Genomic DNA, 56,841 nt, shown 5'->3' with positions numbered 1-56,841 from the left:
CGCCCGGGTACGCGCCGCCCGCCCCGGACGGTGCGACGAAGCCGCCCTGCTCGGGTGCCGGGGCGTCCGCCGGCGGGTTGTACGGGGTGAGCGGCGGCTGGTGCGGGCGCGGTGCGGCGTACGGGTCGACCGGCTCGTCGGGAGACCCGTACGGCGGGACGGGGGGCGTGGTCATGGACACACCGTAGCGACGCGCGCGAGGCGGTCGCTCAGTCCGCCAGGTCGAGGACGACCGGCACGTGGTCGGACGCGCCCTTGCCCTTGCGCTCGTCACGGTCGATCGCCACGCCGGTCACGCGGGCGCGCGCGGCGGGGGAGAGGTACGCGAAGTCGATCCGCATGCCCTCGTTCCGCGGGAACCGCAGCCGCTGGTAGTCCCAGTAGGTGTACGTGTGCTCGCCGGGGATCGCCTCGCGCGTGACCTCGGTGTACCCGGCCGCGCCGAACGCCGCGAACGCGTCGCGCTCCGCCGGCGTCACGTGCGTCTTCCCCGCGAAGTACGCGACGTCCCACACGTCGGTGTCCAGCGGCGCGACGTTCCAGTCGCCGACGAGCGCGACCCGCGCGGTCGGGTCGTCCGCGAGCCAGCCCGCCGCCTGCGCGCGGAGCTCGTCGAGCCAGCGCAGCTTGTACGCGTAGTGCGGGTCCCCGACCTCGCGGCCGTGCGGGACGTACAGGCTCCACACGCGCACGCCGCCGCACGTCGCGCCGAGCGCGCGCGCCTCGACCTGCTCGCCGAACGCGGGCTGGCCCGGGAAGGAGGTCGCGACGTCGTCCAGGCCGACGCGCGAGACGACCGCGACGCCGTTCCACTGGTTCACGCCCACGTGCGCGACCTCGTACCCCGCCGCCTCGAACGGCGCGACGGGGAACTGCGCGTCGGCGCACTTGGTCTCCTGGAGCGCGAGGACGTCGGTCCCCGTCCGCTCGAGGAACGCGATCGCCCGGTCGACCCGGGCGCGGACGGAGTTGATGTTCCAGGTCGCGAGGCGCACGGGCCCCACCGTACCGACAGCCGCGCGTGCCGCCGGCACGACCGCCGCGCCGCGTCCTGCGCCGACGGCGGGCGGCGCAGGACGCGGCCCGTAGGCTGTGGCCATGGCGACAGCACTCATCACCGGCGCGAGCGCCGGCCTGGGCCTGGAGTTCGCGTGGCAGCTCGCCACGGCGCGGCACGACCTCGTGCTCGTCGCGCGCGACGAGGCGCGCCTCGAGGAGGTCGCCGGACAGATCCGGGCCGCCGCGGGCGTGCGGGTCCAGGTCCTCCCGGCAGACCTCTCCGTGCCCGACGACGTCGCGCGCGTGGCCGAGCGCCTCGCCTCTCCCGGCGGCCCGGACGAGCGCCCGGTCGGGCTGCTCGTGAACAACGCGGGCTTCGCGACCCAGCAGCACTTCGTGGGCGGCGACCTGGACGTCGAGCTCCGCGCGCTCGACGTCATGGTGCGGGCCGTCCTGGTCCTGTCCCACGCGGCCGCCGGTCAGATGACCGCGCGGGGCCGGGGCGCGATCCTCAACGTCGCGTCCGTCGCGGCGCTCACCGCGGGCGGCACCTACGCCGCCGCGAAGGCGTGGGTGCGCTCGTTCACGGAGGGGCTCGCCGTCGAGCTGCACGGCACCGGCGTCACCGCGACCGTGCTGTGCCCGGGCTTCACCCACACGGAGTTCCACGACCGCGCCGGGATCGACAAGTCCGTCCTGCCCGACCTCGCGTGGCTCGACGCCGACCGCGTGGTCTCCGCGGCGCTCGCGGACGTGCGGCGCGGCGTCGTCATCTCGACCCCGTCGGTGCGCTACCGCGTCGCGTCGGCCGCCTTGCGGGCGATGCCGCGCTCGGCCGTCCGGGCGATCGGCAAGTACCGGTAGACCGGGAGCCGACTACGCTGGCGGCGTGACCAGTGATCTCTCCTCGACGCCCCGCGAGCAGCTGCTCGACCTCATCCGCGAGCTCGCCGTCGTGCACGGCCGGGTGACGCTCTCCTCGGGCAAGGAGGCGGACTACTACGTCGACCTGCGGCGCGTGACGCTGCACCACCGCGCGGCGCCGCTCATCGGGCACCAGCTCCTCGACCTCCTCGAGGAGCGCGGGCTCGGGACGGCCGAGGTCGACGCGGTGGGCGGGCTGACGCTGGGGGCGGACCCGATCGCGACCGCGCTCCTGCACGCCGCGGCCTCGCGCGGGCAGGACCTCGACGCGTTCGTCGTGCGCAAGGCCGCGAAGGCCCACGGCATGCAGCGGCAGATCGAGGGTCCCGACGTCGCCGGCCGCAAGGTCGTCGTGGTCGAGGACACCACGACGACGGGCGGGTCCCCGATCACCGCGATCGAGGCCGTGCGCGCCGCCGGGGGCGAGGTCGTCGGGGTGGCGACGATCGTCGACCGCGCGACGGGCGCGGGCGAGAAGATCGAGGCGCTCGGCGTGCCGTACCACTTCCTGTTCAGCCTGGAGGACCTCGGCCTCGCCTGAGCCCGGACGGTCCCCGGCGCAGCGCCGCCGCCTGCCCGACGACGCCCCGTGGCCGTGCCGCGGGGCGTCGTCGTGCGGCCTGGGGTGCGGTCTGGCGTGCGGCGCGACGTGCGACGAGGCGTGCGTCACATCGGGATAGGTCAGGCTTACCTTGCTTTGGTGAGGCGAGCCTTATATGGTCCGTCACGACGGAGCGTCAGCACGCTCCGCGTCGTCGGTCCCGCTCCCCGCCGGGACCTCGCCCGGACCAGCACGGGAGACCTTGTGCGCACTTCCTCGTCGAGACGCGTCCGTCGCGGCCTCGCCTCCTTCCTCGCCGCGGCCCTCGCCGCCGGCCTCACCGTCGCCGGCGCGTCCGCCCCGGCCCAGGCCGCGACGGCCGAGATCCGGGGCGGCTCGGCCACCTGGAACTTCAAGGACTCCTGGACGGGCTACGTCGGCGGCGCGGGCACCATCACGCCCGCGCTGGTGGGCGGGAAGTCCGTCTACCCCTCCGCGTCCGGGAGCGTCGACCCGGAGACCGCCGTCGGCACGGTCCGCCTCGGCGGCTCCGTCCGCTACTCCGCGCACGGCGGCGCGCTCGACCTGACGATCTCCGACCTCCGGCTCGCCGTCACGGGCCCGACGTCGGGCGTGCTCACCGCGGACTTCACGTCGGCGGGCACCGTGTCGGACGACGTGGTCGTCGCGGAGGTCTCCGTCGGCACCGCACGCGCGGGGGACACGCTCGTCCTCACCGCGAACGGCACCTTCGCCGCGGGCATCGCGGCGGTGGACCCCCAGTTCGGCGGCTACGTCGACGAGCCGATCTCGACGCTCACCGCGACCCTCGACGTCCCGGCGCCCGTCGCCCCGGCGACCGCGACGTCGACGGCGCTCGCCGTCGCACCTTCCGGCGCGTCCGTCGCGGGCGCCCCGGTGACGCTCACCGCGACCGTCGCGCCCGCCGCCGCGGGCACGGTCGAGTTCCGCGACGGCGGCGCCGTGCTCGGCGCCGCGCCGGTGACCGACGGCGTCGCGCGCCTCGAGACGTCGGCCCTCGCCACGGGTGCGCACGAGCTGAGCGCGGCGTTCACGCCCGCCGACCCGGCGGCGTTCGTGGCGTCCGCCTCCGGCGCCGTCGCGCACACGGTGACGGAGCCCGCGACCGAGCCCGAGCCGGAGCCGGTCGCCGACCCGGTGGTGACCGTCTCGCCGTCGGCCCCGGTGGACCCGGCCGTGGAGAACACGTTCACGGTCTCCGGCACCGGCTTCGTCGGTGCGGGCGCCGCGAACGGCGCCTACGTGCTCCTCGGGGACGCCTCGATCTGGGACGGCAGCGGACCGCTCGTCGCGAGCGGCTGGCTCGCCCAGGGCTGGGTCATGCCGCAGCAGGTGCGCGACGGCGCGTTCACCACGACCCTCACCGTCCCGGCGGGCACGCTGGACCCGGCCACGGAGTACGTGGTCGCGACGTCCGCCGCCCACGCGCTCTCCGCGACCGACCGCAGCCTCGACACGTTCACGCCGGTCGCGGTGCAGGGCGCCACGACCCCGGGACCCGGCTGGGAGCCGTCGATCGAGCTGTTCGCCGCCGACGGCACCACCCCGCTCGGCGACACCCTGGTCCGTCCGGACGACACGATCGTCGTCAAGGGCTCGGGCTTCGACCCGGAGGCGAACGTCGCCCCCGAGGGCAACCGCCCGCCGATCTCCGGGGGCATCCCGGCGGGCACCTACGTGGTGTTCGGCAAGTTCGCGCCGCAGTGGCGGCCGTCCCAGGGCGCGGCGTCGTCCGCGCGCAAGGCCGGGTCGCAGCAGTGGGCGCTCGCGTCCGCGGCCCTCGACCAGGTCGACCCGCGCTACCAGGGCGCGATCCGCACCCAGTGGGCAGAGCTCTCCGAGGACGGCACGTTCACGGCCGAGCTCGTCGCGAGCGAGCTCGAGCTCGACGGCGGCCGCTACGGCGTCTACACCTACGCCGCCGGCGGCACCGTCAACGCCGCCCAGGAGCTCTACGCGCCCGTCGCGTTCACGACCGAGCCCGCCGCTCCCGTGTGGGAGCCGGAGATCGCGGTCCTCGCCGAGGACGGCGTGACGCCGCTCGGTGACACGGCGGTCTCGGTGGGCGACACGATCGTGGTCCGCGGCTCGGGCTTCGACCCCGCGGCGAACGTGGGTGGCCGCGGCGTCCCGATCCCGGCGAACCTGCCGCAGGGCACGTACGTCGTGTTCGGGAGCTTCGCCGAGCAGTGGCGCCCGTCCGAGGGCGCGGCGTCGTCCGCGCGCAAGGTCGGGTCGCAGGTGTGGGCCCTCGCCGAGCCGGTGCTCGACCAGGTCCCCGCCCAGTACCAGTCGGTGGTCCGCGCGCAGTGGACGGACATCGCCGCGGACGGCACGTTCGAGGCGCGGCTCGTGGTGAAGAGCCCGGGGCTGCTCGACGGCGGCCGGTACGGCGTCTACACCTACGGCGCCGGCGGCGTGAGCAACGCGGACCAGGAGCTCTTCGCTCCCGTCGCGTTCGACGCCCCCGCGTCGCTCACGGTGACACCCGCCACGACGACGGTCGCGGCCGGAGGCAGCGTCCGGCTCACCGTGGGCGGCCTCGTCGAGGGCGACGACGTCAAGGGCGTGACGTTCGGCGGCAAGGCCGCGACCTTCTCGCGCGACGGCACCGCGATCCTGCTCACCGTCCCGGCCGACGCCGCCGCGGGGCCCGTCCCCGTCGTCGTGACCTCCGAGCTCGGGGTGACGGGCAGCACGACGCTCACCGTCACGGCCCCGGCTCCGGGGGCTCGACCGACCACGACGACCCTCGCCTCCTCGGCGACCTCGGTCGTCGAGGGGACGGCGGTGACGTTCACGGCGACCGTCACCCCGAAGGCGGCCGGCACGGTCCGGTTCACCGCCGGGGACACGGCCCTCGGCACGGCGACGGTCGTCGACGGCGCCGCGTCGTACCGGGCGACCGGTCTCGCGGCCGGGTCGCACGCCGTGACGGCGACGTTCGTCCCGGCGGACAGCACCGCGTTCGTCGGTTCGACCTCGTCGCCGGTGACGGTGACGGTGACGGCGAAGCCGTCGGTCCCGACGACGGCAGGCGCTCTGACCTGGGGCGTCAAGGAGTCGTTCCGCAGCTACATCCAGGGCCCGGTCGCGGGCGGTGGCGCGACGGCGACGAACGGCGCGAGCGTCGTCGACGGCGTCTTCCGCTTCGGCCAGGCGGACGGTGGCACGTGGACCGCCGCGAGCGGCCGCGGGACCGTCGCGTACGCCGGGACGGTCCGCTTCACCGGACACGCGGGGGCGCTCGACCTCACCCTGGCGAACCCGGTCGTCGAGGTCACCGGCCCGGGCGCTGGCCGCCTGCTCGTCGACGCCCGCTCCACGGGCCTCGACGGCTCGACGTTCGACCGCAAGGGTGTCGCGGTCGCGACCCTCGCGCTCGGCGCGCCGACGACGAGCGCGGACGGGTCGGTGACGTACACGGACGCCGCGGCGACGCTCACCGCGGACGGCTCGCTCGCGTTCGTCGGCTTCTACCCGGCCGGGACCGCGCTCGACCCGGTGACGTTCACGGTCGGCGCGACGGCGACCGGACCCGGGGGCGGCGGCACGATCGGCACCCCGGGCGACGGGTCGACGGGCGGCTCGGTGGACCGGACGAAGGCGACGCTCTCGGCGTACCAGGCCGCCCCGGGCGACGAGGTCACCATCAGCGGCATCGGGTTCGGCACGAACGAGGCGGGGATCCGCACGGAGATCCGCTCGACCCCGCGCACGCTCGCGACGGGCGTCACGGCGAACGCCGGCGGCGCCGCGACCTCCACGGTGACGATCCCCCAGGACGTCGCCCCGGGCGAGCACACGCTGCTGCTGGTCGGGGCGAACCACACGGCGTCCGCGCCCATCACGATCGTCGGCACCGGGACCACCGGCACCGGGACGGGCGGCGCGGCGGAGCAGTGCTTCGCGCAGGGCGTCAACGGCGCGACGCTCTCGTGGGGCGTGAGCGACCGGTTCCGCGCGTACGTGACGGGCCCGATCGCGAAGGGCTCGGTCTCGACGAGCGGCGTGCAGGACTCCGGCTCGGCGTTCACGTGGAGCGGCGGCAAGGGCTCGTTCAACACGGACCTGGGCAAGGGGCGCGCGAGCTTCGGCGGCTCGGTGTCGTTCTCCGGGCACGAGGGCATCCTCGACCTGCAGATCAGCAACCCGCGCGTCGTCGTGAACGGCTCGTCGGGCACGCTCGTGGTGGACGTCCGGAGCAGCGACATGGAGGGCACCAAGAGCTCGTCGAACGGCGTCGCGTTCGCGAGCCTGGACCTGTCGGGCAAGAAGTCGACGTCGGGCTCCACGATCACGTGGAGCGGCGCTCCCGCGACCCTCACGGCCGCCGGGGCGAAGGCCTTCGCCGGGTTCTACGAGGCCGGCACGGCGCTGTCGCCCGTGACGTTCGGCTTCCCGATCGGCGGCGACGTGGAGTGCGACGCGTACTCGGGCGCGCTCGCCTCGACCGGGACGGACGCGGGCAGCCTCGCGCTCCTCGCCGGGACCCTGCTGCTCACGGGCGGGGCGATCCTGGCCGTGCGGCGCCGTCGTGCGTGCGGGGGAGCGGGGGCGTCAGACCAGGTCGACGAGGTCCGCGACGGAGTCGACGACCTTGCTCGGGCGGAACGGGAACCGGTCGACGTCGGACATCTTCGTGGAGCCCGTCATGACGAGGTACGTGTACAGCCCGGCCTCGATGCCCGCGACGACGTCCGTGTCCATCCGGTCGCCGATCATCGCCGTCTTCTCCGAGTGCGCGTCGATGCGGTTGAGCGCCGAGCGGAACATCATCGGGTTCGGCTTGCCGACGAAGTACGGCTTGCGGCCCGTCGCGGCCGTGATCATCGCCGCGACCGCGCCCGTCGCGGGCAGCGGGCCCTCCTGGGACGGGCCGGTCGTGTCCGGGTTGGTGCAGATGAACCGCGAGCCGCCGAGGATGAGGCGGATCGCCTTGGTGATCGCCTCGAACGAGTACGTGCGCGTCTCGCCCAGCACCACGTAGTCCGGGTCGGACTCGGTGAGCGTGTAGCCCGCCTCGTAGAGCGCCGTCGTCAGCCCCGCCTCGCCGACCGCGTACGCGCTGCCGCTCGGGATCTGGTCGCTGAGGAACTGGGCGGTGGCCAGCGCCGACGTCCAGATCGACTCCTCGGGCACGTCGATGCCCGACGTCGCGAGGCGCGCGCGCAGGTCGCGCGCCGTGAAGATCGAGTTGTTCGTGAGGATGAGGAACGGGCGGCCCTTGTCGCGCAGCGCCCGCACGAACTCCGGCGCGCCGGGGATCGCGTGCCCCTCGTGGACGAGCACGCCGTCCATGTCCGTCAGCCAGCTCGTGATCTCTCGTGTCATCTCAGGCGTCCTTCCCGTCCTTCTCGCCCTGCCCGACGGCGGTCGTGCCCTCGGTGACGGCCGGATCGCCGTCGGTGCCCGCCGCGTCGGCCGCGACCTGCGCCTCGAGCGCCGCGGCGCGCTTCTCGGCGCGGCGCCCGCGCCAGACCTCCACGATCATCGGGACCACCGAGAGGAACACGATGAGCAGGACGAGCGCCTCGATGTTGTCCTTGACGAACGTGATGTTCCCCAGCAGGTAGCCGAGCCACGTGAGGCCCACGGCCCACAGCAGCGCACCGAGCGCGTTGAACCCCACGAAGTGGCGGTAGTGCATCTTGCCGACGCCCGCGGCGACCGGCGCGTACGTGCGCACGATGGGCACGAAGCGGGCGATGACGATCGTCCGGCCGCCGTACTTCTCGAAGTAGGCGTTGGTCTGGTCGATGTACTTGCGCTTGAAGAACCGCGAGTCCGGGCGGTCGAACACCTTGGGCCCGACGGTGCGTCCGATGAGGTACGCCGTCTGGTCGCCGAGGAACGCCGCGGCGAAGAGCAGCGCGAGCAGCACGGGCAGGCTGATCTGCAGCGAGTCCTGCGCGACGAGCGCGCCCGCGGTGAAGAGCAGCGAGTCGCCCGGCAGGATCGGGAACAGCAGGCCCGTCTCGATGAAGATCACGACCACGATGCCGACGAGCGCGGCGTCCCCGAAGCGCTCGATGAGCGTCATCGGGTCCATCCAGTCCGGGCCGAGGGCGGCGACGGGTCCGGCGGCGCCGAGGCCCGCGGCGTGCGCGGCCCCGGGCAGGGCGGAGGCGAGCTCGGCGAGGGTGTTCACGGGTCACCAGCGTAGTGGGGGCCGGGCACCCGCCCCCGACGCCGGGTGTGCTCCGGCTGTGAAGGTCCCGCGCGGCCCGTCTGCCGGTCGTGGGCCGGCGCCGGGCAGAATGTCCGGCATGGCGAGCATCGCGGTGGTGGGCGGGACCGGCGCGGCAGGCCGCGCCGTCGTGCAGGAGGCCGCCGCGCGCGGCCACGAGGTGCGCGTGCTCTCGCGGCACGCGCCCGACGACGACGCGCGCGTCGCGGGCACGACGCACCACCGCGTCGACCTCCTCGGGTCCGACGGCGCCGTCGTCGCGGCGCTCGACGCGGCGCTCGCCGGGACCGACGCCGTGGTCGACGCGAGCAACGGGATGTCGCCGGGGGCGATGAAGGTGTTCACGGTCGGGGCGGGCCGCCTGGCGGAGGCGGCGCGCCGCGCCGGGACGGGCCGCGTCGTCGTGCTCTCCATCGTGAACGTCGACCAGGGGGACTACGGGTACTACCGCGCGAAGGCCGAGCAGGAGCGGGTGCTGTCGTCGGGCGGCGTCCCGACGACGGTCGTGCGCGCGACCCAGTTCCACGAGTTCCTCGAGATCTTCCTCGGGCGCGACGGGCGGCTCGGCCGGTGGGCTCGCCTCGGTCTCCTGCCCGTGCCGCGCGGGGTGCGGTTCCAGCCCATCGCGCTCGCCGATGTCGCGCGGGCGCTCGTCGACGCCGCCGAGGGGACGCCGCCCGCGGGCGGCGTGCCGGGGCCGGGGCCGGACGCGACGACGGTGACGATCGGCGGCCCCGAGGTCCTCGACGCCCGCGACATGGCCCGCGCGTGGCGCGCTGCGCACGGCTCGCGCCGCCCCGTCGTCGGGGTGCCTCTGCCCGGGCCGCTGGGCGAGTTCTTCCGCGCGGGCCGCAACCTCGTGCCCGAGCGCCGCTACGGGACGCTCACCTACCGCGACTGGCTCGGGTCCCGCGCGTGACGCCGTCCGACGCCCCGCGCGAGGTGCTGCCCGGGGCGCGCCCCGCCGTCGGGCACGACGGCGAGCGCGCCGAGGAGCGGGAGGTGGGGGTCGGGCCGTGGCCCGGCGGGCCGGACGCGTGGCCGCGCGTCCCGGACCCCGAGGGCCCGCCCGGGGCGACCCGCGTCGACCCGCGCTACGACCCCGAGCTGCTCGCGCACGGCGACCGGCGCAACGTCGTCGACGCCTACCGCTACTGGACCGTCGAGGCGGTCGTCGCGGACCTCGACGCGCGCCGCGACCCGGCGCGCTCCCTGCACGTCGCGATCGAGAACTGGGCGCACGACCTCAACATCGGCTCCGTCGTGCGCACGGCGAACGCGTTCAACGTGGCGGGCGTGCACGTCGTCGGGCGGCGCCGGTGGAACCGTCGCGGCGCGATGGTCACCGACCGCTACCTCCACGTGCACCACCACGCGTCCGTCGACGACCTCGCGACCTGGGCCGCGGGGGAGGGGCTGCCGCTCCTGGGCGTCGACAACCTCCCGGGCTCCGTCCCGATCGAGGGGTGCGCGCTGCCCGCGTCGTGCGTGCTGCTGCTCGGCCAGGAGTCGACCGGGCTGACGCCCGAGGCGGTCGCCGCGTGCCGTGCCGTCCTGCACATCACCCAGCACGGCTCGACCCGATCCCTCAACGCCGGGGCGGCGGGCGCGATCGCCCTGCACGCGTGGGCCGCGCAGCACCTCGCCCCGGGCGACGGCGCGACGGAGGGCCGGGCCGTGGTCACGCGGCGACCACAGGTCGAACGGCCCTGACCCTGCGCTGTCATCCATGCCAGACTTTGACCTGACAGTCCACCCCGCACGACTCCACAGGAGCTCCGCATGCCCATCGCAACCCCCGAGGTCTACGCCGAGATGATCGACCGGGCGAAGGCAGGCTCGTTCGCCTACCCGGCCGTCAACATCACCTCGTCGCAGACCATCACCGCCGCGCTCCAGGGCTTTGCCGAGGCCGAGTCCGACGGCATCATCCAGGTCTCCGTGGGCGGCGCCGAGTACGGCTCGGGTTCGACGGTCAAGGACCGCATCGCCGGTTCGCTCGCGCTCGCGGCGTACGCGCGCGAGGTCGCGAAGAACTACCCGGTGCAGATCGCGATCCACACCGACCACTGCGTCAAGAAGAACCTCGACTCGTGGGTCCGCCCGCTCCTGGCCCTCGAGGCCGAGCAGGTGAAGAACGGCGGCCTGCCGACCTTCCAGTCGCACATGTACGACGGCTCGGACGTCCCGCTGGACGAGAACCTCACGATCGCGGCGGAGCTCCTCGAGCTCTCGCAGGCCGCGCGCACGATCCTCGAGATCGAGGTCGGCGTCGTCGGCGGCGAGGAGGACGGCCACGAGGCCGAGATCAACGAGAAGCTCTACACCACGGTCGAGGACGGCCTCGCGACGGTCGCGGCGCTCGGCACGGGCGAGAAGGGCCGCTACCTGACGGCCCTCACGTTCGGCAACGTGCACGGCGTGTACAAGCCGGGCGCGGTCAAGCTCCGCCCGGAGATCCTCAAGGAGATCCAGGACGCCGTCGGCGCGAAGGTCGGCAAGGCGAACCCGTTCGACCTGGTCTTCCACGGCGGCTCGGGCTCCACGGCCGAGGAGATCTCGGCCGCGGTCGACTTCGGCGTCATCAAGATGAACATCGACACCGACACGCAGTACGCGTTCACGCGTCCGGTCGTCGGCCACATGTTCTCGAACTACGACGGCGTCCTGAAGGTCGACGGCGAGGTCGGCAACAAGAAGGCCTACGACCCGCGCGCCTGGGGCAAGCTGGCCGAGGCCGGCATGGCCGCCCGCATCATCGAGGCGTCGCAGCAGCTGCGCTCGGCGGGCAACAAGATCCGCTGACGCGCCGAGAGCCGGCGCTGCGCCGGCTCCGGACGCGCGAAGGCCCCCGGTCCGTACGGACCGGGGGCCTTCGTCGTGGGTCGTGCCGGCGGGATTCCGGTGACACCGGGTCGTGACCCGTGCGGCAGGGTGGCGCCGGCCTCAGTCCGTGGCGCCCGCGCCGTTGCCCGGAGGCTCGTCGAGGTCGAAGCCGGGGTCCACGTCGACGATGTCGAGCAGCTCGCCGATGCGGGTCACCTCGAGGAGGAACCGGACCGTCGGCGGAGCGCGCAGGACGCGGACCCGGTGCGGGCCGCGCGACGCGAGACGCGCGAGGAACGCGACGCCGGACGAGTCCATGAAGGTGACGTGGTGCGCGTCGATCTCGACGGGGAGCCCGGAGTCCTCCGCCGCGGCGGTCGCCTCCTGGAGGTCGGCGCCGAGGTCGGCGTCGATCTCGCCCGAGAGGACGATGCGGGCCCGCGTCGTCCCCACGATGACGTGCACGCTCGCCGGGTCGCCCGCCCCGGCGGGGTCGCCGGCGACGCCGACCGGACGGTCGGCGGCCGAGGGTGTACCTTCGCGCACCGGCGCTCCTCTCTGCGTGGTCCCGACCCGTTCCGGTCTCGGGAAGCACCAATCTACGGTTGAATGTCCAGTCGGGACAGTAACGCGACCGTGGCGTCCGGATCCAGACGATCGACGCACGGACCGTCGGAGGTGACGATGGGCAGCTCGCCGGGGCTCGGCACCGACCTGCCCGCGCACGTCCAGGAGCTCTGCACGCGCGCCATGGAGGGCGCCGGCGTCGCGATGTTCGTCACCGGCCCCCGCTCGGACGAGATGCCGATCGTGTGGGTGAACGCCGCGTTCGAGCGCCAGACCGGGTTCGCCGCGGCCGAGGTCGTCGGCCGCAGCCCCCACGTCCTCGAGTCCCTCCTGTCGGAGCCGGTGGACGCGCAGGAGCTGCGCACGGCCATCGCGGAGGAGCGCGAGATCACGCACACTGTCCGCGCGCTGCGCCGCGACGGCTCCCCGGTGTGGACGCAGCTCTCGCTCGCCCCGCTCGCCGGCCCGGGCGGCACCGTCACCCACTGGGTCGGGGTGCAGGTCGACGTCTCCGAGCACCTCGAGCGGTACGCGGCCCAGGTCGCGTCCCTCGCGCTGGAGCGGCGCGAGCGGGCCGTGCTCGACGTCGTCTCCCGCAGCTCGGACCTCCTCGCCGACCTCGACCAGCCGTACGCGCTGCGTGACATCACCGAGCTCCTCGCGGGGTACGTCGTCGACTGGGCCGGCTTCTACCTCAACGACGACGGGCTCCGGTACGCGGAGGGCGTCGACACGGCAGCGCCCCCGAGCGGCCGGGGTCAGCGCCACGGCCGCTACACGCCCGGCGCGTTCCCCGTCGCGCCCGGCCTGCACACGACCGACGCGCTCGGCGACTCCGCGGCCGTCACCGGCTCGGTGCCGCGCGTGCGCCTGGTGGACGTGCCCGACCGCGTCCAGGACGTCCTGGACGGGCGCATCGAGGGCCCCGTCACCCTCGACCTCTCCTCGACGTACCCGCAGTGGTCGGCCTCCGGCTGGCTCCAGCGCGACCTGCACCACCGGCTCGCCGGCCTGCCGCACCGTCCGGGCTCCGTGACGGTCACGGCGGTCCCGGGGCGACGCCGCATCCTCGGCCTGCTCGTCACGGGCGACGCGTCCGACGTGGGGCCCCACGGGCTCGGCACCGAGACGGAGGCGCGCGAGGGCGTGCGCACGCTCCTGCAGGTCATCGCGCGCCGCGCCGGCACCGCGATCGACAACGTGCGGCTCTACGCGCGCGAGCACCGCCTCGCCGAGACGCTGCAGCGGGCGATGCTGCCCGAGCAGGCCGACGTCACCGGGCTCGACGTCTGGACCTACTACGCGCCCAACTCCGAGCACGCCCAGGTGGGCGGCGACTGGTACGACGTCCTGCAGATCGCGCCGGACGTGGTCGGGCTCGTCATCGGCGACGTCGTGGGCCACGACGTCGAGGCGGCGGCCGCGATGGGCCAGCTCCGCTCGGTCGTCCGGTCGTACGCGTACGAGCTCACGACGCCCGGGCCGGTGCTCGAGCGCGTCGACCAGCTCGTCCAGGGCATGCGCATCCCGCGCTCGGCGAGCCTCGTGTACGCGGCGCTCACGCAGCCGGACGCCGCGCAGCCCGAGGACGCGTGGCGCATCGAGTACTCGCGCGCCGGGCACCTGCCCCCGCTCCTGCTGCGCGACGGCACGGTGACCCAGCTCGACGACGCCGGGGGCGCGCTCGTCGGGTTCGGCGGCCGGAGCCGGTCGACGGGCGTCGCGGCGCTCGCGCCGGGCGACACGCTCGTCTTCTACACCGACGGGCTCATCGAGCGCCGGGACCGCGCCCTGCGGGTGGGGCTCGAGGCGCTCGTCGCCGCGTCGGAGGCCGTCACGGCCGTCGACGCCGCGGGCGTGGGCGAGGAGCTGCTGTCCCGCCTCGCGGACGCCCCCGAGGACGACGTCGCGCTCGTCGTGGTGCGCATCCCCGACCCGGTGCACGACGCGTCGGCCGTCGTGCTGAGCCCGCGCAGCCGCCGCTGGCTCCTGCCGAGCGAGCCCGCGTCGATCGGGCGCGCGCGGCACGCCGTCGTGCGCACGTGCCAGGCGTGGGGCGTGCGCGACAGCGCGAACGCGGAGCTCGTCGTCTCAGAGCTGGTGGCGAACGGCGTCCTGCACGGCTGGGGGCACCTCGCGCTGCGCCTCTTCGACACGGGCGACGGCATCCGCGTCGAGGTGGAGGACTCCAACCCGGCGCCGCCCGTCCCGACGGACGGGCACCCGAACCGCATGGGCGGGTTCGGCATGCAGATCGTCGAGCGGCTCGCGGACTGGGGCTGGCGCCCGACGGCGTCCGGCAAGCTCGTCTGGGCGACGCTGCGGCCCTCCGGGCGGTAGCCGGTCGTCGCCGACGAGACCCGACCGTCAGGCCGGGGGCTCGACCTTCGCGAAGCCGGACGGCGGCGTCGCGGGCTCGCAGCGGTGGTCGGAGTCGATGCGGAAGAGCTCGAGCGCCCCGCACACCTCCAGCACGAACAGGTCGCGGTCGTCGCAGCCGCGCAGCACCGTGGCGCCGCCGCGCTTGCGCCCCGAGTCCGCGAGGGAGATGAGGAACGCGGCGCCGGTGGAGTCCATGAACGTCACGCGGCACATGTCGATCACGAGGAGCTGACGGCGCAGCCCGACGACGCGGGCCGCGATCTCCGGGAACTGGTCGCGCTCGGCGAGATCGAGGTCTCCGGCGATGACGAGAGTCGTCGTCGCGGGGGAGGTGGCGATCTCGATCATGTCGTCGACTCTAATCGTCGCCCGGGTGGGTCGCGCGCCCACCGCCCCTGCACGGCGGTCGCGCGACCCGGGCCGTCAGCGCAGCGCGCGGACCTCGTCGGCCGACGTGCCGGAGTCGCGCAGGAACTGCTCGCAGCGCTCGGCCTCCTCGACCTCGCCGATGTACGCCGCGCACTCCGCGAGCGCGAGCAGCGCCCGCAGGAAGCCCTGGTTCGGGACGTGGTCGGCGGGGATCGGTCCCTGACCCCGCCAGCCGGCCCGGCGCAGGGAGTCGAGGCCCCGGTGGTACCCGGTGCGCGCGAACGCGTAGGCCGTCACGGCGCCGCGGGACCCGTTCTCGTGGAGGAAGTCCTCGGCGAGGTACGCCCACGCGAGCGAGCTCGCCGGGGTGCGGGCCGCGATCTCGTACGGGTCGCCGTCGGCGGCGATGGCGTCGCGGACGTGCGCGAAGTCGTCGGGGAGGCGGACCGGCGCGGGGCCGTCGAGGAGGTTCGCGTGCGTGTCGCTCATGGAGCCATTCTGCCCGCCCGGGATGCGCCCGGCACCGGAACGTGCCGAACCCGGGGTCGCTCCCCACGCGGGCCGCACGATGAGGAGCGATCACGGGCTCGGCGGACGCGCCGTGGACGACGGACGCCCGAAAGGTCAATGGCCGGTAAACTCGGCGCCGGTCCCCGGGTGACTGCCGCCCGGGTGACGCCTCGGGCCCGCGGGCCCAGCGCCGTCGGGCACGACCTGCCCGCTCCGCTCCGGACGCCGGTGCGCCCACGACCATGACCGGCCCGAGGAACAGGCAGTGCGAAAGTGGGGATTCCATGCCAGGCGTGGTGCTCGTCGGTGCCCAGTGGGGCGATGAGGGCAAGGGCAAGGCGACCGACCTCCTCGGCTCCCGGGTCGACTACGTGGTCAAGTTCAACGGCGGCAACAACGCCGGCCACACGGTCGTCATCGGGGACGAGAAGTACGCGCTCCACCTGCTGCCGTCGGGCATCCTGTCCCCGGGGGTCACGCCGGTCATCGCGAACGGCGTCGTCGTGGACATCGAGGTGCTGTTCCAGGAGCTCGACGACCTCATCTCGCGCGGCGTGGACGTCTCGCGCCTGCTCGTCTCGGGCTCGGCGCACGTCATCGCGGGCTACCACCGCACGATCGACAAGGTGAGCGAGCGGTTCCTCGGCAAGCGCCGCATCGGCACGACCGGCCGCGGGATCGGCCCGGCGTACGCGGACAAGATCAACCGCGTCGGGATCCGCATCTGGGACCTGTTCGACGAGAAGATCCTCGCGGAGAAGATCGAGGGCTCACTCGACCAGAAGAACCACCTGCTGGTGAAGGTCTACAACCGTCGCGCCATCACGGTCGACGAGACCGTGGCCGAGCTGCTGCAGTACGCCGACCGGCTCAAGCCGATGGTCGCGGACACGGCGCTCGAGCTGAACAAGGCGCTCGACACGGGCAAGAACGTCCTCTTCGAGGGCGGGCAGGCCACGATGCTCGACGTCGACCACGGGACGTACCCGTTCGTCACGTCGTCCAACGCGACCGCGGGCGGCGCGCTCACGGGCTCGGGCGTCGGGCCGACGCGCATCAGCTCCGTGATCGGCGTCATCAAGGCGTACACGACCCGCGTGGGCGAGGGCCCGTTCCCCACCGAGCTGTTCGACGCGAACGGCGAGTACCTGCTCAAGCAGGGCGGCGAGTACGGCGTCACGACGGGCCGAGCGCGCCGCTGCGGCTGGTACGACTCGGTGATCGCGCGCTACGCGACCCGCGTCAACGGCATCACCGACATGGTGCTCACCAAGCTCGACATCCTCACCGGGTTCGAGAAGGTGCCGGTGTGCGTCGCGTACGACGTGGACGGCGTCCGGTACGACGAGATGCCGCTCGACCAGACCGCGTTCCACCACGCGAAGCCGATCTACGAGGAGCTCGACGGCTGGTGGGAGGACATCTCCGGCGCCCGCACGTTCGAGGACCTGCCGACGAACGCGCAGCGCTACGTGCTCGCGCTCGAGGAGATGTCCGGCACCCGGATCTCCGCGATCGGCGTCGGCCCGAGCCGCGACGCGATCATCCCGCGCCACGACCTCATCCACTGACGCCTCGTCGCCGAGCCGACGACGGACGCCGACCACGGCCCGGACGCCCCGCGGGGTGTCCGGGCCGTCTCGGTAGACTCGGCGCCCGTGAAGATCCTCGTCGTCGGGACCGGTGCCCGCGAGCACGCCATCGTCCACGCCCTCGCGCACGAGGCCGACCGCCCGGGCGCCGAGCCGCACGAGCTGCACGCCGCCCCCGGGAACCCCGGCATCGGGGACCTCGCGACGCTGCACGCGGTCGACCAGAACGACGGCGCCGCGGTGGCCGCGCTCGCGACCGGCCTGGGCGTCGACCTCGTCGTCGTCGGCCCGGAGGCGCCGCTCGTCGCGGGCGTCGGGGACGCGGTGCGCGAGGCGGGGATCCCGGTGTTCGGGCCCAGCGCCGAGGCGGCGCGGCTCGAGGGCTCCAAGGCGTTCGCCAAGGACGTCATGGCGGCGGCGTCCGTCCCGACGGCGCTCGCGCACGTCTGCACCGACGTCGACCAGGTCGCGGCCGCGGTCGACGCGTTCGGCGCCCCCTACGTCATCAAGGACGACGGCCTCGCCGCGGGCAAGGGCGTCGTCGTCACGGAGGACCGGCAGGCCGCGCTCGAGCACGCCGCGGCGTGCTTCGCGACCCCGCGCCGCGCCGCCGACGGCACGCCCGAGGACCCGCGCGTCGTCGTCGAGGAGTACCTCGACGGCCCGGAGGTCTCGCTCTTCTGCGTGAGCGACGGCGCGACCGTCGTCTCGCTCGCGCCGGCCCAGGACTTCAAGCGCGCGTTCGACGCCGACGCCGGTCCCAACACGGGCGGCATGGGCGCCTACAGCCCGCTCCCCTGGGCGCCGGAGGGCCTCGTCGACGAGGTCGTCACGCGCGTCGCGCAGCCGACGATCGATGAGATGGCGCGCCGCGGCACCCCGTTCGTCGGCGTCCTGTACGTGGGGCTCGCGCTGACGAGCCGCGGCACGCGCGTCGTCGAGTTCAACGCGCGGTTCGGAGACCCGGAGACGCAGTCCGTGCTCACGCGCCTCGCGACGCCGCTGTCCGCCGTGATGCTCGCGGCGGCGCAGGGACGCCTCGCCGAGGTCGGCCCGCTGCGCTGGCACGACGACGCGTCGGTCACCGTCGTCGTCGCGGCGCACGGCTACCCGGGCGCCGTGCGCGGAGGCGACCCGATCACGGGCATCGACGCGGCGGAGGCCGTCGAGGGCGTGCACGTGCTCCACGCGGGGACGTCGCGCGGGGACGACGGCGGCCTGGTCGCCGCGGGCGGCCGCGTGCTGTCGGTCGTGGCGCGCGGCGCCGACCTGGCCGAGGCGCGCCGTCGGGCGTACGCCGCGGTCGACCGCATCGTGCTCCCGGGCTCGCACCACCGCACGGACATCGCGGCGAAGGCCGCCGCGGGCGAGGTCAACCTCGCGGGCTGACGCCCGCCGTCGGGCCGCCCGCCGACCCTGACGCGCCCGGGCGCCCGTCGAGCACGACCTCTCCCGCCGTTGAACACGACATGGCGGTCGCTTTCACGCTGATAACGACCGCCATGTCGTGTTCGGCGCCCTGGGGGTGGGTCCTGTCAGGCTCGGTGCCACTTCTGGGCCGCGGTGCCGTTGCACGTCCAGATCTGGAGCTTCGTCCCGTCGGTGCTGTTGCTGCTCGGGACGTCCACGCACTTGTTCGCGAGGACGGACACGAGGTCGCCCGCGCCGCTCAGGACGAACTGCTGGGCGGGGTTGCCGCTGCAGTTCGCGAGCTGCACGGCGGTCCCGTCGGCCGTGGCGGCCCAGGCCACGTCCATGCACTTGCCACCCGCGCGGACCGTGCCGTCGGGCTCGAACCTCCAGCGCTGCGCGCTCGTCCCGTTGCAGGTCCAGAGCTGGAGCCGCTTGCCGTCGCTGAAGTCCGAGCTCGGGACGTCGATGCACTTGCCCGCGAGCCCGACGAGCGCGCTGCCCGAGCCGCCGCCCGTGGTGACGAGGGACAGCCCGTACGCCGAGAGGATCGGGTTCACGGGCTGGTAGATGAACTTGCCGCCGTTCGAGCAGTCGTTGATGCGGCCCGACGTGACGCCCTGCGCCTGGTTGCCCGAGATCACGGAGCCGCCGGAGTCGCCGCCCTCGGCGCACGCGGAGCCGCGCACGAGCCCGGGGATGTCGCCGTTGCCGTAGTTCACGGTGATGTTCTTCTGCTCGATGACGCCGCAGCGCCAGCCCGTCGTCGCGCCGGACCGGCAGACGGACGCGCCCACGGGCGCCTCGGCGGACCCGGCGACGTCGACCGTGCCGCCCGCGTAGTTGTTCACGCGGGGGACGGGGGTGAACCCGGCGTCGACGCGCACCCAGGCGTAGTCGTGGCCGGGGAACGACGCCGCCTGGACCGTGCCCATGCGCGCCCAGCTCGCCGTGAGCACCTCCTTGCCGGCGGCGCCGCAGTGCCCGGCCGTGACGAAGCCGCCCTGGACGGCGAAGCCGATCGAGCAGGCCGAGCCCGACGACGCCCCGGGGTCCCGCGTGATGTACCGGTCGCCGCCGCGCACGTCGGCCGCGAGCTCGTACGGTGCGTCGACGACCTCGGTCCGTACGGCCGACGGGTCGACCCCCGACGCGGCGACGAACGCCTCGGCCGCGCCGGCGTCGAGCGACTCGACCACGACCTCGTTCGTCGTCACGTCCACGTACCAGGCCTGGACGGCGTCGGGCGTCGCCGCACGGTCGAGGTCCGCGGCGAGCGCGTCCAGGTCGGCGAGGCTGTGCTCGACGACGACGGCCTCGGCGCCGGCCGCCTCGACCTCCGGGACGGCGGAGGGGTCCGTGACGGCGACGACGGGCGTCGCGGCGTCGGCGTCGACCCACGTGCCGGCGTACGCCGCGCCCAGACCGCCGCTCAGCGACTGCTCGACGGCGCCTGTCGCGGCGTCGAGCGCGAGCCGGTCGGCGACGCCGGCCGCGTCGAGGCCCAGGTCGCGCTCGAGCGCGTGGAGCTGGCCGGGGGACAGGTCGTCCGGACTCGGGACGGGCCCGGCGAGCAGCGCGGGCGCCGCGCTCCCGGCGGACGTCGGGGTGCCGGCGGGTGCGCTCGCGCTCGCGGCCGTCGCGAGCCCGACGCTCGCGACGACCACCCCGATCCCGGTTGCTAGCGCTGTCAGGCGATGGTGCATCGTGCCGTGGTGCATCGTTGCCTCCTCGGTGCGGATGTCGCCCTGCCGTCGTCGGCAGGGCCGGGACGGCGGTGCAGGCGCCCCCGAGGGGGTCGCTCCGATGCGTGCCCCCGACGGTGAGGGAGCGCTCCCACGACCGTCCTGAGGGCACAGTAGCGACTTCCGCGACGTTCGTCGCGTCCGGGCTCGGCGGCGGTCCTCGTCCCGTGCTGTCGGGTGCGGTCGGCCCGGCGCCCGACGGGACGCCGGGCCGGGCCGCCTCTCGGTGGTGGGCGGGGAGGGCGACCTGTCGTCGGACACGGTGCCGCGCCGGTGGAGGGCGGTGCGAGACTAGGGGCCGTGACCGACACCCCTCAGGATCCTGCCTCGGCCCTCTCGCTCGGCGAGGTGGACGCCCTCGACACCGCGGCGCTCGACCTGCCCGGCTGGACGCACGTGTACTCCGGCAAGGTGCGGGACCTCTACGCACCGGACCTGCCCGCCGTCGGCGGCGTGCACCCGCTCGGCGACGTCGTCCTCGTCGTCGCGAGCGACCGGGTCAGCGCGTACGACCACGTGCTGTCGCCCGGGATCCCCGACAAGGGCGTCGTGCTCACGCAGCTCAGCCTGTGGTGGTTCGAGCAGCTCGCCGACCTCGTGCCGAACCACGTGGTGTCGACCGAGGTGTCGTCGGAGCCGGGCGACGGCCTCGTGCCCGACGTCGTCGCCGGCCGCGCGATGATCTGTCGCCGCCTCGACATGTTCCCCGTCGAGTGCGTGGCGCGCGGCTACCTCACCGGCTCCGGGCTCGTCGAGTACCGCGCCGGGGGAGAGGTCTGCGGCGTGCCGCTGCCCGCCGGGCTGGTCGACGGCTCGCGCCTGCCCGAGCCGATCTTCACGCCCGCGACCAAGGCTGCCGTGGGCGAGCACGACGAGAACGTCTCCTTCGACGTCGTCGCGGAGCAGATCGGCCTCGACGACGCCACGCGCCTGCGGGAGCTCACGCTCGCCGTCTACGCGCGCGCCGAGCAGATCGCGCGCGAGCGCGGCGTGATCCTCGCGGACACCAAGCTCGAGTTCGGCGTGGACCCGACCACCGGCCGGACCGTCCTCGGCGACGAGGTGCTCACGCCCGACTCGTCGCGGTTCTGGCCCGCGGACCAGTGGGAGCCGGGGCGCGCGCAGCCGAGCTACGACAAGCAGTTCGTCCGCGACTGGCTCGTGTCGCCCGCGTCCGGGTGGGACCGCGCGTCCGACACCCCGCCGCCCTCGATCCCCGCAGAGGTCGTCGCGCGCACCCGCGCCCGGTACCTCGAGGCGTACGAGCGGCTCACGGGCTCGACGCTCGGCTGAGCCGTCAGGCGGTCCGGGCCGCGCCCGGGCGCACGTAGGTGTGCCCGCTCGGCGCGGTCCACCGGACCGCGCCCTCGGCGAGCAGGGCGGGCCGCCAGCCGTCGCGGGCACGGACGACGCGGTGGTGCCGGCAGAGCGCGACGAGGTTGTCGGCCTCCTGCGCGGCGGCCGCGGCGGCGTCGTCCGCGCCCGGCCGCGGTGCCACGACGTGGTCGAGGTCGCAACGGAACGCCGGGACGCGGCAGCCAGGGAAGACGCAGGTCTCGTCGCGCGCGAGGACGCGCGCGACGGTCCGCGGCGACGGTCGTGCCCTGCCGCGCTCCATGGCCGGGGCGAGTGCGAGCGGTGCTGCCACGCGGACCTCCCTGCGTCGTCGAGCCGTGGTTCGTGCGAGGGCGGGGAAGGGGCAGGACCCCGCCCTCGCACCGTGCCCGAGCGTGCGTCTCGAACACGTGTTCGACTCTAGCGGCATCCTCCGACACGCGTCGAGGGCTGGCTCTATGGGTCGTCATCCGATATATATCGTTCATGGCACCGAGCCCTCCCGCGTTCCGCATGACCGAGCAGGCGTACCTCGTGCTGCTCTCCCTCAGCGCGGAGCCGCGGCACGGGTACGCGGTGATCCAGGCCGTGCGCGAGCTGTCCGACGGCCGCACCCGGCTCGGGGCCGGCACCCTCTACGGCAACCTCGACCGGCTCGTGGCGGCCGGGCTCGTCGAGCCGACCGGCGAAGAGGTCGTCGACGGCCGCCTCCGGCGCTACTACCGCGCCACCGACGACGGGCGCCGCGCGGCCCGGACGGAGACCCTCCGCCTCGCCGAGCTCGCCGAGCGCGCGCGGCGGTCCCTGGAACGCCACGGCCCGGCGGGTGCCGCCGACGGCCTCGCGGGGAGCGGCGCGTGAGCGCGGGCGGCGCGGACCGGTACGAGCGGTCCGCCCGGTTCTGGCTCCGCGCCTACCCGCCGCGCTGGCGTCGCCTCCACGGCGACGAGGCGCTCGCGGTCCTGCTCGACCTCGCGCCCGCATCCGACGACGCCGGGGCGCCGCACGGCATCGGCGCGCGCGAGGCGTGGGGGCTGGTGCGTGCGGGCTGGGCGCTGCGCCGGCGGGAGCACCCGCCGCTCGGGCGCTGGTTGCTGTACCGGCTGTTCGACGCCCGGCTGCCCGTGCGCTACTGGTGGTGGGTCGCCGACGACATCCACGGCGTGCTCTACCCCTGGCGCGTGACCATGACGGGGCTCGGGACCGCTCTCGCGATCTTCTACGGCTGGCCGGTGCTGGCGCAGCTCCTGTTCTCCGTCGAGGTCACCAGGCCCGACCTCTGGCTGATCCTCCTGTGGTGCGGGACGTTCCTCGGCGGAGGGCTCCTCTTCCGCCGTTCGCACGTCGCGCGCGCGTGGCGCAAGCACGTGCTCGACGGCAACATCCCCGTGGACGTCCCGGCAGATCCGCCGCGGGCAGCCGGGGCCTGAGCCCGGCAGCGCCGTCGTGCCACGGTGCGGACGGCCGCCGGACGTCGCCCGTGCGCCCGGTAGACTGGGCGCGGAATCCCGCCGTCGGCTCCCGCTCGTCCCGTCCCACCGACCGTCCTCGACGGCCGTGACGTGGTCGGGATCCCGGAGCCCCGGCCCTCCCGAACTCTCTCGCCAAGGAGCCCCCGTGGGACGCGTCGTCGTCGAGGTCATGCCCAAGCCCGAGATCCTGGACCCGCAGGGCAAGGCCGTCGTCGGGGCGCTGCCGCGCCTCGGCTTCACCCAGTTCACGTCCGTCCGCCAGGGCAAGCGGTTCGAGCTCGAGGTCGACGGCCCGGTCACGCCGGAGATCCTCGCCGCCGCCGAGGAGGCTGCGGTCAAGGTGCTGTCGAACCCGGTGATCGAGGACGTCGTGCGTGTCGCCGACATCGAGGCCGACGCCGCCGCGACGATCACGTCCGAGGGGCTCGCCTGATGAGCGGCGCGACGCTCGCGACGGCGCGGATCGGCGTCGTCACCTTCCCCGGCACGCTCGACGACCGCGACGCGGCGCGCGCGGTGCGTCTCGCGGGCGGCGAGGCCGTGTCGCTGTGGCACGCGGACGCCGACCTGCACGGCGTCGACGCGGTCGTCCTGCCCGGTGGCTTCTCCTACGGCGACTACCTGCGCGCGGGCGCGATCAGCCGCTTCGCGCCCGTCATGGAGTCGATCGTCGACGCGGCGGCGGGCGGCATGCCTGTCCTGGGCATCTGCAACGGCTTCCAGGTCCTCACCGAGGCCCACCTGCTGCCCGGCTCGATGGTCAAGAACGACCACCTGCACTTCATCTGCCGCGAGCAGGTCCTCGTGGTCGAGAACGCCGAGACGGCCTGGACGCGCGACTACACGGTCGGCCAGCGCATCACGGTCCCGCTGAAGAACCAGGACGGGCAGTTCGTCGCGGACGACCGCACGCTCGACGAGCTCGAGGCCGAGGGTCGCGTCGTCTTCCGCTACGACGGCTGGAACCCGAACGGCTCGCGCCGCGGCATCGCCGGCATCACCAACGCCGCGGGCAACGTCGTCGGCCTCATGCCGCACCCCGAGCACGCCGTCGAGGCGGGCTTCGGGCCCGCGAACGAGGCCGGCCCCCGTGCCGGCACCGACGGGCTCGGCTTCTTCACGTCGGTCCTGGGCGCGCTCGTCCACGCATGACCGGGTCGGCGTGACCGGCGCGCCCTCGCGCGTCCTGCCCGACGGCGTCGGGGGCCCGGGCACGCGCGTCACCGTCGAGGCGGTCCCCGGGGACGACGCCGCGGCCGAGCTCCTGCGCACGCGTCAGCAGGCGGAGCTCGCCGCGCGGTACGGCGAGCCCGACGCGGGCGCGTTCGAGCCCGAGGCGTCGGTCGCGAACGTCGTGGTCCGGGCGGGCGGCGAGCCGGTCGCGTTCGTCGCGCTGCGCGACGTGTCGGGCACGCCCGACGGCCGCGGCGGGACGCACCCCGCGCGCACCGGGGAGGTGAAGCGCCTCTGGGTCGAGCCCGACCACCGCGGCCGCGGTCACGCGCGCACCGCGATGCGGGCCGTGCACCGGCACGCGGTCGTCGCCGGGCTCGAACGCGTGGTCCTGGAGACCGGGACGCTCCAGCCCGAGTCGATCGACCTCTACCTCGCGCTCGGCTACGTCCCGATCGAGTCGTACGGCCACTACGCCGGGCACCCGCTCTCGCGCTGCTTCGCGCTCGACCTGAGGGCCGCGTGCGGTCCGGGCGTCGGCACCGGCACCGCGGACGAGACGTCGGCGACGAGCGGCCGGCTCGGGGCGAGCATCCCGCGGGCGACCGTGGGCCCGAGCGAGCCCGCGAGCGTCGCTGCCCGTGAGGTCGTGGAGGTCCGCCCCGTCCCGTGGGACGACCCGGACGCGGCAGCACTGCGCCGGGAGATGCACGAGACGTCGTCCGCCGTCCTCTACCCCGAGCTGTTCGGCGGGCTCGACGCCGCGGGCGGGTTCGACGCGGTCGACGCGCGCCTGGGCGACGACGTGGTGACGACCCTCGTCGCCTACCGGGACGGGGAGGCCGTCGGGTGTGCGTCGCTGCGTCGCCCCGCACCCGGGGCGCCCACCGACGCGCTCGAGGTGAAGAAGGTCTACGTGCGCCCACGGGCACGCAGGACCGGGACGGCCCGCAGGCTCCTCGACGGGCTCGAGGCCGTCGCGCGCGAGCGCGGGGCGGCCCGGCTCCTGCTCGAGACGGGGATCCGCCAACCGGGCGCGATCGCGCTCTACCGCTCGCTCGGGTACCGCGCCGTCCTCGCTTTCCCGCCGTACGTCGGCGACAACCACGTCGCGCTCTGCTTCGCGAAGCCGCTGGTCTGAGGGTCGCACCAGGGGATTCTCGGGGTCGTGCCGGATATGCCCGCGGTGTCCGCCTCCGCTAGGGTGTCCCCGTGATCCCCCTCGCGACCGGTGCCTACTCCGTGGCCTCCGTCGTCATCGAGCTCCTCGGCTGGGTCGCCGCGGTCGCGTCGCGGGTGCCGGGCCGGGTCGGGGTCCTCGCGGGCGAGCTGCGCGAGACCGCCGTCGAGTGGGGGCTCCCGGTCGGCGACGTGTCCGACCTCTACGCCGCCTTCCCCGTGCGCCTCGCGCTCGCCGTCGGGGCGGTCGCACTCGTGTGCGCGGTCGTCGCCCTCGTGCACGGCCTCCGGGAGCGTCAGCGCGCCGGCGGGTCCACCGACGCGTCGCGCGTCAGCGGGCGCTGAGCAGCGGCGCGACCTCCCGCCCGAGGAAGCGGACGAACCCCTCCACGTCCGGCTCGTCCGCGGTCGGCTGGACCGCGACGGCCGTCGCGCCCGCGTCCGCCAGGGCCAGGACGGCTGCGGCGATCGTCGCGGCGTCGCCGCCCGCGCCGATGCCCTGACCCGCCTCCTTCCCCCACAGCGGCACCTCGCGGTCGACGCGCTCCTGCGCGCCGGGACCGGTCGCCGCGATGAGCGTCGCGTGGACGTCGAAGCCGTCGACGGCTCCGCCCGCGCGTGCCGCGTCCGTCGCGACGCGCACGTCGTCCGGGGTGAGCGCGTTCGCGAGGATCAGTCCGTCGCCCAGCTCTCCCGCCAGCGCGAGCGAGCGGGGACCCACGCCCCCGAGCCACAGGGGGACGGGCTGCGTGGGAGGCCAGTCGAGCCGCACGGCGTCGAGCGTGACGTACCGCCCCGCCGTCGTGACCTCCTCGCCCGCGAGCAGGCTCCGCAGCGTCGTGGCGTGCTCGCGCAGCAGCGTCAGCGGCGACGCGACACGGACCCCCGCCTGCCCCATCCACTTCTGCACGCCGTGGCCGACGCCCGCGACGAGCCGTCCGGGGAACATCCGGGCGAGCGTCGCGACCTCCATCGCGGTGATCGCCGTGCTGCGCAGCGGGGCCGGCATGAGCCCGATGCCGACGCGCACGTGCTCGGTCCAGGCCAGCGCGGCGGCAGCCGACGCGAGGCCCGACTGCTTGAAGCAGTCCTCCCACACCCAGAGGTCGTCGAGGCCGGCCTCCTCCGCGGTCGCGGCGAGCCACCGCAGGCTCTCCGGGGCGTGGGTGGGCACGAACGCGATACCGAGCCGTGGTGTCGTCATGCTCGTCATCGTGCCGGACGCCACCGACACCCGGCCGTCCGCTCAGCCGTCGTCGCGGCGAGCGCGTGACCTGCCGCGGGCGGACCGTCGTGCGAGCGCGTCGGCCCGCGCCAGGAAGGCGAGCTGCGCCGCGACGGACTGGCGTGCCGCGTCGAGGACGGACGGGTCGACGTCGGCGTAGACGCGCGCGACGACCTGCTCCACGGCGTCGTCCGCACCCGCGGTCAGGCCGAGCGCGGCGAGCGTCGCCCGGACCTGGGACAGGCGTTCGAGCCGGTGCGCGCGGTACGCACGCACCCGCTCCGCGAGGTCGTCGACGACCGGCCCGTGGCCGGGGAGCCCCGTCGCCCGGCCCGGCCCCGCGGCGGCGACGGCCTCGATCGCGTCGAGGCTCGCGAGGTAGGCGCCGAGCGAGCCGTCGGGTGCGGCGATCACCGTCGTGCCGGTCCCGAGCACGGTGTCCCCGGTGAGGACCGTCGTGCCCGACGGCGGCCCCGCGTCGCCGGCGGCGGTGTCACCCGACGGGGTGCCGCCGGGCGGCACGTCGCCGAGGGTCGCGTCGCCGAGATGCTGGTCGGCGGGTGCCTCGCCGCCCGGGCGTGCGCCGCCCCTGGCGAGGTCGCCGGGCGTGGTGAGCGGGCCGTCGTCGGTCAGGACGAGGCAGACCGAGTCGGCGGTGTGGCCCGGGGTGGCGCGCACGACGATGCGCAGCCCGGCGGCCTCGATGACCTCGCCGTCGCGCAGGGGCGCGCCACCGTGGCAGTGCGCCGGGTCCGCGGCGCGCACCGGCGCCGCGGTCCGCTCCCGCAGCCCGGGAGCCCCGGCCGTGTGGTCGGCGTGGCGGTGCGTGACGAGCACGAGCTCGACCGGCCCGGCCGCCGCCAGCGCGTCGAGGTGCACCGCGTCGTCGGGCCCCGGGTCCACGACGACGCACGTCGCCGACCCGGGCGCGCGCAGCACGTACGAGCGCGTGCCGTCGAGCGTCATCGGGCCCGGGTTGTCGGCGCGCAGCACCGCGGCGAGCCGGGTCACGGGCGTGGGCGCGGTCATCTCGGGCCGTCTCAGGCGCGGTGCCGCAGGACCGACGGGCGCCCCTCGTCGTCCCACTGGGAGAAGCGCGCGTCGATGAGGGGGCCGACGAGGTCGTACGTCTCCCACGTGTCCGGCACGCGGTACACGTCCTCGGGCTCGCCGTCGCCGGGGCTCACCGCGTCGACGTAGTCCTCCAGGTAGAGGCCGCCGTCGTCCTCGTCCTCCTCGTCGCCCGCGTAGTACGCGCTCGCGAAGGCCGCGCCGACGGCGTCGAGGTCCTCGTCGACGAGCCTGCCGTCGCACGCGTCGAGCACGAACGCGCCGGGCGTCGTCCTCCGGTCGCGCAGCGCGGCGAGCTCGTCCGCGGCGCCGTCGGCGAGCTCCTCGGAGACGTGCCCGCCGAGCACCGCCCACGCGAGGAACACGCCGATGTGCGTCGCGCCCGCCTCGGGGCCGGCCTCCGGCGGGTACCCCTCGCCGTCGGAGTGCCAGGCCGCGTCGTCGTACGTCGTCGTCATGCGGTGACGCTACAGCCTCCCGCCGACCACGACATGAGGGTCGATATCCCGCGGATCACGACCCTCATGTCGTGTTCGACCGCGTGCCAGGTCGTGTTCGGCAACGGGGCGGGCGGGTGGGGACGGGCGGTCGGGTGGGGACGGGCGGTCGGCGGGTCAGGCCGCCGGGTCGCCGGCGAGGGCGGCCGCGAGGAGCTCGAGCGTGCGGGTGCGGCCCGGGGTGGAGTCCAGCGGCTCTTCGGCGCGCGACGCCGCGACCGGCACGATCATCACCTCGTCGACCCCGTGGCGCTCGGCGAGCCGACGGACCTCGGCCGCGGCGTCGTCGGGCGTCCCGACGGCCCAGCGGCGCAGGCTGTCCTCGACCATCTGCCCGGCCGCGCCGTCGAGGGGCGCCGCCAGAGCCTCCTCCACGGTCTCCAGCGCGGTGAGCGGCTGACCGGTGCGCAGCCGCGACATCATGCGCGCCTGCGGGAGCGCGCGGGCGCGCGCCTCGTCCTCCGTCTCCGCCACGACGGCGTTGAGCGTGAGGAACGTGCGCGGCTCGGGGAACGCCTCGCTCGGGCGGTAGCCCTCGCGGTAGAGCGCGAGGATCTCGTCGACGCCCTGCCCGGAGAAGTGGTTCGCGAACACGTAGGGCAGCCCGAGCTCGGCCGCGAGGCGCGCGGAGTAGTCGCTCGACCCGAGCAGCCAGACGGTCGGTGCGCCGTCGGCGGCGGGGGTCGCGTGCACGTCGTACACCTGGCCGCTCGTGAGGCGCAGGGTCGCGCCCTGCGGGCTCATGAGCGCGAGGATGTCGGTCACGTGCTGCGGGAACCGGTCGACGTCGGCCGTCGGGCCGGTGATGCGCAGGAGCTGCGTGACGACGGGGTCGGAGCCCGGCGCGCGGCCGATGCCGAGGTCGACACGGCCGGGGGCGATCGCCTCGAGCGCCGCGAACTGCTCCGCGACGACGAGCGGCGCGTGGTTGGGGAGCATGACCCCGCCCGAGCCGACCCGGATGCGGTCGGTGACCGACGCCGCCGCGGCGATCATGACGGGCGGCGTCGACGCCGCGACCGCGGGCATGTTGTGGTGCTCGGCGAACCAGTAGCGCTCGTACCCGAGCCGGTCCGCGAGGCGGACCAGGTCGAGCGACGCCCGCACCGCCTGGGTGCTGGACTGGCCCGAGCGGACGGGCACGAGGTCGAGGACGGACAGGCGGGGGGTCTGGGTGCTCACCCTCGTGCCAACCGGCGACCCCCGAGCCTCATTCCCCGTGAGTGCCGCGGCACGTCTGTCAGGATGGTCGCCATGGACGTCCCCTCGATGATCATGGGCGCCGCGATCGCGTCCGTCGCCTGGATCGTGCTCGTGCCGTGGGGTCGGCTGAAGGAGCTGCGCGAGCGGGATCAGGCGGAGCGCGCGGAGGACTGACCGCCCGGAAGCGGCGTCCGCAGCCCGCTCGCCCGGTGGACCGGGCTCGTGACCGCCGTGCGGACCGCGTCCTCGGAGCCGACGACGCGCACGAACGACTGCGCGCGCGTCACCGCCGTGTAGAGCAGCTCGCGCGTGAGCAGCGGCGACGTCGCGGGCGGCAGCACGAGCGTCACGCGCTCGAACTGGCTGCCCTGCGCGCGGTGGACCGTCATGGCGTGCACGGTCTCCACCGGCGGGAGACGGTGCGTCCGCACGCGCAGCGGCGCACGCGGGTCGCCGAACACGGCGACGACGCCGACGCCCCCGGGCTCGGCGACGAGCACGCCGGTGTCGCCGTTGTAGAGACCCACCTCGGCGTCGTTCGTCGTGACCAGCAGCGGCCGGCCCGCGACCCACGGGGAGTCGGTCGCGTGGTGGCCCGTGGCCTCCTCGACCCAGGCCTCGACCTGCGCCGCCCACCGGCCCCGACCGGCGGGGCCGCGCCGGTGCGCGACCATGACGCGGTGCCGGGCGAGGGCGTCGAGCGCGGCCCGCGCATCACCCGCCCGAGCAGCCTCGACCAGCAGCGTGCCCGCGGCCACGGCGTCCGCGCGGACGGTGGCCAGCACGGCCTCGTCGGGCACGTCGTCGGGGGTCTCGAGGAACTGGACGGTCCCGTGGCCCGCGCGCAGGAGCGCGAGCGTCGCCTCCGCGTCCCCGGCCCGGATCGCCGCCGCGAGCGGCAGGATCTCGGAGTCGCGGTCCTGGCGGTGGACGGTGCGCAGCCGCACGACGCCGTTGCCCAGGACCGCGCGGTCGTCCACCTCGCCGACGGCGGGCGGCGGGGAGCCGGCGAGCGCGACGTCGGCCGTCGCGACCACGACGCCCGCCGTCGCGGGCGGGGCGACCGGCGCCCGGTGCACGAGGTCCCCGAGCACGGCCCCGGCCTCGACGGACGCGAGCTGGTCGGGGTCGCCGACGAGCACGAGCCGCGCGTCGGGCCGCAGCGCCTCGAGCAGCCGCGCCATGAGCGGCAGGGCGACCATCGAGGTCTCGTCGACGACCACCACGTCGTGCGGCAGATGGTGGTGCGCGTCGTGCCGGAACCGGGTGCTGCTGCCCGGCCGGAAGCCGAGCAGGCGGTGCAGCGTCGTCGCGACGGGGGCGCCGACGCGCTCGCGGTCGGCGGCGTCCGGGAACCCGGCGACGACCTCGCGCACCGCCTCCTGCAGGCGCGCGGCTGCCTTGCCCGTGGGCGCGGCGAGCGCCACGCGCAGCGCGGCGCCGGACGTGGTGCCGGCGGACGACGAGGTCGGGAGCGCGGCGTCGTGCAGGACGGCGAGCAGGCGCGCGACCGTCGTCGTCTTGCCCGTCCCCGGACCGCCCGTGAGCACCGTGAGCCGGCGCGTCGCGGCGTGCGCGGCGGCGAGGCGCTGCCGGGTGTCGTCCGCCGCGGGAAAGAGGCGGGCGAGGGCGGCGTCGAGGCGGTCGCGGTCCACGGGCAGGTCGTCCGCGGCGAGCCGACCGTCGACGTCGTGCCGCACCGCGAGCTCGTCGCGCCAGTACCGGTCGAGGTACAGGGCGCCGCCCACCCAGCGCGCGGGACGGTCCGCCGGCCCGTCGACGCCCGCCGCGACGAGGGGGCTGCGCGCGATCGCTGACGCCCACGCGGTCCGGTCCGGCCAGGGCAGGTCCGTGGCGTCGGTGCGCGCCGCCTCCTCGTCCTCGGGCAGCTCGAGCGACCCCAGGTCGTCGAGGCGCACGCACACCGACCCGCTGCGCACCGCGCGCACGGCGAGCGCGACCGCGAGCAGCACCTGGTCGTCCTGCTCGCCCGTGAGGTGGCCGAGCCGCAGCGCGACGCGCAGGTCGGCCGCGGAGACCACGCGCGCGTGGTTGAACGCGGCGAGCCACGCGCGCACCCCGACGGCGAGGCGCGGGTCGCCCTCGTCCACCGGAGGGGCCGGGGGCACGGCGGGCACCGTCGCGCCGAGAGGGGCCGTGGTCATGCGCGACCTCCGTCGAGCAGGGCGGACAGGGCGACGACGAGCCCCGGCGGGGGCGTCCAGGCGACGACGCCGTACGGCGCGCCGTCGGGACCGGTCGGGGTGTCGGGGCCGGCCATGCCGCGCACGAACAGGTACGCGCCGCCCGCGAGGTCGCGGTCGGGGTCGTAGTCGCGCACGCGCCAGCGCAGGTACCGGTGCAGCGCGACGAGGTAGAGCACGAGCTGGAGGGGGTAGTGCGAGGCGAGCATCGCGTCGCGCGTCGCGTCCGGGTGGTAGTCGCCAACGGCGAGCGGCACCCCGGGCGGACCGACCCGGTTCGTCTTGTAGTCGACGACGAGGTAGCGCCGGCGGCCCGTGGGGTCGGGACGACCGTCCGGCCCCGCGACGGGAACCCGCAGCACCGCGTCGATCGACCCCGTGAGGTACCCCCGCAGCGGGACGCCGCCGCCCGCCGCTCCGCTCGCCCCGGAGCCGTCCGCCGCCTCGTCGGCCAGCGCGGCGAGCAGGTCGGGGTAGCGGGCGAACGCGTCGTCGGCGGGCAGGTGGGCGCGCAGGACGTCGGCGAGGTCGCGCAGCGTCGAGGGCGTGACGCCCTCGGTCTCGTCCCCGCCCGCGAGCGGGAGCTCGAACTCGAGCTCGGGCAGGCGGTCGCGCGGGTCGACGTCGGCGAGCGTGAGCCCGCCCGCGATCGGTCCGAGCGGGGTGCGCAGCGACAGGCCCAGCGCCGCCGCGAGCGACACGGGCTCCACCCCGGGCACGCGGACCGTCGCCGCCTGCGCGCACCGGGCGCGGACCTCGGCATCGAGGTCGTCCGCCGCGGTGTCGACGTACTCGAGGATCTCGTGCACCAGCGTGCCGAACGCCGTGCCCCCCGGCTGCCCCTCGTAGGGCGAGGGGACGTCGGCGCCCGGACGGGTCGTGGGCGCTCCGCCCGGCCCCTCGGCCGGCACAGCGCCCGTCCCGTCGTCGTCCGGCGTCTCCTCCGGCTCGTCCTGGACACCCGGGTCCTCGGGCTCGCTCTCGATCCCGCCGACCGGACCGTGGTGCGCCGCCGCGGTGAGCGCCGAGTACGACGCGCGCCGCCACTCGCGGTCGGGCAGGTGCGTCGCGGCGGCGAGGGCGAGGTCGGACCCGGCGCGGGCTCCGGGCGACCAGCGCTCGCCCTTCGGCCGGGCATCGACCTGCTCGACGACGACCGTCCCGCCCGAGCGCGCGGCGACCGCCTCGAACGCGGACCGGACGGCGTCGTCGCGCATCGCGTCGGGGCGGGCGTGCCGGCCCGGCTCGCCGCCGAGCATCCGGTCCGCGAGCAGCAGGCGCGTGAGCGGGCCGGACCCGGTGCTGCGCTTGGTCGGCGTCCAGTGCACGACGACCTGGTGCCGGGCGCGCGTGAGGGCGACGTACAGCAGGCGCAGGTCCTCGCCCAGCTCCTCGTCGCGCCAGCGCGCCTTGGCGTCCACGAACCCGGGGGAGCCGACACCGCCCAGGTGCAGGACGCGCTGCCCGTGGTCGTCGTGGAACGCGAACAGCTCCTGGTCGTCCGACTCGAACCGCTCCCAGCCGAACGGGACGTACACGACGCCGAACTCCAGGCCCTTCGCGGCGTGGACGGTGACGACCTGCACGGCGGCGGCGTCGGTCTCGAGGCGCCGGGTGCGCTCGTCGGTGAAGACGGTGCCGACCTCGGCGATCCGGGCGCGCAGCCACGCCGTGAGGGCGGCCGTGCCCAGCCCGTCGGTGACGGCGGCCTCGTGGAGAGCCTGCGTGACGTGGCGCAGGTCGGTGAGGTAGCGCTCGCCGTCGACCCGGGCCATGACCCGCGCGGTCGTACCTCCCCGGGCCGCGACCTCCGCGACCGCGGCCACGCCGCGGTCCGCGAGCAGACGCGCCCAGGTCCGGACGGTGTCCCCGAGCTCGTCGTGGTCGGCGTCGCCGGCGGTCGCGAGCCGCTGCGCGTCCCAGCCGACGAAGGGGGTGAGGGCGAGCGCCGTCGCGCGGCGGTGCAGACCGGGCTGCTCCAGCGCGGCGAGCAGGGTGAGCCAGTCCTGGGCCGCCGCCGAGCCGAACACGCTCGACGGCCCCGACACGACCGCGGGCACGCCGAGCGCGACGAGCGCGGAGCGCACCGCCTCGGCCTGCGCGTTCGTCCGGGTGAGCACCGCGACGTCGCGCGGCTCCAGCGGCCGCCACCGCCCCGTGCCGGTGCCCACGCCGTCGTCGCCCGCCGCGCCGAGGGCGTCGTCGCGCACGCGGTCGCCGCCGCCGTCGGCGGTCCCCAGCCGCCCCGCGACGTCCGCCGCGACGTCCCGGGCCAGCAGGCTGCGGGCGTCCGGGGCCGACGGCGCCGACGACCCGCCGAGGCGGTAGGCACGCCGCGTGACCTGCCGCAGCCGCACCGGCGCACCGCCGGAGAAGCGCGGCTCGGGGTGCGCCGCGTCGACCGGGCGCACGACGATGCGCGGGTCGCCGAGCGCCGTCTCGCCCAGCAGCGCGTGCAGGCCCGCGAGGAGCGGTCCGTCGCTGCGCCAGCTCGTGCTGAGCGTCGCGGTGTCCGTCGCGTCCTCGACGGCGCGCAGGTACGTCACGACGTCCGCGCCGCGGAACGCGTAGATCGCCTGCTTGGGGTCGCCGATGAGCACCAGCGTGCGGCACTCCTCGGGGTGCCCGTGGAACGCCGTCCGCAGGATCTCCCACTGCTCGGGGTCGGTGTCCTGGAACTCGTCCACCATGACGACGCGGAACCGCGACCGGACCCGTCGCGCCGCGGTCGCGCCGTGCTCCGGGTCGGTCAGCGCGCGGCGCAGCAGCACGAGCAGGTCGTCGTAGTCGAGCAGGTGCATCGCGCGCTTGCGCGCCTCCACCTCGCGACGGGCCGCGACCGCGACCTCGTACCGCGCCGCCGCCACCGACCCCTCGGCCGCGTCCGCCGGCGCGACCACCGCCCCGTGGTCGCTCACCGCCGCCCGGGCGACGTCGCGCACGTCGCGCGGCGAGAGGATCGGCTCCGGCTCGTCGGCGAACCGCCGCACGTACAGGTCGTCGGTGACCTCCTCGACGAGGTCCGCGACGTCGGGCAGGAAGCTCGTCGCGAGGTCGACGTCGGCCGCCGTCCCCAACGCGGTGAGCATCTGCTGGCAGAAGCCGTGCGTCGTGGTGATGGTCGCGGCGTCGAGCTGGGACAGCGCGACGCGCAGGCGCTCGCGGCGGCGGTCGAGCTCGTCGTCGTCGACCGCAGCGAGGAACGCGACGAGGTCGTCCCGGCTGGACGCCGGCGCGGGCCCGCGCAGCGCGCGCTCGGTCGCGACGAGGCGCTCGCGGACGCGGTCGCGCAGCTCCGAGGTCGCGGCGCGGCCGAAGGTCACGAGCATGATCTCCGGCAGGGCGGCCACGCCCTCGGCGACGTAGCGCGTCGTGAGGGTCGCGATCGTGTGGGTCTTGCCCGTGCCGGCGCTCGCCTCGAGCACGACCGTCCCGCTCGGCAGCGCGCCGAACGGGTCGAAGCGCCGGGGTGCGCTGCTCGTCCCCGCCGTGCCCCCGTGCGCGGGGGCGCCGTCGGTCGCGGTCCGGGACGTCGCGCCGTTCACCGGGCACCTCGCAGCTCGTTCTCCAGCAGGGGCTCCCACACGCGGCGCGCGAGCGCACCGAGGCGGGTCGGGTCGTCGGGGAAGCGGCCCAGGTCGGCCGTGGTGGCGAGCCCCGCGACGTCGGGGAGGGCCGGGTCCTGGCCCCACGCGAGGACGACGTACGGGTCCTTGCGCTCGAAGCCCTTGTTCCACGCCCAGCCCGCGCGCATCAGGGCGTCGCGCGCGTCGCTCGTGCGCCGCTCCTCCGTGTAGCGCAGCGACGCGTCGGGCAGCAGCGGCAACGGCTCGCGCGCCGCCTCGTCGCGCAGCGCCACGAGGTCCGCGAGGACCCGGGACGCCGTCTCGCGGTCCGGCGGGGTGAGGGTGGACCACGCGACGCCCGGGCCCCGGGACGAGCGACCGATCGCGACGGCGTCCCACGGGCGGCCCGGGTCGCTCGCCGTGAGCGCGAGCGCCTGGACCCAGGCGCGCAGCCGGTGCTTGGGACCGAGCCGCGAGTACTCGGTGCGCACGACCCGCGCCCCGTGCACGCCCGGCACGCTCCCGACGAGGGTGCGGCCGTCGGGCAGCACGGCGCGGACGTCGACCGTCTCCGCGGAGCTCAGCACGTCCTGGCTCACCGGGCGGCCCGCGGCGAGGTCGGCCTCGCGCGCGGCCTCCACGGCGGCGACGCGCAGCGGGCCGACGGCGCGGACCACCTCCTGCAACGCCGAGCGGCCCAGCTCGCGCGGCGGGACCTGGCCCCGGCGCCACTCGGCCTGCATCGCCCGGTTCGGGTCGACGCCGGCGAGCGCGGCGCGGAGCACGCGGTCGCCCACGCCCCAGCCCGCGAGGCCGGTGAGCGCGAGCGGGAGGCGGTCCTCGACGTCGTCCTCCTCCAGCACGAGCCCGACGTCGAGCGTGTGCTGCGCGAACCAGCGCGGCGCGTTCTCCAGCAGGCGGACCAGGTCGTCGAGCTCGACGTCGGCGCGGGCGTCCGCCCCGGCGTCCGGGACCTCGCCGGCCGGCTGGCCGCTCTCGGCCACGGCCAGCAGCGAGAGCGGCGCGCCCACCAGCGCCCCGACCGGCTGACGCGTCTCGCGCGCCTGGCGGGCGCCGTCGAACGCCGCGCCGTCGTGGCTGAACGGACCCGGCACGCCCAGAGCGCCCGGGATGAAGTTGCGCTCGTCCACGGTCTGCAGCGGGTGCTGCACGACGACGTGCTCGCGCGCCGGGCGCCCGTCGGGAGTCCGCGCCACGCGGTCGAGCGCGTCGAGCAGCTCCGCGACGGGGACCGCCGGCGGGCGGGCGGCGCCGGTGCGCTCGTCGGCGCCCGTGTGCACGACGACGAGGTGGTCGCCCGCCGCCGCCACGGCGTCGAGGAAGATCTGCCGGTCCTCGCTGCGCGCGTCGCGCTCGCCGATCTCCGGGTGCCGCGCGAGCAGGTCGTCGCCCGCGGGAGCAGCGGTGCGGGGGAAGACGCCGTCGTCGAGGCCCAGGAGGCACACGACCCGGTGCGGCACCGAGCGCATCGGCTCGAGCGAGCACACGGTCAGCGCGCCCGTGCGGAACCCGGCACGGGTCGGGCGCCCCGCGAGACGGTCGTCGAGCAGCGCGCGCACGTCCGCGAGCCGCAGCGCGACCCCGCCGTGCGCGGCGCCCGCCGCGCGTACGTCGCCCAGCACGCGGCGCGCGGAGCCGATCTGCCACCCCTCCGTGGGCGGCGCCTCGGCGAGCAGCGTGAGCGCGCGGTCGAGCGCGTCGAGCCAGTGCGCCAGCGGGTGCACCCCGTCGAGCGCGCGCAGCGTCTCCGTCAGCCGTGCGACGAGCTCCGCGAGGCGGCCCGCGAGGTCCACGTCGGTCGAGCCGACGTCGTCCAGCGGCAGCGCCGGCCCGACGAACCGCGCGTCCTCGTCCGCCATCGCCGCGCCGAGCAGGAGCCGGTCGAGCGCCGCGTCCCAGGTGCCCTGGCGGACGCTCTCGTTGATGTCGAAACGCGCTCGGCGCGCGCCGTCCTCGCCCCAGTGCACACCCGCCTCGACGGCCCACTGGCGCAGGCGGTCCACGTCGTCGTCGGAGAACCGGAACCGGCGCCGGACCGGCGCGCTCGCCGCGAGGTCGAGCACCTCCGACGCCGTGACGCGGCCGTCCGCGAGGCGCAGCAGCGTGGCGAGCAGCGCGAGCACGGGGTTCGTCGTCCCGGCGCCGCGGTCGGCGAGGCTGACCCGCAGGCGCTGGCCGGGGTGCGCGTCCTCGCCGAGCTCGGGGACCGCGCCGAACGTCGCCGTGACGAGGGGCGCGAACGTCTCGACGTCCGGGCACAGCACGATGACGTCGCGCGCCTGGAGCGTCGGGTCGGCGGAGAACAGGCCGACCAGCGTCTCCCGCAGGACCTCGACCTGGCGCGCGCGGCCGTGGCACGCGAGCACCTGCACCGACCGGTCGGCGGGGTCGACGACGTGGGTCCCGTCCGGCGTGTCCGTGCGGAGGGCGCGCTGCAACGCGCCCAGCAGCGTCGGCGGGGTGGGTGCGGCCTCGTGCCGGGTCTCGTGCACCGCGCCACCCCCGGCGAGCCGGAGCTGCAGCTCGACCGCGTCACGGCCGGTCGACGCGAGGAACGGGTGCCGGGCGAGCGTGGGCAGGTCTGCGCGACGTCGCGTGCCTGCGTGGTCCGGGGCGGTGTCCTCGGTGAGGTCGTCGCTCGTGGCGGGGGCGCCGTCGTAAGCCGCGACCTTCTCCCACAGCGCGGGCGACGGGTGCACGAGCCACAGGTGGACGTCGCGGTGCTCGGCGAGCGCGTGCAGCACGCGCAGCTCGTCCTCCGGGAGCCGCGTCGGGCCGAACACGGACAGCCGCGGCGGGAGGTCGACGGCCGCGGGGTCGGCGCGGAGCGCGGCGACCGCGTCCTCGACACGACGTGCGGGGTCCGTGGCCGGGACGCGGTCGACCAGGCGGCGCCAGAGCTCGGGCTGCCAGGCGAGGTCGTCCGGGGTGTCGCCGGACTCCGCGACCGGGGACGCCGCCGACCACGCGAGCACGACCTCGGGCCGCTGCCGCGCGTAGTCGACGAGCAGGTCCGCGAGCCGGCGCGCGAGCGTCAGGCGCCGGCCCCGCCGAACCTCGTCGCCCGGGTCGCCGACGTACCGCGCGAGCGGTGCCGCCCACGGCTCGGCGAGGTGCGCGTCGAGCACCTCGAGCACCGACCAGGCGAGCCGCTCGGGGCGCCACGGGTCGTCGTCGGGGGCGAGGTCGGTGAGGTCCGCGACGACCTGCTCCACGAGCCGGCGCGGGCCGCGGAAGTCCACGTTCGCGCAGATCCCCGACGTCTCGCCCGCGCCCAGGTGGTGCGAGAGCCGCTGCGCGAGCCACCGCTCGACCCCGCGCGTCGGGACGGCCACGACGTCCGGCGTGAACGGGTCCTCCGGCGCCTCGGCGAGCACGGCGGCGAGCGGCGCCACGAGCGCCTCGGCACGCTCGGAGCGGTGCACGTGCAGCAAGGGGACCCCTGTCGGTGGTGGCGGACCGGTCGTCGCGCCCGCCGGTCGGCCGGGCGCTACGAGGAATCTACGAGGTGCGTCCCACACCGTCGAACCGCCGTCCACATCGTCGGGAACGACGGTGCCGTCCTGGGCGGACGTGCCGGCTGACGCACGCCCGACCGAGAGGCGCACGCCGGAGCGCGTCGCTCCCTCGGACGTGCGTCACTTGACCTCCGGCTCAGCGCGCCGTGCGACGAACACCCACTCGCGGCCCGGGCGGTCGGGCGCGTCGCGGACGTCCACGACCTCGAAGCCGCACGCCACCAGCGACGCCTCGACCTCGTCGCGCTCGCGGAAGCGCAGCGTCGAGTCGGAGTGCAGCTCGGTGCCGTCGGGCAGCACGGTCGTGTCGTGGAAGGACACGAACGGGAGCGACACGTCGGTGAGGTCGGTCCACGACTCGACCGGCCCGACGTCGGGCACGTCCACGCGTACGGTCGTCGCCTCGCGGACCCAGCCCTCCCAGGCCCGGCGCGCGGGGTCGCGCGTCTCGAAGACCAGCCACCCGTCCGGGACCAGCGCGGAGCGGACGCCGCGCAGCGTCGCGGCCCACGCGTCGTCGGTGAGGAACACCTGCGCGACGTTCGCCGTCATCGTCGCGAGGTCGACCCGGAGCGGCGGGAGCGTCGTCGCGTCGCCGTGCAGCCAGCGCACGCGGTCGGCGCCCGGCTTGGTGCGCGCGACGTCGAGCGACGCGCCCGCCGGGTCGACGCCGACCACCTCGATCCCACGCCCTGCCAGGAGGCACGCGAACGTCCCGGTGCCGCACCCGACGTCGAGCACGCGCCGCGCGCCGAGCTCGTCGACGATCGCGACGTACGCGTCGAGGTCGCTGCGGTCCGGGTCGAGCGGGTCGTAGAGCGCGGCGAGGCGAGGGTCGTCGAAGATCGCGTCGGGCATCCCCCGACGCTACGAAGGCCCGCACGGCCGGTCCACACCATTCCGGAGCACGCGCCGACCAGGCGCCTGTTGCCCGCCGACCATGCTGTCGTGGCCCGTCCCGACGCCGGGACGGGCCACGACCACATCGTCGGCGCGAGGGTCGTCAGGCGTCGAGCGCCTGCTCCACGTCCTCGATGACGTCGAGCGGGTCTTCCAGACCCACCGACAGGCGCACGGTCGTCTCCGCGATCCCGACGGCGGCGCGGCCCTCGGGGCCGAGCTTGCGGTGCGTCGTCGTGGCGGGGTGCGTGATCAGCGACTTCGCGTCGCCGAGGTTGTTGGAGATGTCGACGACCTGGAGCGCGTCGAGGAACGTGAACGCGCGCTTCTTCGCCGTCTCGGGGTCGGTGCCCTCGGGGACGGCGAGGTCGAACGTCACGACCGTGCCGCCGCCGCTCTGCTGCGACCGCGCGAGCTCGCGCTGCGGGTGCGACGCGAGGAACGGGTAGCGCACGCGGCCGATCCCGGGGAGCTGCTCGAGCGCCTCGGCGACCTGCGCGGCCGCCGCGTTCTGCGCCGCGACGCGCACCGGCAGCGTCTCCAGGCCCTTGAGCAGCACCCACGCGTTGAAGGCCGAGAGCGACGGCCCCGTGTTGCGGAGGAACGTCTGCACGGGCCCGTTGACGTACTCCTCGGTCCCGAGGATCGCGCCGCCGAGCACGCGGCCCTGCCCGTCGATGTGCTTGGTCGCCGAGTACACGACAACGTCCGCGCCGAGCTCGAGCGGCTTCTGCAGCAGCGGCGTCGCGAAGACGTTGTCGAGCACCACCACCGCGCCCGCGGCGTGCGCGAGCTCGCTCACGCGCCGCGCGTCGACGATGTCCTGCATGGGGTTGGACGGCGTCTCGAAGAACACGACGTCCGCGGGCGTGGACAGTGCTTCCTCCCACTGGGAGGGCACGTGCCCGTCGACGTAGTCCGTCCGGACGCCCCACTTGGCGAAGATCTCGTCGAAGATGACGATGCTCGACCCGAACAGCGCACGTGCCGCGACGATCCGCGACCCGGAACCGACGAGCGCGGCGAGCGACGTGAACACCGCGGACATGCCGGACGCCGTCGCGTAGCAGGCCTCGGCACCCTCGAGCAGGCGCAGGCGCTCCTCGAACGCGTGCACCGTCGGGTTGCCGTAGCGCGAGTAGACGAACCGGTCGAGCTCGCCCTTGAACGCCGCCTCGGCGTCGGCGGCGCGGTCGTACGTGTACCCCTGTGTGAGGAACAACGCCTCGGAGGTCTCCTGGAACTCCGTGCGGTGGTGGCCGCCGCGCACGGCGAGCGTCGCGGGGCGCGCGCTCGCGGGCAGGGGCTTGCGGCCGGAGCCGCCGGGGACGCTCCCGGGCTGCGCGGCGCTCACCGGGCGGCCTCGTCGTAGGTCGTGGTGGGCAGGCCGCGCACCTTCCAGCCCTCGACGTCGCGCAGGCCCGAGAGCCCCTGGGCGCCCTCGAAGCCCTCGAGCACGTTGTACGACGGCCCGAGACCGGCGGCCGTGGCCGCGCGCGCGGCGCCGATCGACCGCTGGCCCGAGCGGCACAGGAACACGACGGGACGCTCGTCGCCGGGCGTGAGACCCGCCTCGACGAGCTGGTTCACGAAGCGCGGGTTGGGCCCGGCCGGGGTCACCCACTCGTCGAACACGACGTCGCGGTCGAGGTCCGTGGCGTCGGGAACGCCGATGGTGCGCCACTCGCCCTCGGTGCGGACGTCCACGAGGACGGCGCGCTCGTCGTTCGTCAGCAGGTCCCACGCCTGCTGGGGGGTGAGGTCGCCGGCGTAGCCGACGGCGGGTCGCGCGTCGGGTACGGCCGACGTCTGCTGGGACTGGTCGCTCATGAGTCCTCCTCCATCGATCGTGGCAGTAGCACCCTGCGCCCGGCCGCCTCGCGACGGACCGGGGGGTTGCTGCGGCGTCGACGTGCCACGTCACTCGGCCGCTCCGGATGGTTGCTCGGGATCGTACGCCACCCGTCCGACGCGTGGAACGCCCGTCTCGGGGAGCGGCCTCCGGGAGGGGGTGCCCGACGTCGGACGGTCGCGCTAGCGTGATCGCGCGCCGGGGCGGGGGTCCCGGGAGAGAAAGGGGGGAGACGGTGGCCAGCGTGCGACGACGGGCGGTGGGCGCGGCCGTGGCGGCCGGCGTGGTCGGGACGGGCGTCGTCCTGCTGTGGACGGCGCCCGGAGGCGAGGACGCCCCGCAGACGGTGGTGCACGTCGTCGGGGACGCGGTCCCCGGGCTGCCCACCGAGCGGCCGCGGGTCGTCCAGGTCGAACCCGACGAGGACCTCGTCTCGCCCTTCCCCTCCCGAGAGGCGCTCGACGGTGACGCGCACACGGGGGAGCCGATCGACCTGGCCGAGCACACCGTCGGCGGGTACGAGGGCTGGTGGACCTCGGACGGCGACGGCGAGGCGTGCGACGCCTACGCCGACGCGCACCCGGAGGTCGTGCTGGTCAGCACGCGCACCGGTGAGGTCGTCGAGGCGCACACGAACGGCGTACGGCTCCAGCGTCCTCCGCAGACGCCACCGGGAGACCCTGCCGAGTGGCCGCCCGACTCGGTCGTCGTCCTCGACGCGCGGACCGGCGCGGTGCTCGACGCGTTCGAGGTCGACGAGTCCGGGTGGCGCCTCGACCTGCCCATGGACTGCGTCCCGCCATCCGAGACACCGTGACCACCGGTTGACACGCTCCGTCCCGCGCGCACATCCTGGACGCAGGTCATGAGTGCCAGCGTGAAACCCCGGTTTGCTGGCCGGCAACCCTCCTCTCGCGGCGGGGTGCCCCGGGTGACGACCAGGCCGTACGCCGACCGGCGCGCGGCAAGCGCGGGGATCACCGTCCCCGGACTGCCCTCGGAGGACTGTGTCATGACTGCTCTCGCCCACGTCTCGTGTCCGACCGAGGTCTCGGAGGCCCCCGACCTCGCAGCGGTCGCCGGCGCGCCCGCGCTCCTGCCCGTCGTCGGCGCGGACACGCTCGTCCCGCTCGTCGACGGCCGGAGCGTCCCGTACGCGAACCTCGACGTGGCGGCGTCGGCGCCGGCGCTCCGCTCGGTCGCGGACCGCGTGACCGAGGTGCTGCCGCTCTACGCGAGCGTGCACCGGGGCGCCGGGTACCTGTCGCAGGTCTCGACCGCGCTCTACGAGGCCTCGCGCCGCACGATCGGCGCGTTCGTCGGCGCGCGCGAGGACGACGTCACGGTCGTCACGCGCAACACGACCGACTCGCTCAACCTGCTCGCGGGCTGCGTCCCGGCGAACGCGGACGGGACGCCCGGGCGCGTGCTCGTCCTCGACGTCGAGCACCACGCGAACCTCCTGCCGTGGCAGCGCACGGGCGGCGCGACGGTCCTCGCCGGCGGCGCGTCCGTTGCGGAGACGCTGTCCGGCCTGCGCACCGAGCTCGCACGCTTCCCGTACGCGCTGGTCGCCGTGACCGGGGCGTCGAACGTCACGGGCGAGTCGCTCCCCGTCGCGGACGTCGTGCGGGCCGCCCACGACGCCGGCGCGCGCGTCGTGCTCGACGGCGCCCAGCTCGTCCCGCACCGCGGGTTCTCCCTCGCGGGCTCCGGGGTCGACTACGTCGCGTTCTCCGGACACAAGACGTACGCGCCGTTCGGCGCAGGCGCGCTCGTGGGTCGCCGCGACTGGCTCGACGCGGGGACCCCGTACCTCGCCGGGGGCGGGGCGGTGCGGCAGGTCGCTCTCACCGGCACGCAGTGGCAGACGGCGCCCGCGCGCCACGAGGCAGGGTCGCCGAACGTCGTGGGCGCCGCGGCGCTCGCGGCCGCGTGCGACGCGCTCGCGGCGCTCGACCCGGCCGACCTCCACGCCCACGAGGCGACCCTGCGCGCCGCGCTCGTCGCGGGCGTCGAGGCGGTCCCGGGCGTGCGCGTCGTGCGGGTCTGGGAGGACGCCGTCGACCCGGTCGGCGTCGTGACGTTCTCCGTCGAGGGCCACGACCCGGGCCTCGTCGCCGCGTACCTCTCCGCCGAGCACGGCATCGGCGTGCGCGACGGTCGCTTCTGCGCCCACCCGCTGCTCGCGCGCCTCGGGTACGACGCGGGCGCCATCCGGGCGTCGGTCGGTGTCGGGACGACGGGTGCCGACGTCGTCCGCCTCGTCGAGGCCGTGCGGTCGTACGTGGAACAGGGGCCGACGACGCGGTACGAGGTCGTCGACGGCTGCTGGGCCGTCGCCGACGACCCGCGCCCGGTACCGGCGGGCTCGGGCCTGGAGGGCCTCTTCGCGACCGCCGCGGCGGGCTTCCTCGCCGACGCCGCGGGGTGCGGCCCCGCCGCATGACCACGAGATAGCGACCTCCCGCCGAGGGAGCGACGTGCAGCCCCGTCGAGGCACCGGACGTCGCTACCTCGGACGGGCGTCGCTCTCTCGCGGCCGCTCGGGCAGCTGTTCACCCGAGCGTCGACGAGCGTTGTCCACCGTGTCGCCGGAGCCTCTTGGCGGCGTCGTCCGCGTGTGCTCTGATATGCGCTGTGCTGCACGACGTCGTCCTCTCGGGGCACGGCTTCCGCCTGGAGCCGTTGGCCCTGGAGCACGCTGAGACACTGGCCGGCCTCGTCGACGAGGCGATGTGGTCAGGCATGAGCATCCCCATGCCCTTCGGGGTCGCGGGGATGGCCGAGCTGGTGGCCGCGACGCGCGCCGCGCCCGACCTGACGGGCTTCGTCGTGCGCGCCACCGGCCCCGACGGGGCCCCGGGCGACGTGCTCGGCAGCACGGCGTTTCGCGACCTGTCGCTCGTCGACCGCCGGGTCGAGGTCGGCCGGACGTTCTACGCCCGCTCCACGTGGGGGAGCCTCGTCAACCCCGTGACCAAGTGGCTGTTGCTGCGGCACGCGTTCGAGACGTGGGACGTGCACCGTGTCGGCTTCCGCGTCGACACGCGCAACACGCGCTCGCTCGGGGCCATGCGGCGGCTCGGCGCCTACGAGGAGGGCGTCATGCGCGGCCACCGCACCGCGCCCGACGGGACGCGCGCCGACTCCGTGATGTTCTCGATCCTCGCGCCCGAGTGGCCGACCGTCGAGGTCGGCCTCCTGGAGCGCATCAACGCGCCACGCGTCGTGCCCGTGCTCGCCCCGGCGCACCCGGTGGCCCCGCTCCCGCTCGCCGCGTCGTAGACCCGTCGCCCCGGCCGGCAGGCTCGACGGCGGTGCCGCGGACGCGGAACGCCGCGAGGGCCCCGCCGGAGCGGAGCCCTCGCGAGCAGATCAGGGGCAGGGACTAGCGGTCGAACGCGTCCTTGACGTCGTCGCCCGCCTGCTTGACGTCAGCCTTCGCCTGGTCCTTCTTGCCCTCGGCCTCGAGCCGCTCGTTGTCCGTGAGCTTGCCCGCGCCCTCCTTGAGCTTGCCACCCGCCTCCTCGGCGGCGTGCTTGGCCTTGTCTCCGAGTCCCATGAGTGCTCCTCTCGTCGGTACCGCTCGACCGTAGGCACGGTCCCGGTCGCTCGCACGCGGTCGGGCACCCCGGGTGTGGTGGGATGTGCGGGTGCTGCACGACACCACCCTCGAAGGCTTCGGAGTCCGCCTCGTCCCGCTCGACGAGAGCCATGCGCCCGCGCTCGGCGCGCTCGTCGACGACGGCATCTGGGCCGGCATGTCCAGCCGCGTGCCGAGCGGGACCGACGCGATGGCCGGGTACGTCCGGGACGCCGTCGCCGCCCCCGGGAGGCTCGCGTTCGCCGTCGTCGGCCCCGGGACCGATGCCGCGACCGACGGCGCCGACGTCGTCCGCGGGTCGACGTCCCTCTACGAGTGGGTGCCCTCCCAGGGCCGGATCGAGCTCGGCTCGACGTTCTACGCGCGCGAGTGGTGGGGCGGCGTGACCAACCCGGCGTGCAAGTACCTGCTGCTGCGGCACGCGTTCGAGGACCTGGGCGTCGCGCGCGTCGCGCTGCGGGCCGACGCGCGCAACAGCCGGTCCATCGGCGCGATCCGGCGTCTGGGCGCCGTGCCCGAGGGCGTGCTCCGCAGCCACCGCGTCGCGCCCGACGGGTCGCGCCAGGACACCGCCTACTTCTCGGTCCTGCTCGACGAGTGGCCGACCGTCCGCGACGGCCTGCTGGCCCGTCTGGCCTGATCGGCGGGCTCGCCGAGCACGAGCCTCCGTGGCGTCGAGAACGGGTTGGTGTCGCTATCCGCTCGACAGCGACACCAACCCCGTGTTCGGCAGCGGGGCGTCAGGGGCGGGGGGTGACCCGGCCTGCGAGGTGGAGGCGGCCCTTGCCGTCCCACGCCTGGTAGACGACGCCCGTCGTCGGGTCGCCCGCGCCGTCCGGTACGGCGGGCGGGACCTGCCCGACGGCGTCCCGCACCGCGGCGGGCACGTCGCCCGCCGGGCGCAGCGCCACGTCGACGGTGCTCGGCAGGAGGACCGGCTTGGCGAACGAGACCGTCCAGTCGTAGGCGTCACCGCGGCGGGGCCCCGACTCGGCGAGCGCCCGCGCGGCGGTGTACATGCCGTGCGCGATGGCGCGCGGGAACCCGAACGCCTTGGCGCCGAGCCCCGACGTGTGGATCGGGTTCCGGTCGCCGGAGACGGCCGCGTACGCGCGGCCCGTCCCGGCGCCGAGCGCCCAGCGCGCCGTCGGGAGCGGCGCGACGAAGGCGTCGACGCCCGAGGTGGCCTCGGTGTCCTCGTCCGCCGGGTCGCCTGGGAGCGTGACGCCCTTCGCGAGGTACGTCGAGACGCCGCGGTACGCGAGCGTCGTCGCCGACAGGCCGCTGCCCGCCGCGCGCTCGTCGTCGGTGCGCTCGACGGAGACCTCGGTGACGAGGTCCACCTGGACCCCGCGCCGGTGCGGCCGCAGCCGCTCCGCCCAGGCGCGCACCTCGAGCGTGTCCCCGAGCCGCACCGGACGCAGCACGGACACCGCGTTCGCGAGGTGCACCATGCCGAGCAGCGGCAGCGGGAAGTCCGTCCGGACCATGACGGCCGTCGCGAGGGGGAAGCCGAGCACGTGCAGGTACCCGGCGGGCAGCACCTCCGACGGGGCCTCGCCCACGAGGCGCGCGTACCGCGCGAGGTGCGCGGCGCTGCCCACGTGGCCGGGCGCGGCGTCGTCGCCCGTCGGCACGCCCGCGACGCGGTACGTGACGTCGGGCAGCGCGAGGTCGCGTCGGCCGCCGCCCCCGGGGAGGCGGTGCGCCGCCGCGATCCGGCCCGACGCCGCGACCCCGCGCACGTACAGCCCGCCGAGCCCCGGGATCGCGGGCAGCGTCTCGACGCGCGCGGGGGCGGTCCCGGCGGGAGCGGCAGCGGCGCCGTCGGGCGACCTGGGCGCGGCGGTCACCGGCCCACCACGTTCTGCCCGCACACGCGCAGCACCTGCCCGTTGACGCCCGCGGCCCCGGGCGACGCGAGGAACGCGATCGCCTCGGCGACGTCCACGGGCTGGCCGCCCTGCTGGAGCGACGCGACGCGACGCGCGACCTCGCGCTGGACGAACGGGATCGACGCCGTCATGTCCGTCTCGATGAACCCCGGCGCGACGGCGTTCGCCGTGCCCCCGACCTCGGCGAGACGACGCGCGAACGCCCGCGTGTGGCCGATGACGCCCGCCTTCGAGAACGCGTAGTTCGCCTGGCCGCGGTTGCCCGCGATGCCGCTCGTCGACGCGAGCGACACGACGCGCGGCGCGGACGAGAACCCGTTCGCGCCGAGCAGGTACTCCGTGATGCGGAGCTGCGCGGCGAGGTTCACCGCGATCACGGCGTCCCACTTGTCCGCGGACATGTTGGCGAGCAGCTTGTCGCGCAGGATCCCCGCGTTGTGCACCAGGACGTCGAGCCCGCCGTGCCGCGCGCGGGCGTGCTCGAGGATGCGCGCGCCCGCGTCGTCGGCGGTCACGTCGAGCTGCAGCGCCGTGCCCCTGATCTCGTTCGCGACCTTGGCGAGCGCCTCGCCCGCCGCGGGCACGTCCACCACGACCACCTTCGCGCCGTCGCGCGCGAGCGTCCGGGCGACCTGCGCGCCGATGCCGCGCGCCGCGCCGGTCACGACGGCGACCTTGCCGGCGAGCGGCTGGTCGGCTCCGGCGGCCGTCCCACCCGCCGAGGGAGAGCCCTGGTCCGCGGGCGTGGCGGCGCCGACCCGGAGGAGCTGGCCGTCGACGAACGCGGACCTGGCGGACAGGAAGAAGCGGAGGGTCGCGAGGACGCTCGGGCTGTCGAGGGGGGCGTCGTCGGTCACCTGGATGCCGTTGCCGGTCGCGCCGTAGCGCAGCTCCTTCGCGACGGAGCGCAGGAACCCGTCGACGCCCTCGCGGGCGGCGGCGAGCTCGGGAGAGTCGGTGTCGGCGGGGGCGCGCGAGATCGTCACGACGCGGCCGTTCGGCGCGAGGCGGCGCAGCGTCGCCGAGAGCGCCATGACGGGCGCCGACGCGTCCTCCGGGCGCTCGATCTCGCTGAGCACGACGACGACCGCGCCCCAGCGGGTCGTGTCGTCCGGGGTCTGGCGGACGTCGAGGTCCCAGGCGAGCAGGGCCTCGGCGACGCGGTCGGCGTCGTCGCGCACGCCTGGCGTCCCGCCGAGGACGAGCACGGGCCCGACGGTGAGCGGGTCGCCCGCACGGAAGCGGCGCAGGACCGCGGGGCGCGGGAGGCCCAGCTTCTTGGCGAGCGTCTTCGTGAAGCCGGAGTTGACGGCCTGGACGTAGGAGTCGGTCACGGTGGTTCCTCTCGGGTCGTCGGGCCGTCAGGCGGGGGTGTCGGTCGCGGGGACGGACTCGAGGATCGCGGCGACGCCGAGACCACCCGCGGCGCACACGGAGATCAGCGCCCGTGCGGGCGCCCCGGTCTCGGCGGTGCGCTGCGCGAGGAGCTTGGCCGCCGTCGCGACGATGCGGCCGCCGGTCGCGGCGAAGGGGTGGCCCGCGGCGAGCGAGGAGCCGTTGACGTTGAGCCGCGAGCGGTCGATCGACCCGAGCGCGCCGTCGAGACCCAGCTCGGTGCGGCAGTACTCGTCGTCCTCCCAGGCCTTGAGCGTCGTGAGGACCGTGGAGGCGAACGCCTCGTGGATCTCGTACAGGTCGAAGTCGCCGAGCGCGAGGCCGTTGCGCGCGAGCAGGCGCGGGACGGCGTGCGCGGGGGCCATGAGGAGGCCCTCGTGGCCGTGCACGAAGTCGACCGCGGCGGTCTCGGCGTCGACGACGCGCGCGAGGAGCGGCAGGTCCCGCTCGCGCGCCCAGTCGGCCGACGCGAGCAGGACGGTCGACGCGCCGTCGGTCAGCGGCGTCGAGTTGCCCGCGGTCATGGTCGGGGTGACGCCCTCGAGGCGCTTGCCGTACACGGGCTTGAGCGCGGCGAGCTTCTCGAGCGACGAGTCGGTGCGCAGGTTGTCGTCGCGCACGAGGCCGCGGAAGGGGGTGACGAGGTCGTCGAAGAACCCGGCGTCCCACGCGGCCGCGAGGTGCTCGTGGCTCGCGAGCGCGAGCTCGTCCTGCGCCTCGCGCTCGATCCCCCAGCGTGCCGTCGTGATCGCCTGGTGCTCGCCCATCGACAGTCCGGTGCGCGGCTCGTCCGTCGCGGGGGTCAGGGGCGCGAGGTCGGCGGGGCGGACCTTGGCGAACGCCTTGACGCGCTGGCCGAACGTCTTGGCGTGGCTCGCCTCCAGCAGCGCGCGACGCAGGCCCTCGCTCACGGCGATCGGGGCGTCGGACACGGTGTCGGAGCCTCCCGCGACGCCCGACTCGACCTGGCCGAGCCGGATCTTGTTCGCGACGGCGATCGTCGCCTCGAGGCCGGTCGCGCAGGCCTGCTGGAGGTCGTAGGCGGGGGTCTCGGGGGAGAGGGACGAGCCGAGCACGGACTCGCGGACGAGGTTGAAGTCGCGCGAGTGCTTGAGCACGGCGCCGCCGACGACCTCCCCGAGCCGCTCGCCCTGGAGGCCGAAGCGCGCGACGAGCCCGTCGAGCGCGGCCGTGAACATCTCCTGGTTGCTCGCGGACGAGTACTTCTTGCCGGCGCGCGCGAACGGGATGCGGTTCCCGCCGACGACCCAGGCGTCGCGGGGGGCGCCCGGGGTGCTGGTCGCCGGGACGTGCTCGGGGGCCTGCTCGGGGGTCTGGCGGGGGCTGGTGCGGTTGGCCACTGTGCCTCACTTCCTGTCCGTGCTCGCTGCGCTGCGTCGGTCCCGGCCCGGGAGTGAGCCTCTGCACGAGATCGACGGCGATGCCGCGGTCGACGCCGCGCGGAGGCGAGGGGAGAGGGCCGGCTGGTGTCCAATACCAAGAGTACCTGATACTCTCGGTTTCGTGAGTCGGGTCACAGGGCCGTGCCCTGCCCGACGCGGTGCCGCGGAACAGGCACCGACGACATCGAGGTCGGGCGCAACGGAGGGCGACGTGAACACAGGTGCCGACGCGCGAGCGGCCACCCGAGGACGGGTGCAGCCGGGCGCGGCGGTGGACGGCCGGTCGACCCGCTGGGACGAGCACCGGGCGGCGCGCCGCGCGGAGCTCATCCGGGCGGCGAGCAAGGCCGTGCACCGCGGGGGCCCCGGGGTCTCCATGGACGAGATCGCGGCGGCGTCAGGGACGTCGAAGTCGATCATCTACCGCTACTTCGACGACAAGACGGGACTGCAGGTCGCGCTCGGCTCCGCCGTCGTGGGGCAGATGCACGACGCGCTGACCCAGGCCGCCGAGTCGGCCGAGACCCCCAAGCGCGCGCTGCGCGCGATGGTCGGCGTCTACCTCGAGATGATCGAGAGCTCGCCGAACGTGTACTACTTCGTCACCCGGACGAGCGCCGTCGCGGGGACGGAGGAGCCCGCCGCGCAGCTCGCCGCGAGCGGGCTCACGAACGGGACGACCGGCGCGAGCCGCGCACCCCTCGCGGCGTTCCTCGACTCGGTGATCGAGCTCGTCGCCGAGCCGTTCGCGCGCGTCACCGACGTCTCTCCCGCCGACGCCGCAGCCTGGGCCGCGGGCGCCGTCGGGTTCGTGCGGGGCGCCGGGGAGTGGTGGCTCGGCCATCGCGACCGGGCCGACGTCCCGGACCGCGAGCAGCTCACCGAGCGCGTCGCCGCCTGGCTCTGGGCCGGGCCGGTCGGCGTCCTCTCCCACAACCCGGGCACCCCCCGCTCCCACGGCGACCGGCGCACGTCGCCCGCGACCCGTCGCGACGGCGTCCGCCCCGCCACCGACCGCCCTGAGCACCCGGCGACCGCCTCAGAACTCAAGGAGATCCCATGACCGCCACGTCCGACCGTCCCGCCCTCGCGCAGCGCGCGTCGACCACGGGTGACGCGAGCGCGACGCCGCACGGCGAGGCCCGCGTCGACGTCGCCTCCCTCGAGAAGCTTCTGCTCGGCCGGTGGGCGGACCTGCGCGCGACGGCGCGCGCCACCGCGGGCGAGGAGGCGTTCCAGCGCATCGAGGGCCTGACCCTGCGCGAGCACCGCGAGCGCGTGCTGGAGCAGATGCGCCTGCTCGTCGGCAAGGGGCAGGTCTGGCGCGGGTACCCCGAGCGCCTCGGCGGCGCGGACGACGCGGGCGGCAACCTCGCCGGGTTCGAGGAGCTCGTCGCGGCCGACCCGTCGCTCCAGATCAAGGCGGGCGTCCAGTGGGGCCTGTTCGGTGCGGCGATCCTGCACCTCGGCACGCCCGAGCAGCAGGACCGCCTCCTCCCGGGCGCGATGGACCTCTCGGTGCCCGGCGCGTTCGCGATGACGGAGATCGGCCACGGGTCCGACGTCGCGAGCATCGGCACCACCGCGACCTACGACCCGGAGACCGAGGAGTTCGTCATCCACACCCCGTTCCGCGGGGCGTGGAAGGAGTTCCTCGGCAACGCGGGCGTGCACGGCGTCGCGGCGGTCGTGTTCGCGCAGCTGGTCACGAAGAACGTCAACCACGGCGTGCACGCGTTCTACGTGCCGATCCGCGACGTCGAGGGGGAGCGCGACGAGCTCGGGCGCCTGCCGTTCCTGCCGGGCGTGGGTGGCGAGGACGACGGCCAGAAGGGCGGCCTCAACGGCATCGACAACGGCCGACTGCACTTCGACCACGTGCGGATCCCGCGCACCGACCTGCTCGCCCGCTACGGCTCGGTCGACGCCGACGGCACGTACTCGAGCCCGATCGAGAGCCCGGGACGCCGGTTCTTCACGATGCTCGGGTCGCTCGTGCAGGGGCGCGTGTCCCTCGACGGCGCCGCCGTGACGGCCTCGAAGCTCGGCCTCGCGATCGCGGTGCGGTACGCGAACGAGCGCCGCCAGTTCACGGGGGCGAGCGCCACCGAGGAGGTCGTGCTCCTCGACTACGGCACGCACAAGCGCCGCCTGATCGTGCCGATCGCGGAGACGTACGCCGCGCACTTCGCGCACGACCGCCTGCTCGACCTGTTCCACTCCGTGTTCTCGGGCGAGGAGGACACCCCGGAGCAGCGGGAGGACCTCGAGACGACGGCCGCCGCGCTCAAGGCGACGAGCACGCGGTTCGCGCTCGACGTGCTCCAGGAGACGCGCGAGGCGTGCGGCGGGGCCGGGTTCATCACGGCCAACCGCATCACGAGCCTGCGCGCCGACCTCGACGTCTACGCGACGTTCGAGGGCGACAACACCGTGCTGCTCCAGCTCGTCGCCAAGCGCCTGCTCGCCGACTACGGCAAGCAGTTCAAGGGCATCACCCCGGGCCAGATGGCGCGCGTCGTCGTCGAGCGCGCGGGCGACATGGCCCTGCACCGCACGCCGCTCAAGCGCGCCGCGCAGGCGCTCGCCGACGTCGGCGACCCGCGCCGCGCCGCCGGCCACCTGCGCGACCCCGAGACGCAGCGTGCGCTGCTCACCGACCGGGTCGAGACGATGGTCGCCGACGTGGCCCAGGCGCTGCGTCCCGCCCAGAAGGCCGACCCGGAGACGGCGACGAACCTCTTCAACGCCCACCAGGTCGAGCTCGTCGAGGCGGCGCGGGCCCACGCGGAGCTGCTGCGCTGGGAGGCCTTCACGCAGGCGCTGGAGACGATCGAGGACGCGGGCACGCGCGAGGTCCTCACGACTGTGCGCGACCTGTTCGGCCTGAGCCTCGTCGAGCGCCACCTCGCGTGGTACCTGCTCAACGGTCGTCTCTCGACGCAGCGCGCCCGGACGGTCACGAGCTACCTGGACCGCCTCATCGACCGCCTGCGCCCGCACGCGCAGGACCTCGTCGACGCGTGGGGGTACGGCCCCGAGCACCTGCGCGCGACGATCGCGACCGGCATCGAGAAGGAGCGCCAGGACGAGGCGCGCGACTACTACCGGCGCCTGCGCGCGAGCGGCGACGAGCCGCGGAGCGAGAAGTCGCTGCGCAAGGCCGCGAAGGGCGGCCCCCAGGCCCACTGACCTGATGGCGGCCGGCCCCTGACCGGCCCGTCCCCGGAACGTCCTCGGCACAGCAGGCGGAGCGGTACCGCCGCCGAGGTCGGGCCCGGGCGGCACGACGCCCACCAGCCGTCGTGCCGCCCGGGCCGTTGCCGTCCGGTCCCCGATCCCGCCGAACACGACATGGGGGTCGTTCTGGACCTGAGAACGACCCCCATGTCGTGCTCGACCGCGTGCGACGTCGTGCTCGGCGCGGCACGGGCGCTGCCGGTCAGGTCGGGTTGCAGCGTGCCGCCATCGTGGCGAGCAGCCCGACGTCGGGCCGCCACGGCTCGAGGTTCCACGTCGCCTTGTCCGGGGCGCCCACCGCGTGGCACACGAGCTGGTCGTGCATCGTCGGCGTGTCGGCCTCCGGCTCGGCCGCGACGACCTGCGCCCAGACGAGCTCCTGGCCCGCCTGGCCCGCGGCGCGCGCCCACGCGGTCGGGTCGACGGCGAGCGACCGTCCGCCCTCGCGCTCGCCCCAGTCGGTGCTCCGCACCGCCTGCGTGCCCAGCGTCACGACGACGTCCCAGGCCGCGGGCGGGCCGGTGTCGGTCCCGCTCGTCTCGTCGGCACCGGACGAGGCGTCCGGCGTGGTGCCCGACGGCGTCCCGGTCGCGGGCGCGAGCGTCACCTCCGCGCGGTGGGCATCCAGAAGCGCGACCCGCACGCCGGGGGCGTCGGGTGCGGGCGGACCGACGACGCGCGGGGCGTCGAGCCCGCCGACGGGCGTGCCGGCGTCGTCCAGGACGGTCAGGGTGCCGTCCGGGTGGCGCACGAGCGAGCCGTGCTCGACCGAGACCAGAGCCGGGGCGTCGGCGAGCACGAGCGAGACGTCCGACGCGCCCTCCTCGCCCGGGGAGACAGTCGCGGCCGGAGCACCCTCGCCCTCCGCGGTCGACGCGAGCGCGGGCGCCGCGACCTCGACGGTCGCCGAGCCGACGGGCACCCGCACGACCGTGGGGTCCGCAGTCGTGTCGCCACCTGCCTCTGCTGTGCCGTCGTCGCCGGGCTCGCCGGACGTGCCGTCCGCCCGGGTCGTCGGGACCGGGCCGTGGCTCGGTGAGGACGTGCCGTCGTCGGGCGTGCACCCGGCGAGGACGACGAGCGCGAGGACGCCGGTGGCGAGCGCCCGCGTCGTCGCACGGGGGTGGCGCCGCGCACCGGCACGGCCGGGCCGGGTCACGACGGCACGGGGAGCAGGCCCGCCCAGCGCCGGCCGAGGTCGACGAGCCCCACGCGCCGGAGCGCGTCGACCTCGTCGGGCGTGAACCAGCCGACGTCGTCGGTCGACTCGTCCTCCTCGACGCGCAGCCCGCCGCCCACCACGTGGGCGCGGTAGACGATCCGGATCGCGTGGAGCGACCGGTCGCGGTCCTCGGCGCGCAGCCGGTCCTCGGCGTCGATCACGATGCTGTCGACGCCGAGCAGGCCGTCGAGCTCGACGTCGTAGCCGGTCTCCTCGCGCACCTCGCGGACGGCCGCGGCCTCCGGGTGCTCGCCGGGGTCGATGCCGCCGCCGGGCAGGGTCCACCCGTCGCGGCCTCCCTCGCTCCAGTGGGGGAGGAGCATCCTCCCGTCCTCACGGACGATCACGGCGTAGGCGGCGACGCGGATCTGCATGGACCCATCATGCGCGACGACCGTCGTCGAGCCCTGCGTCGGCGGCGACCAGGCGGGTCCGCCGCGCCGAGCATGCGAGCCGCCCGCCCCGACGCCCGGACGGCCGGCATGCTCGACCGGTGGAAGGGGGGACTCTTGCGCGAACAACCGATGTCGAATACTCTGAATCAAGTATTCGGAGGTGAGCAATGTCCCGTCGTCCCGTGTCCAACCCGCTCGCGCTCGCCGTGCTCGCGAGCCTCGCCGAGCGACCGATGTACCCGTACGAGATCACGACGACCCTGCGCGAGCGGGGCAAGGACGACAGCATCCGGCTCAACTTCGGCTCGCTGTACTCCGTCATCAAGTCGCTCGAGAAGCACGGCTTCATCACGCCGTCGCACTCGGAGCGCGAGGGCAACCGGCCCGAGCGCGTCGTCTACGAGATCACGGAGGCGGGCAAGGTCGAGGCAGCCGCGTGGCTGCGCGAGCTGCTCGCCGTGCCGTCCAAGGAGTACCCAGACGTCGAGGCGGGGCTGTCGCTCATCGCGATGCTCTCGCCCGAGGAGGTCGCGGCGCTCCTGCGCGCGCGCCTCGCGTCGCTCGACAACGAGATCCGCACGCGCGACGCCGGGCTCGCCGGCGCCGCGGCGGCCGGGCTGCCCGAGATCTTCCTCGTCGAGGCCGACTACCGGCTCGCCATGCTGCGCGCGGAGCGCACGTGGATCGACCGGTTCGCCGCACGCCTGGAGGCGGGCGAGGTCGGTGGCCAGGACGGCTGGGCCGAGATGGCGCGCCTGCGCGCCGCGGGTGCCTCGCCCGAGGAGATCGAGGAGGTCGTGCGCCGCCACCTGCCCGCCGACCTCACCCCCTGAACCACCGGCGCGCGCCCGACGAGGGCGCGCGCCGGACGGAGAAAGAGTGGTGGCCCGGATGCGCCAACATCCGGACCACCGAGCCCGAGTCGTCCCGCCGGAACCGACGGAACTGCTGCGTCAACAGTCACCCAGGGCCCTCCCATGCTAGCCGCGCGGGAGAGGCCACCCCCGGCGAGACGGCTCCCGACACAAGGAGCCTCATCGTGCCCTCCACCACCCGCGCGCGGGAGACGGCGATCGACGCCGTCGACCTGCGCAAGACCTACCCGGGCGGCCGCGGCCGCCCGCCCGTGCACGCGCTCGACGGCCTGTCGTTCGCCGTGCCCGCGGGGACCGTGTTCGCCCTGCTCGGCCCCAACGGCGCGGGCAAGTCGACGACGGCCAAGATCCTCACGACGCTCAGCCGCGCGGACTCGGGCACGGCGACCGTCGCCGGCATCGACGTCGCGCGCCAGCCCGAGCGCGTGCGGCGCGCGATCGGCTACGTCGCGCAGAAGCCCGTGACCGACCCCATGGACACCGGGCGCGAGAACCTCGTCCTCGCGGGCCGGCTCCAGGGCCTCGGCGCGCGCGCCGCCCGCACCCGGGCGACCGAGCTGCTCGACCGGTTCTCCCTCGCGGACGCGGCCGACCGCCTCGTGAAGACGTACAGCGGCGGCATGGCGCGCAAGCTCGACGTCGCGATGGGGATCGTGCACCGGCCGCAGGTCCTGTTCCTCGACGAGCCGACGACCGGGCTCGACCCCGAGGCGCGCGCCGAGATGTGGGCGGAGATCGAGCGCATGACCGCGCGCGAGAGGATGACGATCCTCCTCACCACGCACTACCTGGACGAGGCCGACCGCCTCGCCGCGAACCTCGCGATCGTCGACCACGGCCGCGTCGCCGTCGCGGGGACCCCCGACGCGCTGAAGGACGAGCTGCGCGGCGACGGGATCGTCGTCGAGCTCGCGGCCCCGACCGCCGCGGCGTCCGGGCTGCCCGACGGCGGTGCCGCCCTCGCGGCCCGCGTCACCGCCGCGGTCGGCACGTGCGCGGGCGTCCGCGACGTGCACGTCGAGGGCCGCACCCTGCGCGCCCGGGCCGACTCGGGCGCCGTCGCGCTGCCCGCCGTCCTCACCGCGCTCGACGCCGCGGGGCTCCCCGTCGCGTCGGCGACGCTCGCGCGCCCGAGCCTCGACGACGTGTACCTGCGGCACACGGGCCGCACGTTCACGGCCGCGCAGTCCTCCGCGGACGCGCCGGCCGGGGGCCGCCCGGGAGCCGATGCCGGCGCGACCGTCGAGGGGGTGGCGGCATGACCGCCGTCGTGCACACCGGGCTGCTCACCGCGCGGGCGCTGCGCCAGGGCGCGCGCATCCCCGTGTTCATGGTCATGAACCTCGTGCAGCCCATGATCTGGCTGCTGCTGTTCGGGCAGCTCTTCCAGGCGGTCGTCGAGATCCCCGGGTTCTCCACGGGCGGGACGTACCTCGAGTTCATCACGCCCGGCGTCGTCATGATGACGGCGATGTTCGGGGCGGCGTGGGCCGGGA

The 56,841-nt window shown here is 75.5% G+C and carries 50 protein-coding genes, 1 pseudogene and 1 riboswitch (2 of these 52 cut by a window edge); of the genes and pseudogenes, 26 read left to right on the top strand and 25 right to left on the bottom strand.

Translation table 11 applies throughout. The features are described 5' to 3' along the window. Together ABWU78_RS02750 and ABWU78_RS02745 are read right to left on the bottom strand one after the other, a co-directional pair. Positions 1-175, bottom strand: the beginning of a protein-coding gene (locus ABWU78_RS02750; protein WP_353707443.1) for a DUF4190 domain-containing protein. 428 nt of this gene lie to the left of the window's left edge; 175 of the gene's 603 nt are visible here — the first part of the coding sequence; the start codon lies at positions 173-175; its stop codon lies beyond the left edge, outside the window. A 34-nt stretch (positions 176-209) separates the two neighbouring features. Next, entirely contained in the window at positions 210-995 is a 786-nt protein-coding gene (locus tag ABWU78_RS02745) for an exodeoxyribonuclease III (RefSeq protein WP_439157487.1), read from the bottom strand. A 103-nt stretch (positions 996-1,098) separates the two neighbouring features. Between ABWU78_RS02745 and ABWU78_RS02740 the strand changes: the two genes are divergently transcribed. From ABWU78_RS02740 to ABWU78_RS02730, 3 genes and pseudogenes are all read left to right on the top strand, one after another. After that, entirely contained in the window at positions 1,099-1,863 is a 765-nt protein-coding gene (locus tag ABWU78_RS02740; protein ID WP_439157486.1) for an SDR family NAD(P)-dependent oxidoreductase, read from the top strand. 25 nt (positions 1,864-1,888) lie between these two features. Further along, positions 1,889-2,464 carry an orotate phosphoribosyltransferase gene (gene pyrE, locus ABWU78_RS02735; protein ID WP_253052456.1) on the top strand — a complete coding sequence of 192 codons (576 nt, stop codon included), beginning with the start codon at positions 1,889-1,891 and terminating at the stop codon, positions 2,462-2,464. A 48-nt stretch (positions 2,465-2,512) separates the two neighbouring features. Continuing rightward, a pseudogene (locus ABWU78_RS02730) lies at positions 2,513-6,889 on the top strand (HtaA domain-containing protein); the annotation flags it as partial. Positions 6,890-7,066: 177 nt separating this feature from the next. Here ABWU78_RS02730 and ABWU78_RS02725 read toward each other — a convergent pair. Together ABWU78_RS02725 and ABWU78_RS02720 are read right to left on the bottom strand one after the other, a co-directional pair. Further along, the gene (locus ABWU78_RS02725) at positions 7,067-7,840 is read right to left on the bottom strand and encodes an HAD-IIA family hydrolase (RefSeq protein ID WP_047233591.1); all 774 of its coding nucleotides are present in this window, start codon (positions 7,838-7,840) and stop codon (positions 7,067-7,069) included. 1 nt (position 7,841) lies between these two features. Continuing rightward, positions 7,842-8,657: a VTT domain-containing protein gene (locus tag ABWU78_RS02720; RefSeq protein ID WP_374615324.1), complete on the bottom strand. Its 816-nt coding sequence runs from the start codon at positions 8,655-8,657 to the stop codon at positions 7,842-7,844. 118 nt (positions 8,658-8,775) lie between these two features. Between ABWU78_RS02720 and ABWU78_RS02715 the strand changes: the two genes are divergently transcribed. From ABWU78_RS02715 to fbaA, 3 genes are all read left to right on the top strand, one after another. Further along, positions 8,776-9,615, top strand: a complete 840-nt coding sequence (locus tag ABWU78_RS02715) for an SDR family oxidoreductase (RefSeq protein ID WP_439157485.1) — start codon at positions 8,776-8,778, stop codon at positions 9,613-9,615. Positions 9,616-9,641: 26 nt separating this feature from the next. Continuing rightward, positions 9,642-10,409 (top strand): TrmH family RNA methyltransferase, encoded by a 768-nt coding sequence (locus ABWU78_RS02710; protein WP_439157495.1) that lies wholly within the window; start codon positions 9,642-9,644, stop codon positions 10,407-10,409. A 69-nt stretch (positions 10,410-10,478) separates the two neighbouring features. After that, the gene (fbaA, locus tag ABWU78_RS02705; RefSeq protein ID WP_253055145.1) at positions 10,479-11,501 is read left to right on the top strand and encodes a class II fructose-bisphosphate aldolase; all 1,023 of its coding nucleotides are present in this window, start codon (positions 10,479-10,481) and stop codon (positions 11,499-11,501) included. Positions 11,502-11,642: 141 nt separating this feature from the next. Here fbaA and ABWU78_RS02700 read toward each other — a convergent pair whose 3' ends face one another. Further along, entirely contained in the window at positions 11,643-12,068 is a 426-nt protein-coding gene (locus ABWU78_RS02700) for an STAS domain-containing protein (protein WP_374615326.1), read from the bottom strand. Between the two features lie 138 nt (positions 12,069-12,206). Here ABWU78_RS02700 and ABWU78_RS02695 point away from each other — a divergent pair, with 138 nt between their 5' ends. Next, complete coding sequence (locus ABWU78_RS02695; RefSeq protein WP_439157484.1) at positions 12,207-14,429, top strand: SpoIIE family protein phosphatase; 2,223 nt, start codon at positions 12,207-12,209, stop codon at positions 14,427-14,429. Between the two features lie 27 nt (positions 14,430-14,456). Here ABWU78_RS02695 and ABWU78_RS02690 read toward each other — a convergent pair whose 3' ends face one another. Then, positions 14,457-14,819, bottom strand: a complete 363-nt coding sequence (locus ABWU78_RS02690) for an STAS domain-containing protein (RefSeq protein WP_047233594.1) — start codon at positions 14,817-14,819, stop codon at positions 14,457-14,459. 75 nt (positions 14,820-14,894) lie between these two features. Next, positions 14,895-15,329 (bottom strand): DUF3151 domain-containing protein, encoded by a 435-nt coding sequence (locus ABWU78_RS02685; protein ID WP_087470930.1) that lies wholly within the window; start codon positions 15,327-15,329, stop codon positions 14,895-14,897. A gap of 305 nt (positions 15,330-15,634) precedes the next feature. Here ABWU78_RS02685 and ABWU78_RS02680 point away from each other — a divergent pair, with 305 nt between their 5' ends. After that, a complete protein-coding gene (locus ABWU78_RS02680) occupies positions 15,635-16,921 on the top strand; it encodes an adenylosuccinate synthase (RefSeq protein ID WP_439157483.1) in 1,287 nt (428 codons plus the stop codon). Between the two features lie 87 nt (positions 16,922-17,008). Then, the gene (gene purD / locus ABWU78_RS02675) at positions 17,009-18,331 is read left to right on the top strand and encodes a phosphoribosylamine--glycine ligase (protein WP_439157482.1); all 1,323 of its coding nucleotides are present in this window, start codon (positions 17,009-17,011) and stop codon (positions 18,329-18,331) included. 146 nt (positions 18,332-18,477) lie between these two features. Here the strand turns inward: purD and ABWU78_RS02670 are convergent, their stop codons facing one another. Further along, positions 18,478-20,073: a ricin-type beta-trefoil lectin domain protein gene (locus ABWU78_RS02670; RefSeq protein WP_439157481.1), complete on the bottom strand. Its 1,596-nt coding sequence runs from the start codon at positions 20,071-20,073 to the stop codon at positions 18,478-18,480. A gap of 372 nt (positions 20,074-20,445) precedes the next feature. Here ABWU78_RS02670 and ABWU78_RS02665 point away from each other — a divergent pair, with 372 nt between their 5' ends. After that, positions 20,446-21,390: a phosphoribosylaminoimidazolesuccinocarboxamide synthase gene (locus ABWU78_RS02665; RefSeq protein ID WP_439157494.1), complete on the top strand. Its 945-nt coding sequence runs from the start codon at positions 20,446-20,448 to the stop codon at positions 21,388-21,390. 4 nt (positions 21,391-21,394) lie between these two features. On the opposite strand, the gene ABWU78_RS02660 is transcribed toward ABWU78_RS02665, so the two are convergent. After that, a complete protein-coding gene (locus ABWU78_RS02660) occupies positions 21,395-21,745 on the bottom strand; it encodes an HNH endonuclease signature motif containing protein (protein ID WP_439157480.1) in 351 nt (116 codons plus the stop codon). Positions 21,746-21,918: 173 nt separating this feature from the next. Between ABWU78_RS02660 and ABWU78_RS02655 the strand changes: the two genes are divergently transcribed. The 6 genes from ABWU78_RS02655 to ABWU78_RS02630 all read left to right on the top strand — a co-directional run bounded on the left by ABWU78_RS02655 (position 21,919) and on the right by ABWU78_RS02630 (position 25,601). Further along, positions 21,919-22,293: a PadR family transcriptional regulator gene (locus tag ABWU78_RS02655; RefSeq protein ID WP_253055151.1), complete on the top strand. Its 375-nt coding sequence runs from the start codon at positions 21,919-21,921 to the stop codon at positions 22,291-22,293. Continuing rightward, a complete protein-coding gene (locus ABWU78_RS02650) occupies positions 22,290-22,862 on the top strand; it encodes a hypothetical protein (protein ID WP_439157479.1) in 573 nt (190 codons plus the stop codon). Before ABWU78_RS02655 ends, ABWU78_RS02650 begins: the two co-directional genes overlap by 4 nt. Before the next feature lie 187 nt (positions 22,863-23,049). Beyond that, the gene (gene purS / locus ABWU78_RS02645) at positions 23,050-23,337 is read left to right on the top strand and encodes a phosphoribosylformylglycinamidine synthase subunit PurS (protein WP_087470936.1); all 288 of its coding nucleotides are present in this window, start codon (positions 23,050-23,052) and stop codon (positions 23,335-23,337) included. Beyond that, on the top strand, positions 23,337-24,056 hold the full coding sequence (gene purQ, locus ABWU78_RS02640; protein ID WP_253055153.1) for a phosphoribosylformylglycinamidine synthase subunit PurQ: 720 nt from the start codon (positions 23,337-23,339) through the stop codon (positions 24,054-24,056). Before purS ends, purQ begins: the two co-directional genes overlap by 1 nt. Before the next feature lie 10 nt (positions 24,057-24,066). Next, complete coding sequence (locus tag ABWU78_RS02635) at positions 24,067-25,218, top strand: GNAT family N-acetyltransferase (protein WP_439157478.1); 1,152 nt, start codon at positions 24,067-24,069, stop codon at positions 25,216-25,218. Between the two features lie 71 nt (positions 25,219-25,289). Then, positions 25,290-25,601, top strand: coding sequence for a hypothetical protein (locus tag ABWU78_RS02630; protein ID WP_253055155.1), 312 nt, complete (start codon positions 25,290-25,292; stop codon positions 25,599-25,601). Here ABWU78_RS02630 and ABWU78_RS02625 read toward each other — a convergent pair. From ABWU78_RS02625 to ABWU78_RS02610, 4 genes are all read right to left on the bottom strand, one after another. Next, a complete protein-coding gene (locus tag ABWU78_RS02625) occupies positions 25,588-26,460 on the bottom strand; it encodes an LLM class flavin-dependent oxidoreductase (RefSeq protein ID WP_439157477.1) in 873 nt (290 codons plus the stop codon). The genes ABWU78_RS02630 and ABWU78_RS02625 overlap by 14 nt on opposite strands. 42 nt (positions 26,461-26,502) lie before the next feature. Next, positions 26,503-27,510 (bottom strand): MBL fold metallo-hydrolase, encoded by a 1,008-nt coding sequence (locus tag ABWU78_RS02620; protein WP_439157476.1) that lies wholly within the window; start codon positions 27,508-27,510, stop codon positions 26,503-26,505. 11 nt (positions 27,511-27,521) lie between these two features. Then, entirely contained in the window at positions 27,522-28,010 is a 489-nt protein-coding gene (locus ABWU78_RS02615) for a DUF7832 domain-containing protein (protein WP_439157475.1), read from the bottom strand. Positions 28,011-28,166: 156 nt separating this feature from the next. Continuing rightward, on the bottom strand, positions 28,167-29,231 hold the full coding sequence (locus ABWU78_RS02610; protein WP_439157474.1) for an LLM class flavin-dependent oxidoreductase: 1,065 nt from the start codon (positions 29,229-29,231) through the stop codon (positions 28,167-28,169). A 72-nt stretch (positions 29,232-29,303) separates the two neighbouring features. On the opposite strand from ABWU78_RS02610, the gene ABWU78_RS02605 reads away from it, so the two are divergent. Further along, complete coding sequence (locus ABWU78_RS02605; protein ID WP_353707457.1) at positions 29,304-29,426, top strand: hypothetical protein; 123 nt, start codon at positions 29,304-29,306, stop codon at positions 29,424-29,426. Here the strand turns inward: ABWU78_RS02605 and recD are convergent. From recD to ABWU78_RS02575, 6 genes are all read right to left on the bottom strand, one after another. After that, positions 29,402-31,417 carry an exodeoxyribonuclease V subunit alpha gene (gene recD / locus ABWU78_RS02600; protein ID WP_439157473.1) on the bottom strand — a complete coding sequence of 672 codons (2,016 nt, stop codon included), beginning with the start codon at positions 31,415-31,417 and terminating at the stop codon, positions 29,402-29,404. The genes ABWU78_RS02605 and recD overlap by 25 nt on opposite strands. Next, complete coding sequence (locus ABWU78_RS02595) at positions 31,414-35,001, bottom strand: UvrD-helicase domain-containing protein (protein ID WP_439157472.1); 3,588 nt, start codon at positions 34,999-35,001, stop codon at positions 31,414-31,416. The genes recD and ABWU78_RS02595 overlap by 4 nt, the downstream gene beginning before the upstream one ends. Beyond that, complete coding sequence (gene recC, locus ABWU78_RS02590) at positions 34,998-38,468, bottom strand: exodeoxyribonuclease V subunit gamma (protein WP_439157471.1); 3,471 nt, start codon at positions 38,466-38,468, stop codon at positions 34,998-35,000. The genes ABWU78_RS02595 and recC overlap by 4 nt, the downstream gene beginning before the upstream one ends. Before the next feature lie 213 nt (positions 38,469-38,681). Beyond that, complete coding sequence (locus ABWU78_RS02585; protein WP_353707460.1) at positions 38,682-39,419, bottom strand: class I SAM-dependent DNA methyltransferase; 738 nt, start codon at positions 39,417-39,419, stop codon at positions 38,682-38,684. Positions 39,420-39,564: 145 nt separating this feature from the next. After that, a complete protein-coding gene (locus tag ABWU78_RS02580; protein ID WP_439157470.1) occupies positions 39,565-40,815 on the bottom strand; it encodes an O-succinylhomoserine sulfhydrylase in 1,251 nt (416 codons plus the stop codon). Next, positions 40,812-41,291, bottom strand: a complete 480-nt coding sequence (locus ABWU78_RS02575; protein ID WP_353707461.1) for a rhodanese-like domain-containing protein — start codon at positions 41,289-41,291, stop codon at positions 40,812-40,814. Before ABWU78_RS02575 ends, ABWU78_RS02580 begins: the two co-directional genes overlap by 4 nt. Positions 41,292-41,557: 266 nt before the next feature. Between ABWU78_RS02575 and ABWU78_RS02570 the strand changes: the two genes are divergently transcribed. The 3 genes from ABWU78_RS02570 (at position 41,558) to ABWU78_RS02560 (ending at position 44,601) form a co-directional block, all read left to right on the top strand. After that, positions 41,558-42,130: a hypothetical protein gene (locus ABWU78_RS02570; RefSeq protein WP_353707462.1), complete on the top strand. Its 573-nt coding sequence runs from the start codon at positions 41,558-41,560 to the stop codon at positions 42,128-42,130. Positions 42,131-42,174: 44 nt separating this feature from the next. Further along, positions 42,175-42,290, top strand: a riboswitch (SAM riboswitch). A gap of 35 nt (positions 42,291-42,325) precedes the next feature. After that, the gene (locus ABWU78_RS02565; protein ID WP_439157469.1) at positions 42,326-43,762 is read left to right on the top strand and encodes an aminotransferase class V-fold PLP-dependent enzyme; all 1,437 of its coding nucleotides are present in this window, start codon (positions 42,326-42,328) and stop codon (positions 43,760-43,762) included. A 191-nt stretch (positions 43,763-43,953) separates the two neighbouring features. Continuing rightward, positions 43,954-44,601: a GNAT family N-acetyltransferase gene (locus tag ABWU78_RS02560; protein ID WP_353707464.1), complete on the top strand. Its 648-nt coding sequence runs from the start codon at positions 43,954-43,956 to the stop codon at positions 44,599-44,601. Positions 44,602-44,704: 103 nt separating this feature from the next. Here ABWU78_RS02560 and ABWU78_RS02555 read toward each other — a convergent pair whose 3' ends face one another. Then, positions 44,705-44,878 carry a CsbD family protein gene (locus ABWU78_RS02555; RefSeq protein WP_047233613.1) on the bottom strand — a complete coding sequence of 58 codons (174 nt, stop codon included), beginning with the start codon at positions 44,876-44,878 and terminating at the stop codon, positions 44,705-44,707. A gap of 91 nt (positions 44,879-44,969) precedes the next feature. On the opposite strand from ABWU78_RS02555, the gene ABWU78_RS02550 reads away from it, so the two are divergent. After that, positions 44,970-45,560: a GNAT family N-acetyltransferase gene (locus tag ABWU78_RS02550; RefSeq protein WP_353707465.1), complete on the top strand. Its 591-nt coding sequence runs from the start codon at positions 44,970-44,972 to the stop codon at positions 45,558-45,560. 100 nt (positions 45,561-45,660) lie between these two features. Here ABWU78_RS02550 and ABWU78_RS02545 read toward each other — a convergent pair whose 3' ends face one another. From ABWU78_RS02545 to ABWU78_RS02535, 3 genes are read right to left on the bottom strand one after another with little or no spacing between them, the layout of a single operon-like run. After that, a complete protein-coding gene (locus ABWU78_RS02545) occupies positions 45,661-46,773 on the bottom strand; it encodes a MaoC/PaaZ C-terminal domain-containing protein (protein WP_353707466.1) in 1,113 nt (370 codons plus the stop codon). Further along, positions 46,770-48,149, bottom strand: a complete 1,380-nt coding sequence (locus ABWU78_RS02540; RefSeq protein ID WP_353707467.1) for a 3-oxoacyl-ACP reductase — start codon at positions 48,147-48,149, stop codon at positions 46,770-46,772. The genes ABWU78_RS02545 and ABWU78_RS02540 overlap by 4 nt, the downstream gene beginning before the upstream one ends. Positions 48,150-48,176: 27 nt before the next feature. Further along, positions 48,177-49,571 carry an acetyl-CoA C-acetyltransferase gene (locus tag ABWU78_RS02535; RefSeq protein WP_353707468.1) on the bottom strand — a complete coding sequence of 465 codons (1,395 nt, stop codon included), beginning with the start codon at positions 49,569-49,571 and terminating at the stop codon, positions 48,177-48,179. Between the two features lie 253 nt (positions 49,572-49,824). Between ABWU78_RS02535 and ABWU78_RS02530 the strand changes: the two genes are divergently transcribed. Both ABWU78_RS02530 and ABWU78_RS02525 read left to right on the top strand, forming a co-directional pair. Further along, positions 49,825-50,676, top strand: a complete 852-nt coding sequence (locus tag ABWU78_RS02530; protein WP_353707469.1) for a TetR/AcrR family transcriptional regulator — start codon at positions 49,825-49,827, stop codon at positions 50,674-50,676. Continuing rightward, entirely contained in the window at positions 50,673-52,805 is a 2,133-nt protein-coding gene (locus tag ABWU78_RS02525; protein ID WP_439157468.1) for an acyl-CoA dehydrogenase family protein, read from the top strand. Before ABWU78_RS02530 ends, ABWU78_RS02525 begins: the two co-directional genes overlap by 4 nt. 250 nt (positions 52,806-53,055) lie before the next feature. On the opposite strand, the gene ABWU78_RS02520 is transcribed toward ABWU78_RS02525, so the two are convergent. Continuing rightward, positions 53,056-54,012: a DUF2599 domain-containing protein gene (locus ABWU78_RS02520; RefSeq protein ID WP_253055172.1), complete on the bottom strand. Its 957-nt coding sequence runs from the start codon at positions 54,010-54,012 to the stop codon at positions 53,056-53,058. Further along, the gene (locus ABWU78_RS02515) at positions 54,009-54,449 is read right to left on the bottom strand and encodes an NUDIX hydrolase (protein ID WP_290445700.1); all 441 of its coding nucleotides are present in this window, start codon (positions 54,447-54,449) and stop codon (positions 54,009-54,011) included. The genes ABWU78_RS02520 and ABWU78_RS02515 overlap by 4 nt, the downstream gene beginning before the upstream one ends. Before the next feature lie 188 nt (positions 54,450-54,637). Here ABWU78_RS02515 and ABWU78_RS02510 point away from each other — a divergent pair, with 188 nt between their 5' ends. From ABWU78_RS02510 to ABWU78_RS02500, 3 genes are all read left to right on the top strand, one after another. After that, on the top strand, positions 54,638-55,303 hold the full coding sequence (locus ABWU78_RS02510; RefSeq protein WP_253055173.1) for a PadR family transcriptional regulator: 666 nt from the start codon (positions 54,638-54,640) through the stop codon (positions 55,301-55,303). A gap of 206 nt (positions 55,304-55,509) precedes the next feature. Beyond that, positions 55,510-56,607 carry an ATP-binding cassette domain-containing protein gene (locus ABWU78_RS02505; RefSeq protein ID WP_253055174.1) on the top strand — a complete coding sequence of 366 codons (1,098 nt, stop codon included), beginning with the start codon at positions 55,510-55,512 and terminating at the stop codon, positions 56,605-56,607. Next, on the top strand, positions 56,604-56,841 hold the 5' end (the start) of the coding sequence (locus ABWU78_RS02500) for an ABC transporter permease (RefSeq protein ID WP_253055175.1). 551 nt of this gene lie beyond the right edge of the window; the window shows 238 of its 789 coding nt (coding positions 1-238); it begins with the start codon at positions 56,604-56,606; its stop codon lies off the right edge, out of view. Before ABWU78_RS02505 ends, ABWU78_RS02500 begins: the two co-directional genes overlap by 4 nt.

Source organism: Cellulosimicrobium sp. CpK407 (genome assembly GCF_051844275.1).
Classification (GTDB): Bacteria; Actinomycetota; Actinomycetes; order Actinomycetales; family Cellulomonadaceae; genus Cellulosimicrobium; species Cellulosimicrobium cellulans_G.
This window is presented reverse-complemented; position numbering and strand designations above follow the sequence as displayed.

Excerpts from the sequence above, each read along its gene's own strand:
- ABWU78_RS02740 (WP_439157486.1), top strand. The coding sequence starts at position 1,099 with ATGGCGACAGCACTCATCACCGGCGCGAGCGCCGGCCTGGGCCTGGAG.
- ABWU78_RS02725 (WP_047233591.1), bottom strand. The coding sequence starts at position 7,840 with ATGACACGAGAGATCACGAGCTGGCTGACGGACATGGACGGCGTGCTC.
- ABWU78_RS02715 (WP_439157485.1), top strand. The coding sequence starts at position 8,776 with ATGGCGAGCATCGCGGTGGTGGGCGGGACCGGCGCGGCAGGCCGCGCC.
- fbaA (WP_253055145.1), top strand. The coding sequence starts at position 10,479 with ATGCCCATCGCAACCCCCGAGGTCTACGCCGAGATGATCGACCGGGCG.
- ABWU78_RS02695 (WP_439157484.1), top strand. The coding sequence starts at position 12,207 with ATGGGCAGCTCGCCGGGGCTCGGCACCGACCTGCCCGCGCACGTCCAG.
- ABWU78_RS02690 (WP_047233594.1), bottom strand. The coding sequence starts at position 14,819 with ATGATCGAGATCGCCACCTCCCCCGCGACGACGACTCTCGTCATCGCC.
- ABWU78_RS02685 (WP_087470930.1), bottom strand. The coding sequence starts at position 15,329 with ATGAGCGACACGCACGCGAACCTCCTCGACGGCCCCGCGCCGGTCCGC.
- ABWU78_RS02680 (WP_439157483.1), top strand. The coding sequence starts at position 15,635 with ATGCCAGGCGTGGTGCTCGTCGGTGCCCAGTGGGGCGATGAGGGCAAG.
- ABWU78_RS02670 (WP_439157481.1), bottom strand. The coding sequence starts at position 20,073 with ATGCACCACGGCACGATGCACCATCGCCTGACAGCGCTAGCAACCGGG.
- ABWU78_RS02655 (WP_253055151.1), top strand. The coding sequence starts at position 21,919 with ATGGCACCGAGCCCTCCCGCGTTCCGCATGACCGAGCAGGCGTACCTC.
- purQ (WP_253055153.1), top strand. The coding sequence starts at position 23,337 with ATGAGCGGCGCGACGCTCGCGACGGCGCGGATCGGCGTCGTCACCTTC.
- ABWU78_RS02625 (WP_439157477.1), bottom strand. The coding sequence starts at position 26,460 with ATGACGACACCACGGCTCGGTATCGCGTTCGTGCCCACCCACGCCCCG.
- ABWU78_RS02620 (WP_439157476.1), bottom strand. The coding sequence starts at position 27,510 with ATGACCGCGCCCACGCCCGTGACCCGGCTCGCCGCGGTGCTGCGCGCC.
- ABWU78_RS02615 (WP_439157475.1), bottom strand. The coding sequence starts at position 28,010 with ATGACGACGACGTACGACGACGCGGCCTGGCACTCCGACGGCGAGGGG.
- ABWU78_RS02605 (WP_353707457.1), top strand. The coding sequence starts at position 29,304 with ATGGACGTCCCCTCGATGATCATGGGCGCCGCGATCGCGTCCGTCGCC.
- recD (WP_439157473.1), bottom strand. The coding sequence starts at position 31,417 with ATGACCACGGCCCCTCTCGGCGCGACGGTGCCCGCCGTGCCCCCGGCC.
- ABWU78_RS02585 (WP_353707460.1), bottom strand. The coding sequence starts at position 39,419 with ATGCCCGACGCGATCTTCGACGACCCTCGCCTCGCCGCGCTCTACGAC.
- ABWU78_RS02575 (WP_353707461.1), bottom strand. The coding sequence starts at position 41,291 with ATGAGCGACCAGTCCCAGCAGACGTCGGCCGTACCCGACGCGCGACCC.
- ABWU78_RS02565 (WP_439157469.1), top strand. The coding sequence starts at position 42,326 with ATGACTGCTCTCGCCCACGTCTCGTGTCCGACCGAGGTCTCGGAGGCC.
- ABWU78_RS02555 (WP_047233613.1), bottom strand. The coding sequence starts at position 44,878 with ATGGGACTCGGAGACAAGGCCAAGCACGCCGCCGAGGAGGCGGGTGGC.
- ABWU78_RS02525 (WP_439157468.1), top strand. The coding sequence starts at position 50,673 with ATGACCGCCACGTCCGACCGTCCCGCCCTCGCGCAGCGCGCGTCGACC.
- ABWU78_RS02515 (WP_290445700.1), bottom strand. The coding sequence starts at position 54,449 with ATGCAGATCCGCGTCGCCGCCTACGCCGTGATCGTCCGTGAGGACGGG.
- ABWU78_RS02510 (WP_253055173.1), top strand. The coding sequence starts at position 54,638 with ATGTCCCGTCGTCCCGTGTCCAACCCGCTCGCGCTCGCCGTGCTCGCG.